Origin of the sequence: Actinomycetospora sp. (genome assembly GCF_036497585.1) — a bacterium.
Classification (GTDB): Bacteria; Actinomycetota; Actinomycetes; order Mycobacteriales; family Pseudonocardiaceae; genus Actinomycetospora.
Genome location: NZ_DASXJD010000007.1, coordinates 1 through 53755, shown reverse-complemented (window position 1 = coordinate 53755; position 53755 = coordinate 1). Strand labels below are relative to the sequence as shown.

General features: G+C 75.1%; 58 protein-coding genes and 3 pseudogenes. 24 read left to right on the top strand and 37 right to left on the bottom strand.

Annotated features, from left to right (window positions below; all coding sequences use genetic code 11):
* From VGH76_RS00765 to hemE, 3 genes and pseudogenes are all read right to left on the bottom strand, one after another.
* Positions 1-180: pseudogene (locus tag VGH76_RS00765) on the bottom strand (hypothetical protein); the annotation flags it as partial.
* Positions 181-381: 201 nt separating this feature from the next.
* Positions 382-1833, bottom strand: a complete 1452-nt coding sequence (gene hemG, locus VGH76_RS00760; RefSeq protein ID WP_331554689.1) for a protoporphyrinogen oxidase — start codon at positions 1831-1833, stop codon at positions 382-384.
* Positions 1833-2936, bottom strand: coding sequence for a uroporphyrinogen decarboxylase (gene hemE, locus VGH76_RS00755; protein WP_331554684.1), 1104 nt, complete (start codon positions 2934-2936; stop codon positions 1833-1835). Before hemE ends, hemG begins: the two co-directional genes overlap by 1 nt.
* 88 nt (positions 2937-3024) lie before the next feature.
* Between hemE and VGH76_RS00750 the strand changes: the two genes are divergently transcribed.
* The 3 genes and pseudogenes from VGH76_RS00750 to VGH76_RS00740 form a co-directional block, all read left to right on the top strand.
* Positions 3025-3636: a DUF3000 domain-containing protein gene (locus tag VGH76_RS00750; protein WP_331554683.1), complete on the top strand. Its 612-nt coding sequence runs from the start codon at positions 3025-3027 to the stop codon at positions 3634-3636.
* 561 nt (positions 3637-4197) lie between these two features.
* Positions 4198-4914, top strand: coding sequence for a response regulator (locus VGH76_RS00745; RefSeq protein ID WP_414637637.1), 717 nt, complete (start codon positions 4198-4200; stop codon positions 4912-4914).
* Between the two features lie 89 nt (positions 4915-5003).
* Positions 5004-6185: pseudogene (locus tag VGH76_RS00740) on the top strand (HRDC domain-containing protein); the annotation flags it as partial.
* A 221-nt stretch (positions 6186-6406) separates the two neighbouring features.
* Here the strand turns inward: VGH76_RS00740 and VGH76_RS00735 are convergent.
* The 3 genes from VGH76_RS00735 to VGH76_RS00725 form a co-directional block, all read right to left on the bottom strand.
* Complete coding sequence (locus VGH76_RS00735; RefSeq protein ID WP_331554687.1) at positions 6407-7612, bottom strand: HAMP domain-containing sensor histidine kinase; 1206 nt, start codon at positions 7610-7612, stop codon at positions 6407-6409.
* Between the two features lie 92 nt (positions 7613-7704).
* Positions 7705-7992 carry a hypothetical protein gene (locus tag VGH76_RS00730; protein ID WP_331554682.1) on the bottom strand — a complete coding sequence of 96 codons (288 nt, stop codon included), beginning with the start codon at positions 7990-7992 and terminating at the stop codon, positions 7705-7707.
* A gap of 139 nt (positions 7993-8131) precedes the next feature.
* Positions 8132-8443 carry a hypothetical protein gene (locus VGH76_RS00725; RefSeq protein ID WP_331554681.1) on the bottom strand — a complete coding sequence of 104 codons (312 nt, stop codon included), beginning with the start codon at positions 8441-8443 and terminating at the stop codon, positions 8132-8134.
* 155 nt (positions 8444-8598) lie between these two features.
* Here VGH76_RS00725 and VGH76_RS00720 point away from each other — a divergent pair, with 155 nt between their 5' ends.
* Complete coding sequence (locus VGH76_RS00720; RefSeq protein ID WP_331554680.1) at positions 8599-8772, top strand: hypothetical protein; 174 nt, start codon at positions 8599-8601, stop codon at positions 8770-8772.
* Here VGH76_RS00720 and VGH76_RS00715 read toward each other — a convergent pair.
* From VGH76_RS00715 to VGH76_RS00685, 7 genes are all read right to left on the bottom strand, one after another.
* Positions 8769-9440, bottom strand: coding sequence for a response regulator transcription factor (locus tag VGH76_RS00715; RefSeq protein ID WP_331554679.1), 672 nt, complete (start codon positions 9438-9440; stop codon positions 8769-8771). The two genes, VGH76_RS00720 and VGH76_RS00715, sit on opposite strands and share 4 nt — an antisense overlap.
* A 167-nt stretch (positions 9441-9607) precedes the next feature.
* Positions 9608-11650 (bottom strand): 1-deoxy-D-xylulose-5-phosphate synthase, encoded by a 2043-nt coding sequence (gene dxs / locus VGH76_RS00710; RefSeq protein WP_331554678.1) that lies wholly within the window; start codon positions 11648-11650, stop codon positions 9608-9610.
* Positions 11651-11781: 131 nt separating this feature from the next.
* Positions 11782-12366: a class I SAM-dependent methyltransferase gene (locus VGH76_RS00705; protein WP_331554677.1), complete on the bottom strand. Its 585-nt coding sequence runs from the start codon at positions 12364-12366 to the stop codon at positions 11782-11784.
* Entirely contained in the window at positions 12363-13661 is a 1299-nt protein-coding gene (locus tag VGH76_RS00700; protein ID WP_331554676.1) for an amidohydrolase, read from the bottom strand. The genes VGH76_RS00705 and VGH76_RS00700 overlap by 4 nt, the downstream gene beginning before the upstream one ends.
* A complete protein-coding gene (locus VGH76_RS00695; protein ID WP_331554675.1) occupies positions 13658-14854 on the bottom strand; it encodes an amidohydrolase family protein in 1197 nt (398 codons plus the stop codon). The genes VGH76_RS00700 and VGH76_RS00695 overlap by 4 nt, the downstream gene beginning before the upstream one ends.
* Entirely contained in the window at positions 14851-16047 is a 1197-nt protein-coding gene (locus tag VGH76_RS00690) for a class I SAM-dependent RNA methyltransferase (RefSeq protein WP_331554686.1), read from the bottom strand. Before VGH76_RS00690 ends, VGH76_RS00695 begins: the two co-directional genes overlap by 4 nt.
* A gap of 73 nt (positions 16048-16120) precedes the next feature.
* On the bottom strand, positions 16121-18262 hold the full coding sequence (locus tag VGH76_RS00685; protein WP_331554674.1) for an APC family permease: 2142 nt from the start codon (positions 18260-18262) through the stop codon (positions 16121-16123).
* Between the two features lie 248 nt (positions 18263-18510).
* Here VGH76_RS00685 and VGH76_RS00680 point away from each other — a divergent pair, with 248 nt between their 5' ends.
* The 3 genes from VGH76_RS00680 to VGH76_RS00670 are packed head-to-tail and all read left to right on the top strand — an operon-like array spanning position 18511 to position 20357.
* A complete protein-coding gene (locus VGH76_RS00680) occupies positions 18511-19176 on the top strand; it encodes a TrkA family potassium uptake protein (RefSeq protein ID WP_331554673.1) in 666 nt (221 codons plus the stop codon).
* A gap of 34 nt (positions 19177-19210) precedes the next feature.
* Positions 19211-19894 carry a TrkA family potassium uptake protein gene (locus VGH76_RS00675; RefSeq protein WP_331554672.1) on the top strand — a complete coding sequence of 228 codons (684 nt, stop codon included), beginning with the start codon at positions 19211-19213 and terminating at the stop codon, positions 19892-19894.
* Between the two features lies 1 nt (position 19895).
* The gene (locus tag VGH76_RS00670) at positions 19896-20357 is read left to right on the top strand and encodes a protein-tyrosine phosphatase family protein (protein WP_331554671.1); all 462 of its coding nucleotides are present in this window, start codon (positions 19896-19898) and stop codon (positions 20355-20357) included.
* A 44-nt stretch (positions 20358-20401) separates the two neighbouring features.
* Here VGH76_RS00670 and VGH76_RS00665 read toward each other — a convergent pair whose 3' ends face one another.
* On the bottom strand, positions 20402-21016 hold the full coding sequence (locus tag VGH76_RS00665; RefSeq protein ID WP_331554670.1) for a CGNR zinc finger domain-containing protein: 615 nt from the start codon (positions 21014-21016) through the stop codon (positions 20402-20404).
* 56 nt (positions 21017-21072) lie between these two features.
* On the opposite strand from VGH76_RS00665, the gene VGH76_RS00660 reads away from it, so the two are divergent.
* The 3 genes from VGH76_RS00660 to VGH76_RS00650 all read left to right on the top strand — a co-directional run bounded on the left by VGH76_RS00660 (position 21073) and on the right by VGH76_RS00650 (position 25172).
* The gene (locus VGH76_RS00660) at positions 21073-21894 is read left to right on the top strand and encodes an alpha/beta hydrolase (protein ID WP_331554669.1); all 822 of its coding nucleotides are present in this window, start codon (positions 21073-21075) and stop codon (positions 21892-21894) included.
* A gap of 53 nt (positions 21895-21947) precedes the next feature.
* The gene (locus VGH76_RS00655) at positions 21948-23633 is read left to right on the top strand and encodes an alpha/beta-hydrolase family protein (RefSeq protein WP_331554668.1); all 1686 of its coding nucleotides are present in this window, start codon (positions 21948-21950) and stop codon (positions 23631-23633) included.
* Positions 23634-23750: 117 nt separating this feature from the next.
* Positions 23751-25172 carry an HNH endonuclease signature motif containing protein gene (locus VGH76_RS00650; RefSeq protein WP_331554667.1) on the top strand — a complete coding sequence of 474 codons (1422 nt, stop codon included), beginning with the start codon at positions 23751-23753 and terminating at the stop codon, positions 25170-25172.
* A gap of 119 nt (positions 25173-25291) precedes the next feature.
* Here VGH76_RS00650 and VGH76_RS00645 read toward each other — a convergent pair whose 3' ends face one another.
* The 4 genes from VGH76_RS00645 to dut all read right to left on the bottom strand — a co-directional run bounded on the left by VGH76_RS00645 (position 25292) and on the right by dut (position 28007).
* Positions 25292-26113, bottom strand: a complete 822-nt coding sequence (locus VGH76_RS00645; RefSeq protein ID WP_331554666.1) for a DUF3159 domain-containing protein — start codon at positions 26111-26113, stop codon at positions 25292-25294.
* Positions 26114-26248: 135 nt separating this feature from the next.
* Positions 26249-26626: an OB-fold nucleic acid binding domain-containing protein gene (locus VGH76_RS00640; RefSeq protein ID WP_331554665.1), complete on the bottom strand. Its 378-nt coding sequence runs from the start codon at positions 26624-26626 to the stop codon at positions 26249-26251.
* Between the two features lie 82 nt (positions 26627-26708).
* Complete coding sequence (locus VGH76_RS00635; RefSeq protein WP_331554664.1) at positions 26709-27434, bottom strand: DUF3710 domain-containing protein; 726 nt, start codon at positions 27432-27434, stop codon at positions 26709-26711.
* A gap of 12 nt (positions 27435-27446) precedes the next feature.
* Positions 27447-28007, bottom strand: a complete 561-nt coding sequence (dut, locus tag VGH76_RS00630; RefSeq protein WP_414637639.1) for a dUTP diphosphatase — start codon at positions 28005-28007, stop codon at positions 27447-27449.
* A 28-nt stretch (positions 28008-28035) separates the two neighbouring features.
* Here dut and VGH76_RS00625 point away from each other — a divergent pair, with 28 nt between their 5' ends.
* Positions 28036-28533 carry a DUF3093 domain-containing protein gene (locus tag VGH76_RS00625; RefSeq protein ID WP_331554662.1) on the top strand — a complete coding sequence of 166 codons (498 nt, stop codon included), beginning with the start codon at positions 28036-28038 and terminating at the stop codon, positions 28531-28533.
* 159 nt (positions 28534-28692) lie between these two features.
* Here the strand turns inward: VGH76_RS00625 and VGH76_RS00620 are convergent, their stop codons facing one another.
* Positions 28693-28995, bottom strand: coding sequence for a DUF4193 domain-containing protein (locus VGH76_RS00620; RefSeq protein WP_169183181.1), 303 nt, complete (start codon positions 28993-28995; stop codon positions 28693-28695).
* A 289-nt stretch (positions 28996-29284) separates the two neighbouring features.
* On the opposite strand from VGH76_RS00620, the gene cei reads away from it, so the two are divergent.
* Entirely contained in the window at positions 29285-29902 is a 618-nt protein-coding gene (cei, locus tag VGH76_RS00615; RefSeq protein WP_331554661.1) for an envelope integrity protein Cei, read from the top strand.
* A gap of 50 nt (positions 29903-29952) precedes the next feature.
* Here cei and VGH76_RS00610 read toward each other — a convergent pair whose 3' ends face one another.
* Complete coding sequence (locus tag VGH76_RS00610; protein ID WP_414637634.1) at positions 29953-30783, bottom strand: inositol monophosphatase family protein; 831 nt, start codon at positions 30781-30783, stop codon at positions 29953-29955.
* 57 nt (positions 30784-30840) lie between these two features.
* On the opposite strand from VGH76_RS00610, the gene ppgK reads away from it, so the two are divergent.
* Both ppgK and VGH76_RS00600 read left to right on the top strand, forming a co-directional pair.
* A complete protein-coding gene (gene ppgK / locus VGH76_RS00605) occupies positions 30841-31596 on the top strand; it encodes a polyphosphate--glucose phosphotransferase (protein ID WP_331554659.1) in 756 nt (251 codons plus the stop codon).
* A 237-nt stretch (positions 31597-31833) separates the two neighbouring features.
* Positions 31834-33213: an RNA polymerase sigma factor gene (locus tag VGH76_RS00600; protein WP_331554658.1), complete on the top strand. Its 1380-nt coding sequence runs from the start codon at positions 31834-31836 to the stop codon at positions 33211-33213.
* 66 nt (positions 33214-33279) lie between these two features.
* Here the strand turns inward: VGH76_RS00600 and VGH76_RS00595 are convergent, their stop codons facing one another.
* Positions 33280-34302, bottom strand: a complete 1023-nt coding sequence (locus VGH76_RS00595) for a YhjD/YihY/BrkB family envelope integrity protein (protein WP_331554657.1) — start codon at positions 34300-34302, stop codon at positions 33280-33282.
* Positions 34303-34490: 188 nt separating this feature from the next.
* On the opposite strand from VGH76_RS00595, the gene VGH76_RS00590 reads away from it, so the two are divergent.
* On the top strand, positions 34491-35567 hold the full coding sequence (locus VGH76_RS00590; protein WP_331554656.1) for a S1C family serine protease: 1077 nt from the start codon (positions 34491-34493) through the stop codon (positions 35565-35567).
* 15 nt (positions 35568-35582) lie between these two features.
* Here the strand turns inward: VGH76_RS00590 and VGH76_RS00585 are convergent, their stop codons facing one another.
* The 3 genes from VGH76_RS00585 to VGH76_RS00575 form a co-directional block, all read right to left on the bottom strand.
* The gene (locus VGH76_RS00585) at positions 35583-35999 is read right to left on the bottom strand and encodes a DUF1622 domain-containing protein (RefSeq protein WP_331554655.1); all 417 of its coding nucleotides are present in this window, start codon (positions 35997-35999) and stop codon (positions 35583-35585) included.
* 4 nt (positions 36000-36003) lie between these two features.
* On the bottom strand, positions 36004-36243 hold the full coding sequence (locus VGH76_RS00580) for a hypothetical protein (RefSeq protein ID WP_331554654.1): 240 nt from the start codon (positions 36241-36243) through the stop codon (positions 36004-36006).
* Positions 36244-36544: 301 nt separating this feature from the next.
* Complete coding sequence (locus VGH76_RS00575; protein ID WP_331554653.1) at positions 36545-36757, bottom strand: hypothetical protein; 213 nt, start codon at positions 36755-36757, stop codon at positions 36545-36547.
* Between the two features lie 112 nt (positions 36758-36869).
* Here VGH76_RS00575 and VGH76_RS00570 point away from each other — a divergent pair, with 112 nt between their 5' ends.
* On the top strand, positions 36870-37097 hold the full coding sequence (locus VGH76_RS00570; RefSeq protein ID WP_331554652.1) for a hypothetical protein: 228 nt from the start codon (positions 36870-36872) through the stop codon (positions 37095-37097).
* On the opposite strand, the gene VGH76_RS00565 is transcribed toward VGH76_RS00570, so the two are convergent.
* Entirely contained in the window at positions 37086-37511 is a 426-nt protein-coding gene (locus VGH76_RS00565) for a type II toxin-antitoxin system VapC family toxin (protein ID WP_331554651.1), read from the bottom strand. The genes VGH76_RS00570 and VGH76_RS00565 overlap by 12 nt on opposite strands.
* Positions 37508-37807 (bottom strand): transcriptional regulator, encoded by a 300-nt coding sequence (locus tag VGH76_RS00560; RefSeq protein ID WP_331554650.1) that lies wholly within the window; start codon positions 37805-37807, stop codon positions 37508-37510. The genes VGH76_RS00565 and VGH76_RS00560 overlap by 4 nt, the downstream gene beginning before the upstream one ends.
* Before the next feature lie 70 nt (positions 37808-37877).
* Here VGH76_RS00560 and VGH76_RS00555 point away from each other — a divergent pair, with 70 nt between their 5' ends.
* Both VGH76_RS00555 and VGH76_RS00550 read left to right on the top strand, forming a co-directional pair.
* On the top strand, positions 37878-38168 hold the full coding sequence (locus VGH76_RS00555) for a hypothetical protein (RefSeq protein ID WP_331554649.1): 291 nt from the start codon (positions 37878-37880) through the stop codon (positions 38166-38168).
* Positions 38169-38259: 91 nt separating this feature from the next.
* A complete protein-coding gene (locus tag VGH76_RS00550; protein WP_331554648.1) occupies positions 38260-39039 on the top strand; it encodes an inositol monophosphatase family protein in 780 nt (259 codons plus the stop codon).
* Between the two features lie 10 nt (positions 39040-39049).
* Here the strand turns inward: VGH76_RS00550 and VGH76_RS00545 are convergent, their stop codons facing one another.
* Positions 39050-39520 carry a hypothetical protein gene (locus VGH76_RS00545; protein WP_331554647.1) on the bottom strand — a complete coding sequence of 157 codons (471 nt, stop codon included), beginning with the start codon at positions 39518-39520 and terminating at the stop codon, positions 39050-39052.
* Positions 39521-39643: 123 nt separating this feature from the next.
* On the opposite strand from VGH76_RS00545, the gene VGH76_RS00540 reads away from it, so the two are divergent.
* The gene (locus VGH76_RS00540; protein ID WP_331554646.1) at positions 39644-40591 is read left to right on the top strand and encodes an aldo/keto reductase; all 948 of its coding nucleotides are present in this window, start codon (positions 39644-39646) and stop codon (positions 40589-40591) included.
* A gap of 39 nt (positions 40592-40630) precedes the next feature.
* On the opposite strand, the gene VGH76_RS00535 is transcribed toward VGH76_RS00540, so the two are convergent.
* Together VGH76_RS00535 and VGH76_RS00530 are read right to left on the bottom strand one after the other, a co-directional pair.
* A complete protein-coding gene (locus tag VGH76_RS00535) occupies positions 40631-42016 on the bottom strand; it encodes a glutamine synthetase family protein (protein ID WP_331554645.1) in 1386 nt (461 codons plus the stop codon).
* Positions 42017-42171: 155 nt separating this feature from the next.
* Complete coding sequence (locus tag VGH76_RS00530; protein ID WP_331554644.1) at positions 42172-43077, bottom strand: EamA family transporter; 906 nt, start codon at positions 43075-43077, stop codon at positions 42172-42174.
* Positions 43078-43262: 185 nt separating this feature from the next.
* On the opposite strand from VGH76_RS00530, the gene VGH76_RS00525 reads away from it, so the two are divergent.
* Complete coding sequence (locus tag VGH76_RS00525; protein WP_331554643.1) at positions 43263-43457, top strand: DUF7455 domain-containing protein; 195 nt, start codon at positions 43263-43265, stop codon at positions 43455-43457.
* Positions 43458-43861: 404 nt separating this feature from the next.
* On the opposite strand, the gene VGH76_RS00520 is transcribed toward VGH76_RS00525, so the two are convergent.
* The 4 genes from VGH76_RS00520 to VGH76_RS00505 form a co-directional block, all read right to left on the bottom strand.
* Positions 43862-45625 carry a DEAD/DEAH box helicase gene (locus tag VGH76_RS00520; RefSeq protein ID WP_331554642.1) on the bottom strand — a complete coding sequence of 588 codons (1764 nt, stop codon included), beginning with the start codon at positions 45623-45625 and terminating at the stop codon, positions 43862-43864.
* A 96-nt stretch (positions 45626-45721) separates the two neighbouring features.
* Positions 45722-45970 carry a DUF3039 domain-containing protein gene (locus VGH76_RS00515; protein ID WP_331554641.1) on the bottom strand — a complete coding sequence of 83 codons (249 nt, stop codon included), beginning with the start codon at positions 45968-45970 and terminating at the stop codon, positions 45722-45724.
* A 70-nt stretch (positions 45971-46040) separates the two neighbouring features.
* The gene (locus tag VGH76_RS00510; RefSeq protein ID WP_331554640.1) at positions 46041-46463 is read right to left on the bottom strand and encodes a DUF3099 domain-containing protein; all 423 of its coding nucleotides are present in this window, start codon (positions 46461-46463) and stop codon (positions 46041-46043) included.
* An 85-nt stretch (positions 46464-46548) separates the two neighbouring features.
* A complete protein-coding gene (locus tag VGH76_RS00505) occupies positions 46549-48507 on the bottom strand; it encodes a heavy metal translocating P-type ATPase (RefSeq protein WP_414637632.1) in 1959 nt (652 codons plus the stop codon).
* 79 nt (positions 48508-48586) lie between these two features.
* Between VGH76_RS00505 and VGH76_RS00500 the strand changes: the two genes are divergently transcribed.
* The gene (locus tag VGH76_RS00500) at positions 48587-48925 is read left to right on the top strand and encodes a metalloregulator ArsR/SmtB family transcription factor (RefSeq protein WP_331554639.1); all 339 of its coding nucleotides are present in this window, start codon (positions 48587-48589) and stop codon (positions 48923-48925) included.
* 7 nt (positions 48926-48932) lie between these two features.
* On the opposite strand, the gene VGH76_RS00495 is transcribed toward VGH76_RS00500, so the two are convergent.
* From VGH76_RS00495 to cobF, 3 genes are read right to left on the bottom strand one after another with little or no spacing between them, the layout of a single operon-like run.
* A complete protein-coding gene (locus tag VGH76_RS00495; RefSeq protein WP_331554638.1) occupies positions 48933-49193 on the bottom strand; it encodes a hypothetical protein in 261 nt (86 codons plus the stop codon).
* A complete protein-coding gene (locus tag VGH76_RS00490) occupies positions 49190-50419 on the bottom strand; it encodes an MmgE/PrpD family protein (RefSeq protein ID WP_331554637.1) in 1230 nt (409 codons plus the stop codon). The genes VGH76_RS00495 and VGH76_RS00490 overlap by 4 nt, the downstream gene beginning before the upstream one ends.
* Positions 50416-51177: a precorrin-6A synthase (deacetylating) gene (cobF, locus tag VGH76_RS00485; protein WP_331554636.1), complete on the bottom strand. Its 762-nt coding sequence runs from the start codon at positions 51175-51177 to the stop codon at positions 50416-50418. Before cobF ends, VGH76_RS00490 begins: the two co-directional genes overlap by 4 nt.
* A gap of 41 nt (positions 51178-51218) precedes the next feature.
* On the opposite strand from cobF, the gene prpB reads away from it, so the two are divergent.
* From prpB to VGH76_RS00470, 3 genes are all read left to right on the top strand, one after another.
* The gene (gene prpB, locus VGH76_RS00480) at positions 51219-52109 is read left to right on the top strand and encodes a methylisocitrate lyase (RefSeq protein WP_331554635.1); all 891 of its coding nucleotides are present in this window, start codon (positions 51219-51221) and stop codon (positions 52107-52109) included.
* A gap of 163 nt (positions 52110-52272) precedes the next feature.
* Entirely contained in the window at positions 52273-53406 is a 1134-nt protein-coding gene (locus VGH76_RS00475) for a hypothetical protein (RefSeq protein WP_331554634.1), read from the top strand.
* Complete coding sequence (locus VGH76_RS00470) at positions 53403-53618, top strand: hypothetical protein (RefSeq protein WP_331554633.1); 216 nt, start codon at positions 53403-53405, stop codon at positions 53616-53618. Before VGH76_RS00475 ends, VGH76_RS00470 begins: the two co-directional genes overlap by 4 nt.
* On the opposite strand, the pseudogene VGH76_RS00465 reads toward VGH76_RS00470, so the two are convergent.
* A pseudogene (locus tag VGH76_RS00465) lies at positions 53615-53755 on the bottom strand (Fe-S cluster assembly protein HesB); the annotation flags it as partial. The gene VGH76_RS00470 and the pseudogene VGH76_RS00465 overlap by 4 nt on opposite strands.

Genomic DNA, 53755 nt, shown 5'->3' with positions numbered 1-53755 from the left:
CGCGAGGTCGTACACCCCGCGCACGATCACGCCCTTGGACTCCTGCTCGTCCACCGCCGCGGCGAACTCCTCGGCGGCCGCGCGGCGGTCGTCGGGCAGGCGCGCCTGGTCGGTGCGGAAGACCGACCACATGGCGTAGCGGATCGTCGAGTTCAGCTCGTCGTAGTTCAGCCTGGCCACGCCGCCCATGGTGCCACGGAGGCCCGTCGGTCCGCGGTGACGGCGGCCGCTCCCCGCACCGTCGCGGAACCGTGTCGACGGCGCCGCCGCGGGACCGACCTGTCCGTGGGGGGAGGATCCGGTCGCTCTGTCCGACCGAAGGTGCCCCTCGCTCGGAACGGGTCCCGCCGGGGATTCCGGCCGAGGGCGCCCCTCGCCGCTCTATCCGACCGAAGGTGCCCCTCGCTCAGAACCAGAACGGGCCCGCAGGTGGGCCAGCACCTGCTCCGCGGCCGCGTCCGCCGTCGCGAGGCAGGCCGGCACCCCGACCCCGTGCAGCGCCGCCCCGGCCACCGCGAGCCCCGGGACCGCGGCCACCGCGTCCTCGATCGCGGCCACCGTCCCGCCGTGCCCGACGCCGTACTGCGGCAGCCCCCCGCCCCAGCGCGCCACCACCGTCTCCAGCGGTTCCACCCGGAGCCCCAGCAGCGGAGCGAGGTCGTCACGGACCGCCGTCACCAGCTCCTCGTCGTCCAGGTCCAGCGCGCGGGTGTCCCCGAAGCGCCCGACCGAGGCCCGGAGCACGAGCGCGTCGTCGGTGACCAGGTGCGGCCACTTGACCGAGGACACCGTCACCGCCTTGATCGTCCACGGCCTGCCGTCCGGGCGACGCTCCCCCGAGCCGAGGAGCACCCCGGAGCGCGCGCCGAGGTCGGTGCCCGGCGGCACCGCGAGGGCGACCACGGCGCTCGAGGCCAGCTCGATCCCGGCGGCGGCGCGGGCGGCCGCGGGGGCGACGTCCGCGAGCAGGCGCCGCAGCCCCGGAGCCGGCACCGCGAGCACCACCGCGTCGGCCTCGTGGAGCTCCTCCCCCGCCGGCCCGGACGCCGTCACCCGCCAGCCCTCGGGGGCGCGGGCGAGGCCGGTCACGGTGCGGGCCACGCGCACCTCGGCCCGGGCGGCGACGGCGAGTGCGGCGGGTAGGTCGGCGAGCCCGGTGCGCAGGGTCCCGAAGACGGGTGCCGGGGCCGTGCCCTCGACGGGGGCGGCGGGCAGGGCCTGCGCGGCGGCGCCGAGCAGGGAGGGGGCGCCGTGGTCGAGCGCGGCGGCCAGCGCGGGCACGGTGGCCCGGACGCCCAGGGCGTCGGCGCGCCCGGAGTAGACCCCGCCGAGGAGCGGGTCGACGAGCCGGTCGGTCACCTCGTCACCGAGCCGGGCCCGCACCAGCCCGCCCACCGTGTCGTCGCCGTCCCAGTGCAGCGGCCCGTGGGTGTCCTCGGCCGCGAGCGCAGCCCGCCCGGCCGGCGACAGCAGGTCGGCCACGGCGGGCGGGTCCGCGGGCACGCCCATGACGGTGCGGCGCGGCATCGCGTGGGTGGCCCCGCCCGCCCGGATCGCCGAGGACGCGGCCGAGGGGTGCACGACGTCGTCGGCGAGGCCGAGCTCGGTCAGCCGCGCGACGGCCTCCGGACGCCGGGCGAGGAAGGCCTCCGCGCCGACGTCGACCCGCACGCCCGCGAGGTCGACCGCGGCGAGCTTCCCGCCGAGCACCCGGGAGGCCTCGAGCACGGTGATCGCGGCGTCGTCCCCGAGGCGGGTGCGCAGGCGGTGTGCCGCGGCCAGCCCGCTCACCCCGCCGCCCACCACGACGACGCGCGGGGCGCGACCGTCGATCACGTGACCGGGAGGGCGTGCACCAGGTCGACGACGCGGGCGAGCGCGTCGGGATCGGTCTCGGGCAGCACGCCGTGCCCGAGGTTCACCACGTGGCCGGGAGCCGCCCGACCCTCGTCGACGATGCGCCGCACCTCGCGCTCGACCACCTCGGGGCCCGCGAACAGCACCGCCGGGTCGAGGTTGCCCTGGACCGCACGGCCGGGCCCGATGCGTCGCGTCGCCTCGTCGAGCGGGACGCGCCAGTCGACCCCGACGACGTCGGCGCCCGCCTCGCCCATCGCCGTGAGCAGCTCCCCGGTGCCCACCCCGAAGTGCACGCGGGGGACGCCGGCGTCGGCCAGGCCCGCGAGGACCTTCGCCGAGTGCGGCATGACGAGTGCCCGGTAGTCCCGCTCCGAGAGCGCGCCGGCCCAGGAGTCGAACAGCTGCACCGCGTCCACCCCGGCCTCGACCTGGGCGCGGAGGAACGTCAGCGTGAGGTCGGCGAGGTGGTCGAGCAGGGCGTGCCAGGTGGCGGGCTCGGCGTGCATGAGCGCCTTGGTGCGCTCGTGGTTGCGGCTCGGGCCGCCCTCGACGAGGTAGGACGCGAGCGTGAACGGCGCACCCGCGAAGCCGATAAGCGGGGTGTCGCCGAGCTCGCCCAGCAGCAGGCGCACGGCGTCCGCCACGGGCGCGACGGCGTCGGGCTCCAGGCGGGGCAGGGCCGCGACGTCGGCGTCGGTGCGGACCGGCTCGTCGATGACGGGGCCCGTGCCGGCCACGATGTCCACCCCGACGCCCGCGACCTTGAGCGGCACGACGATGTCGGAGTAGAGGACCGCGGCGTCCACCCCGTAGCGGCGCACCGGCTGCAGCGTGATCTCGGCGGCCAGGTCGGGCGTCAGACAGGACTCTAGCATCGCGGTGCCCTGGCGCGCCTGCCGGTACTCCGGGAGCGACCGGCCGGCCTGGCGCATGAACCAGACGGGCAGGCGCGTGGGGCGCTCACCCCGGGCGGCGGCGAGGAAGGCGGAGCCCGGGAGGGCACGTCGGGGGGACGGAGCGGCCGGATCCGCCGGGCCGCCCGACCCGGCGACCGTGCTCGAGGTCGGCGCACTCATGGTGCGTCCCAGTGTGCCAGCCACGCTCGGACCACCGGCGGCGCGTCGGTACTGCCGCCGGTGGCACGGGCCACCTACCCTCCGCGAGGTGACGGCTGCCGCGACCGCCCCCGAGACGTTCCGGCGGGCCGTGGAGTCGCTGGCCGCTCTGCGTCCCCGCCCCGAGATCGAGCTGCGCGACATGCGCCCGCCCCAGCGCCTCGCGCCGTGGTCGGCCGCGTGGAGCGCCGAGGTGGTGTCCCCGACGACGGACCCGGCCGACGACGAGCCCGAGGTGCTCGTCACCGGCCGCCTGGTGCTGCTGCACGACCCCGACGGCCAGGAGGCGTGGGACGGCACCTTGCGGCTGGTGACGTTCGTGCGCGCCGAGCTCGACCCCGAGCACGCGAACGACCCGCTGCTCCCCGAGGTCGCCTGGTCCTGGCTCACCGGCGCGCTGGAGGAGAGCGGCGCGGCCGCGACGGCGGTCGGCGGCACCGTCACCCAGACCTCCTCGGTGCGCTTCGGCGACATCTCGGGGCCCTCCCACGTCACCGACCTCGAGCTGCGCGCGTCGTGGACCCCGGTGCTCGCCGACTCCGGCGGCGGCGAGGACACCGACCTCACCGAGCACGGCACGGCGTTCACGACGGTGCTGGCGACCGCGGCCGGGCTCCCGCCGGTCGGCGTCGCGAGCCTCGCGGCGCGCCGTCCGGGCTGAGCCCTTCACAGCGTCCACACAGAGACATCGCGCTTCTGGTCGTCTCTGCGCGAAGCAGTTCACGTCAGTTCCGGAGCCCCCATTTCCCGGTACCACTGGTGCCGATGTCGCCATTTCCGCTGGCCACGGCACCGACATGTGTGCATCCGCCCGATGCGTCCGCGCTTCGCCAACGCGGGTGAACGACCCGCCGCGAGCGGGTCACACCCCCGCCGCCGAACGTCGCTGAGCCGTTACGGCTGATGTTGAACTGAGATTGCGTCAAAGGTTGCAACGGTCCTGCGGCGAACGGAGTCTTTGAGCACTCACCGTCACACTGACTACACTGAGTGTCACCAGGAGACGACGGAGCGTCGCGCGACCACGCCAACGAGTGACCAGATCGCCGTTCCGGGCGAAACTCCACCGAGCGAAGTTGGCCCTAATGCTCTCGTTAACTCGCCAGGGGGGATATGTTCTCCCGCGACGCACTTCCTCGGCCGTTCGGCGGCGCGGTCGGCGACCGGGGGTTCCGGGTGCGTCTCGTCGGGGGGCAAGACCGACTCCAGGGAGGTAGTTGACGTGGCTACCGTGGGCCCAGGGATGGCTCTACGAGGCGTCGCGAGCGGGCTGTTGCCACCGGCGATGGTTCCGCATCCGCGAGAAGAGATGTTCTCCGTGCTGGTGGTCGACGACCACCCGCTGCTGCGCGAGGCGATCGCGCAGCGGCTGTCCTCGATGGGCGCGGGCACCGTCCACGAGGCGGCCTCGATCGCCGAGGCACGGACGCGGGCCCTGGCCTCCGGGCCCTGCGACCTGGCGATCCTCGACCTCGGCCTGCCGGACGGCAGCGGGCTCGACCTGATCGCCGAGCTGCGGGCCCAGGGCTGGAACCGCGTGGTGGTGCTGGCGGCCTCGGACGACCCGTCCGCGGTACGGGCGGCGTTCCAGGCAGGCGCCCAGGCGTACCTGCTGAAGTCCGCCTCTCCGGGCATCGTCACCGACGGCGTGCGGCGCGTGCTCGAGGGCGGCCTCTATGCCGACCCCTCGGTGGCGCCACTCCTCGCGGCCGGCACCCGGGTACCGGCCACCGACAACACCCCACGGGAGCTGTCGGCCCGCGAGGTGGAGGTGCTCCAGCTGGTGGCCGACGGCCGCTCGAACAAGGAGATCGGTGACGCGCTGAGCCTCTCGGCCCTGACGGTCAAGAGCCACCTCTCGCGCATCGGTCGCAAGCTCGGCACGGGCGACCGCGCCCAGATGGTCGCGCTGGCCATGCGGGCCGGCGTCATCCGCTGAGCACGCCTGACGACCCCGGCCCCGCCGGGACGGCAGCAGGGGGCCGGGAGGCCGACGAGACGGAGTCCGGCGCGGACGTCGTCGACCTCCTGGCCCCTGCCGGGGGCGTGCCCGACCTGGTTACCGACCGGGCGGAACTGACCTCGCTCGCCGAGGCGATGGCCGCCGGCACCGGGCCGGTCGCCCTGGACGCCGAGCGGGCGTCGGGGTTCCGGTACTCCGCACGGGCCTACCTCGTGCAGCTGCGCCGTGAGGGCGCCGGCTCCGCCCTCGTCGATCCCATCGCCCTCGACGGCGACCTCACGGTCCTCGGCGACGCGCTGCGCGGCGTGGAGTGGGTGCTGCACGCCGCCTCCCAGGATCTGCCCTGCCTCGCCGAGGTCGGGATGCACCCGGACACGCTCTTCGACACCGAGCTGGCCGGGCGCCTCGCGGGCTACCCCCGCGTCGGTCTCGGGCCGCTCGCCGAGCGCCTGCTCGGCGTCCGGCTGCGCAAGGGCTACGGCGCGGCCGACTGGTCGACGCGGCCGCTGCCGGCCGACTGGCTGGTCTACGCCGCCCTCGACGTCGAACTGCTCGTGCCGATGCGAGACCTGCTCGCCGCCGAGCTCGAGCGCCAGGGCAAGTCCGGCTGGGCGGCCGAGGAGTTCGAGGCCGTCCGCCTCGCCGGCCCCCCACCGCGTCGCGCCGAGCCGTGGCGGCGCACCTCCGGGCTGCACAAGGTGCGCCGGCCCCGCCAGCTCGCCGTCGTGCGCTCGCTGTGGGAGTCGCGCGACCAGCTCGCCGCGTCCCGTGACGTCGCTCCCGGGCGGCTGCTGCCCGACGCGGCCATCGTCGAGGCCGCGGTGCGCGAGCCCGACTCCCAGGACACGTTGGCGGCCCTGCCGGTGTTCCGCGGGCGCGCCCAGCGCCGCCTCGCCGACCGCTGGTGGCGCGCGATCCGTGCGGGCGCCACGCTGCCCGACGCCGAGCTCCCCGAGTCCTCCCCCGCCGGGGACGGCCCTCCCCCCGCCAACCGCTGGGCCGACAAGGACCCCGACGCCGCCGCGCGCCTCACCGCCGCCCGCGCCCACCTCGCCGCTCTCGCCGAGCAGTGGGGCACCCCGGTCGAGAACCTCCTGCAGCCCGACCTCGTGCGACGGCTGTGCTGGACCCCGCCCGAGCACCTCGACGCGGGCTCGGTCGACGCGGCGCTCGCCGCCGGGGGGGCGCGCGACTGGCAGCGGGAGCTCGCCGTGCCGGGCCTCCTCGAGGCCCTGCACGCCGCCGCACCGGCGGCCGGGGACCGGTCCGGGCGCTCCGGGGACCCCGACGCCGCGGCGGAGTCCGGTGCGGGCGAGCCGCGCGGTGCACGGAGCGGGCCCGGTTCCCGGTCCCGACGCCGCCGCCGGCGCGAGCGGGACCGCGACCCGGCACCGGCGCCCGGCCAGGTCCGGGATCAGGTGGCGCCCCGGGATCAGGTCGTGGCCCGGGATCAGGTCGTGGCCCGGGATCAGGTCGGAACGGTCGCCCCCGTGTTCAGCGACCCCGACGCCTGATCCTCCGGCGCCGCCGGCAGCACCACCCGCACCGAGAGCCCGCCGCCCGGCACCGGCTCGGCGTCCACCGAGCCTCCGTGCGAGCGCACCACCGCGCGCACGATCGAGAGCCCCAGCCCGGATCCGGTCCCGACGCGGTCGGCCCCGCGCCGGAACGGCTCGAACAGGTCGGGCACCCGCGCCGGGTCGAGCTCGGGGCCCGACGAGGCGACGACGAGCTCCACCCGCGGGGGCCCGTCGTCCTCGGTCGCCTTGTCTTCGGTCGCCCGGTCGGGGAGGCGCCGCGCGCTCACCGCGAGCCAGCCGCCCTCGACGTTGTGGCGCACCGCGTTCTCGACGAGGTTGCCGACCACCCGCTCCAGCAGGGCGGCGTCCCCGACGACGACCGGGGCCTCCGAGGCCCGGGAGGTGGCGTCGACCCGCAGCCGCCGGCCCTCCACCTCGGCGCGGACGGCGTCGAGGGCCCGCTGGGCGGCGAGGTCGAGGTCCACGGGCTCGTCCGCGGCCGAGGGCCGGTGCTCGGCCGCCTCCGTGCGGGCGAGCAGCAGCAGCCCCTCGACGAGGCCCTCGGCGCGGCGGGTGGCGTCGCGCAGGACGCCCGCCATGCGGCGCAGCTCGGCCACGTCGGCGTCCGGGTCGGCGAGCGTCACGTCGATCTCGGTGCGCAGCACGGCGAGCGGGGTGCGCAGCTCGTGACTGGCGTTGGCGACGAAGCGCCGTTGCGCGTCGAAGGCCGCCTGGAGCCGGTCGAGCATGGCGTCGAAGGTGTCGGCGAGCTCGGCGACCTCGTCGCGCGGCCCCTCGAGGTCGATGCGCTCGTCCAGCGACTCCGCCGAGAGCCGCCGGGCGGTGGCGGTGACCTCGTGCACCGGACGCAGCACGTGCCCCGAGAGGACCCACGACACCATCGCCGCGGCCACCACCACCAGCGCGAACGCGATGGACCCGACCTGCAGCACCTCGGTGCGCGCGCTGCGCCCGAGCGCGGCGGCGATCTCCCCGGCCGGGACCGAGACGCCGTCGACGAGCACCGGGGTCTGTGGCGCCAGGGTCGGCAGCGACGCGGCTACCTCGCCGACGAGCATCCACCCCAGCCAGAGCAGCACCGCGCTGACGGCGGCCACGAGGCCGGTCGCGAGCAGGGTCAGGCGGACCCGCAGGCCGGGGCCGCGCCGCCGCCGCGCCCGCGCGGCCGCGGCGGATCTGCCCTCCTCGGGCGCGCGGTCGACACGGCGGAACACGGTCGCCGAGCCTACGTCCGCTCGCGGTGCCCCCGCGTGAGACGGGCGTCCGCGGCCGGAGCGCGCTCGGGGCGGGCCCAGGCGGCGACGCGGGACGCCAGCGGCGTGGCGTCGTTCCAGGCGCGGTAGACGGGGTCGCGCTCCAGCTCGGCGAGGGCCGCCGCGGCGAGGGCGTGCGCGGCGCGCCCGGCGGTGGTGTCCCCGTCATCGAGCCACCGACGCCCGAGCTCGAGCTCGGCACGCTCGTCACCGTCGAGCGCCTGCGCGAAGAGCGCCGTGACCTCGTCGCGCCCCGCCATCATCCCCTCCCCTCGACGTGGGACCTGCCGCCGCCGGCCGCGTCCCGCCCCGTTCAACGACCGGGACCCGCAGACGCCACGGGCCCGGTCCCACGCCTTCGCGGCGCGGGCCGGGCCCGTGACGAGCGCGGTGCGCGTGTCAGTTGATCGCGTGGATCGGGTTGGAGCACGACTTCGCGATGGCCGCGCCGTTGCCGTGGCCCGCCTTCGAGGCCACCGGGACCCCGACCGCGTTGTCCTGGACGGGCACCTGCACGCCGAGGACGTTCACGGGGACGTCGTTGTTGCAGGCCTCGCCCGTGGTGTTCGGGGCGAAGTCGCTCGAGTTGACCAGGCCCTTCTGGGTGGTCCCGGCGTCGGTGTGGTCGCTGGCGAACGCCATACCGGTGGTGGAGACGAGGCCGGAGCTGATCAGTGCGGCCGCCAGCACGGTCTTGCGCATCATGGCCATGGAGAGTTCCTCTCGTGGGGGAGCGCCGAGCGGCCGCTACCCTGCGCGACCGTTCGAATACGTGACGTCAACGCGTCGGGAACCGCATCAGTCACGGTTGTTGCATACGCATCCGCCGAACGGGTGACCGTCGTCCGATGGGGCATCCTCGTGGCATGGCGGTCGACGCGGACCCGGTCATCCTCGAGGTGGCGCTCAACGGTGCCACCGGGCCCGAGCAGAACCCCCACGTGCTGCTCGACGAGGCGGTGTCCCTGCTCGCGGCGCGCGGACGGCGTCCGGCGACGAGCGCCGAAGCCCGGGAGATGCTCGGGGTCCCCCGCGCCTAGACCGCGGCGTGGGTGTCGGTGCGGACCCGGTAGCCCGACCCCACCACGGTGTCGATGATGCCCGGCTCGCCCAGCTTCTTGCGCAGGGTCATGACGGTGACCCGCACCGTCGTCGTGAAGGGGTCGGCGTTCTCGTCCCAGACCCGCTCGAGCAGCTCCTCGGACGACACCACCGCGCCGCCGGCGGCGAGCAGCACCTCGAGGACGCCGAACTCCTTGCGGGTCAGGTCGACCGGACCGCCGTCGCGCAGCACGGTGCGCTTCGACGGGTCGAGCACCACACCGGCCGCCTCGAGCACCGGGGGCGTCGCGGGTGTAGCGCGGCGACCCAGGGCGCGGATGCGCGCCACGAGCTCGGGGAAGTCGAAGGGCTTGGCGAGGTAGTCGTCGGCGCCGAGGGCGAGACCGGCCACCTTGTCGCGCAGCGTCCCGCTGGCGGTCAGCATGATGACCCGTGTCACCCCGCCGGCCATCTCGGCGCACAGCTCGTCGCCGGAGCGGCCCGGGAGGTCGCGGTCGAGGACCACGACGTCGTATCGGGTCACCGAGGCCTTCTCCGAGCCGGAGTCGCCGTCGTAGGCGACGTCGACCGCCATGCCCTCACGGCGCAGTCCCCGGGCGAGGGCGTCCGCCAGGGCCTGCTCGTCCTCCACGATCAGAATCCGCACGTCCCCACCATGCCATCGCGGGCCTGAGCAGGAGCTGAGGATTCGCTGGGCGGATCTCGTCGATCCGGTGGGCCGACCCGGGGCTCGACGAGTGAACGGCGCCGTTCTGGCATCCAACGGCAGGAATGTGCCGTTGCTGCCGTGGAGGCCGAGCGGCGGGCCCGGGATCAGCGGCCGCCGTCCCCCGCCACCCGCGGGAGGGACGACACGACGGGCACCGGATGCTCCGACCCACCCTGCTTCCGGGCCAGACCCGAGACCCACTCCGTGATCCGCCGCGCGACGTCCTGATCGGTGAGCCCCGCCGAGGTGAGGATCGCGCCCCGGCTGTCGTGCGTCAGGAACCGCTGCTCGAGGGCGACCCGGCGCACCGGGACGTCGATCCCGGCCTCCGCGAGCCGGTCGGCCACCGCCGCACCGAACCCGCCGTGGCGCCCGCCGTCCTCGACGGTCACCACCAACCGGTGCCCGGCGGCCAGCTCACAGAGCACCTCCGGGACCGGCTGGCACCACCGCGGGTCGACCACGGTCACCCCGATCCCCTGCGCGGTCAGCCGGTCCGCGGCCTCGATTCCCAGCTGCCCGAAGGCGCCGACCGCGACGAGCAGGACGTCGGGCACACCCGGGGTCTCGTCCTCGTCGAGGCGCTCGAGCGCGGTGGGCCGCGGCGCGGCGCGGGAGAGCCGGCCGGGCTCGGCGAGCACGTCCACCACCCCCGGCCCGCCGGAGGTGGCCTCGCCACCCCGGCCGAGACGACGCAGCGCGGGCACCTCGCCCGGCACCGCGCCCTTCGACCAGCGCAGCGCGGTGGGGCCGTCGGCGATGTCGACCGCCTCGCGCAGCTCCTCGCGCAGGGTCACCGCGTCGCGCGGTGCCGCGACCCGCAGACCCGGCACGATGCCCATGACCGAGAGGTCCCACATGCCGTTGTGCGACGCGCCGTCGGACCCGGTCACCCCGGCCCGGTCGAGGACCACCGTCACCGGCTCGCGGTGCAGGGCCACGTCCATGAGCAGCTGGTCGAAGGCACGGTTGAGGAACGTGGAGTAGATCGCGACCACGGGGTGCAGCCCGCCGTGGGCCAGGCCGGCCGCGGAGGTCATGGCGTGTGCCTCGGCGATGCCGACGTCGAAGAGCCGCTCCGGGTAGGCCTCCCCGAACGCCGAGAGCCCGGTCGGGCCCGGCATGGCAGCGGTGATGGCGACGACGTCGGAGCGTTCCCGGCCGATCTCGAGCATCGCGTCGGTGAACACCGAGGTCCACTCGCGGGGCTTCGGGCCGACCGGCAGCCCGGTGTCGGGGTCGAGCACGCCGACCGAGTGCATCTGCTCGGCCTGGTCCTGCTCGGCCGAGGGGAAGCCGCGGCCCTTGTAGGTGACCGCGTGCACGATCACCGGCGCGCCGAAGTCCCGCGCGGCCGACAGCGCGGTTTCCAGGGCCTCGACGTCGTGCCCGTCCACCGGGCCGACGTACTTGATGCCGAGGTCGGAGAACAGCGCCTGGGGCGTGATCGCGTCCTTGACCCCGGCCTTGGCCGCGTGCACCGCCGAGTAGAGCCCCTTGCCGACCACCGGGATCTTCTGCAGCGCCCGCTTGCCGTGCTCGAGCGCCTCCTCGTAGCGGGGGGCCAGGCGCAGCGTCGAGAGCCGCTCGGAGAGCCCGCCGATGGTCGGGGCGTAGGAGCGGCCGTTGTCGTTGACGACGATGACGACGGGCCGGTCGGACCCGGCGATGTTGTTGAGCGCCTCCCAGCACATTCCGCCGGTGAGGGCGCCGTCGCCGACCACGGCCACGACCGAGCGCTCGCGGCCCAGCAGCGCGTCGGCCTTCGCGAGGCCGTCGGCCCAGGAGAGCGCGGTGGAGGCGTGGGAGTTCTCGACGTGGTCGTGCTCGCTCTCGGCCCGGCTCGGGTAGCCCGACAGGCCCCCGCCCTGGCGCAGGCCGTCGAACTCGCCCGAGCGCCCCGTGACGATCTTGTGGACGTAGCTCTGGTGCCCGGTGTCGAACACCAGGGCGTCACGCGGGGAGTCGAAGACCCGGTGCAGCGCGAGGGTCAGCTCGACGACCCCGAGGTTCGGGCCCAGGTGGCCGCCGGTGCGGCACACCGTGTCGACGAGGAAGCCGCGGATCTCGGCGGCGAGGGAGTCGACCTGGTCGGCGGCCAGCGTCTTCAGGTCGGCCGGGGTGCTGACGCGCTGCAGCAGGCTCACTGCTCCTCGCCTCATCTCTCACGGGTCCCGGATCGGGCCCGGCGGCGCGGGCCTCGGTCAGTCTACGGAGAACGCGGCCCGGCGCAGGCCCCGCGCGACGAGCGGGTGAGCGTCAGACCCTCCCCGGGCCGTCACACGGTTCGCGGACGACGCGCCACGTAGACCACCGCGGGCGGCACGTTGGCCCACACGGTGCGGCTGACCACCACCTCCTCGAAGGTGGCCTCGAGGTTGCGCTGCACCTGCTTCGCCGTCGGGAAGAACCGGATCCAGGCGTGGGCGAGCTGTGTCACGGCGCCGCCGGGAGCGGCCATCCGGGCCAGCAGCGGGAAGATCGACCGGTCCTTCGGCGCGGTCGCGAGCCAGGGCAGCCCGGACACCGACAGGTCCGCCCGCACGCCCTCGGCGAGCAGCTTCTCGACGGCGGCGTGGGCGTCGTCGCAGATGACCTCCACCTCGGGGTGGCGCTCGCGCAGCACCGCGGCCATCGCCTCGTCGAACTCGATCGCGATGTGGCGCCCACGGCCCTGCAGCCGCTTCTGGATCTCGTCGGTCACCGACCCGGTGCCGGCGCCGAGGTCGACGACGACGGGGTCGCCGGTCACGGGCAGCGGCGCGATGGCCTGCCGGCACAGCGGCGGGAAGCTGGGGAAGAGGGCCGCGACGTGCAGCGGGTCGCGGAGGAAGGCCTGGCTGAAGTGACGGATCTCGGTCACCGGGGCTCCTGGGCTGGTGCGTCGGGGAGGGTGGACGGCGCGGTGAGCTCGTGCCCCGCCGCGACGACGGCGGCGAGCAGGGCGCGGGCCACCTCGCCGACCATGGCGTCGTCGGGCGAGAACGCCGGGTGGTGCAGTCCGGGGGCGCTGCCGAGCACGGCGTCGGGGTCGGCCGTGCCCACGAACAGCATCATGGCCGGGAGACGCAGGCCGGCGGAGCTGGACCCGTCGGGAGCGACGGGCGGGGCGTCCTCGCCCGCCGCGTAGTGGGAGAAGTCGTCCGCGCCGCACGAGCGGAACAGGGTGTCCAGCGTCAGCCCGGCGACGGCGCGCTCGCCCCGGCGCCGTCCGCCCAGGGCGGCCGCGATCGCCGGCGTCAGCCGGTCGTCGTTGACGACGGCGGGCTCGTTGGGGACCACCCGCATCTCGCCGGTGCAGCCGTGCGCGGCCGCGGTGTGCTCGACGACGTCGCGGACCGCGGCGAGGATCCCGTCGCGGTCGGCGTCGAGGGCCCGGACGGTGCCGCGGGCGGTCGCCTCGGCGGGGACGACGTTGGGCGCGCTGCCCGCCGTCATCTGGCCGATGGTGACCACGCCGGCCTCCAGCGGGTTGACCCGCCGGGACACCACGTGCTGGATCGAGACCACGACCTGCGCGAGCGCGAGCACGGGGTCCCGGGTGCGGTGCGGGTAGCCGCCGTGCCCGGCCCGGCCGTGCACCGCGATCTCGATCTCGTCGGCCGAGGCGTTCACCGGCCCCGGCCGGGCCGAGACCACCCCGCGGGGCAGCTCCGGCTGCACGTGGACGCCCAGCACCGCGGCGGGGGTGTGCGCGCGGAACGCCGCGGAGGCGACGACGTCGGCCGCGCCGCTGGGCGCCTTCTCCTCCCGGGGCTGGAAGACCGCGAGCAGCGGGGCGGGCAGCAGCTCCGGGCCGGTCGCGGCGACCGCCCGGGCGAGCGCCACGAGGGCGGCGACGTGGACGTCGTGGCCGCACACGTGGGCGGCGGGGCCGGTGGCGGCGAACGGCAGGCCGGTCTGCTCCACCACGGGCAGGGCGTCGAGCTCGGCGCGCACGGCGACGGCGGGTCCCGGGCCGCCGAGGCGCAGCATCGCCCCGGTGTCCGCGACGGGCTCCAGCGGCACCCCGAGGGCCGCGGCGACCGCGTCGCGGGAGTCGGCCTCGTCGCCGGAGACCCGCGGTTCGCGGTGCAGCACCTGCCGCAGCTCCACCGCGGCGTCGAGCTCGGCCTCGAGCGCGGCGGCCAGGGCCGGGGGCACCGTCCGAGCGGTCACGCCGGCATCCGCGGATAGACCCGGCGGGCGTTGTCGCGAGCGATCATGGTGGCCACCCGTTCGGCGTCGGCAGGAGACATCTCGTCGGTCGCGCAGGCCTGCTCGAGCAGCCCGCCGAGGGCCGCGCGGAAGCGCAGCGCGCCCAGCAGGTGCAGCTCGGGCAGGCCGTAGGCGTCCGAGGCGTAGAGCACCTTGGCAAAGGGAGCGAGCTCGAGCATCTCGGCGATCACCGAGCGGGCGCGGGCACCGACGTAGGGCACGGCGAGGCTCACGTCGACGTGTACGCCGGAGAACACCTGGGCGAGCCAGGCCGCCTGCCGGTGGTACGGGTAGGTGTGCAACAGCATCAGCGGCACGCCGAGGGGCTCGACGAGGCGCGCGAAGCCGGTGAGCAGCGCCGGGTCGGACCGGTGCAGGTCCTCGTCGGCGTCGCCGAACCCGGTGTGCAGCTGCAGCGGCAACCCGGTGTCGAGGCCGGCCCAGATGCCGTGGCGCAACAGCACCGGGTCGCGCAGCGGAGCGCGCCGGGCGGCCCGCCGCGGCAGCCACTCCCCGGCGGCGGCGACCACCTCCGCGGGCCCGGGCCGCCGCGGGTCGACGTCGAGGCCGGCGCGGTAGGCGAGCACCGTCTTGCAGGCGACGGCGAGCGGGCGCCGCTGCGGGGCGGTGCGTCGCACGACCTCGGCGGCCACCGCGTCGCCGTAGCCCGCGGCGTCGATCCCGGCGTCGGCGACGTCCTCGGCGACCGCCTCGAGGCGCACCACCTCGCCGACCGGCGCCCCCGCGGTCGCGCACAGCTCGTCCAGCCCGAGCAGGCCGTCCGCCGCGAACCCGTGGTCGACCAGCAGCGACTCGGTGCCCGCGGCGCGCAGCAGGGCCCGCGACACCGGCGCCGTGCCGATCTCGGCGCGGCGCGCCAGGTACTCGTCCGCGTCGGCGTGCGGCGGCAGACCCAGCACCGGAGAGCACCAGCGGCGCACCGAGAACCCGAGCGCGGAGTCGAACGCCGAGGTCCCGGGCGCCGGCCCCTCCCCCTCGGTGAGCAGGGCCTCGAAGGCCGGGCGGTCCAGCTCGGCGGCCGCGATCGAGTGGCAGTGGTGGTCCACCAGCCCCACGCCGTCGAGGAAGCTGACCGGCCCGGCCGGGACGAGGCCCAGGGCGACGAGGCCCTCCGGAGGGGTCGGACAGCTCACCCGGGATCCCGCGGGTCGAGCTCCCTCGCCAGCGTCGCCACGCACTCCACGAGGTGGGTCATCGGGAAGGCGTCGAACACCCGCAGCTGCTCGAGCCGGTAGCCGGTCTCGGCGAGCGCCGCGACGTCCCTCGCCAGGGCGGCCGGGTCGCAGGCCACGTGCACGATGCGCCGCGCCCCGACGGCCCCGAGACGCGCGGCGAGCTGACGCCCCAGTCCCTTGCGGGGCGGGTCGGCGACGATGACGTCGGGGGCCCCGTCGGAACGCACCAGGAAGTCCAGCACCTTCTCGACCCGCCCCCGCACGACGCGGCACGCCGGCAGGTCGGCGAGGTTCGCCCCGGCCGCGGCGGTGGCGTCGGGGTCGGACTCGACGTCCACCACGAGGCCGTCGGGCCCCACCCGCTCCGCCAGCGCCGCGGCGATCAGCCCGGCGCCGCCGTAGAGGTCCCACACCGTCTCGCCGGGACCCAGGTCGCCGACCCCCTCCAGCGCGGCCGTCACCACAGCGTCCGCCGCACCCGGGTGGACCTGCCAGAACGCGGGGGCGGGGAGCTCCCAGTCACGCCCCGCGGCGTGCTCGTGGGCCACCCCGGAACCCAGCTCGGGGTGCCGCTCGCCCTCGAAGAGCTCCGCGGCGTGGGTCTGGCCGGCCGCGTCGCGCACGATCTCGATCTCCGCGGTCGGCGTCCACTCCCGCTCGAGCACCGGCTCGAGCGCGCCGGGGGCCGCGATGGGGCACATGCCGACCGGGAGCACCTCGTGGCTGCGGTGGGCCCGCAGCCCGGGGCGGCCGTCGTCGGTGACCGCCATCCGCAGCCGGGTGCGCCAGCCCAGCGGCCCGCCGGGCAGGGCCTCGCAGACGACCTCCCGCTCGATACCGGCCAGGTGGGCGAGCTGCTCGGCCACGACGGCGGCCTTGAGGGCACGCTGGGTGTCGTGGTCGGCGTGCTGGAAGTCGCAGCCCCCGCACCCGCCGGGCCCGGCCCACGGGCAGGGCGGTTCGACCCGCCCCGGCGCCGCCCGCAGCACCGTCACCGCGTCGGCGCGGCAGAAGGACCCGCCGCCGTCCTCGGTGACCACGGCGTGGACCCGCTCCCCGGGCAGGGCGTGGCGCACGAAGACCACGCGGCCCTCGTAGCGGGCCACGCAGTGCCCGCCGTGGGCGACCGCGCCCACCTCGACGTCGAGCATGCGGTCGACCCAGGACTCCGCCGCCTCCCGGACCGGCTCGGCCGCCGGCACCGTCGTCACGGGGCCGCCCGGTTCAGCGGACATCGGCACCCGGGCGCGGGGGCGCCCCGTCCGGACCCGCGGGGTCCTTCGGCGAGGTCGTCCTGCCGGAGCCGGGGCGCAGCGGCGGCACGGCCCCCGTCGCGGAGGAGTCGCGCCGCGGGCCGGCCCCGCCCGCGCCGGGCAGCGGCGCCTCGTAGCCGCGTCGGGCCGACCCGGGGGCGGCCGGGGGACGCCGGGCCGCCGCACGGGCCGAGGACTCCAGCTGCCAGGGCACGCTGACGACCATCACACCCTTCTGGAACAGCAGCCTGCCCTTGAGGCGCAGGGCACTCTGGTTGTGCAGCACCTGCTCCCACCAGCGCCCCAGCACGTACTCCGGGATGAAGACCGTGACGACGTCGCGCGGGTTGTCGGTCCGGATGCGCTTGACGTACTGCAGGATCGGCCGCGTGATCTCGCGATAGGGGGATTCCAGCACCTTGAGCGGCACCGGGAGCTGGCGGGCCTCCCAGTCCGTGACGACCTTGCGGGTGTCGGCGTCGTCGACGTTGACCGTGACCGCCTCGAGGACGTCCGGCCGGGTCGCGCGGGCGTAGGCGACCGCCCGCAGCGTGGGCTTGTGCACCGTCGAGACCAGCACGATCGCGTGGTTGCGGCTGGGCAGGACGCCCTCGAGGACGCCGTCGGGGGCCGCGATCTCCTCGGCCACCCGGTCGTAGTGCTTGCGGATCGAGAGCATCAGCGCGAAGGCGAGCGCACCCGCGACGATCGCGATCCAGGCGCCCACCATGAACTTGGTGATCAGGACGACGACGAGGACGACCCCGGTCATCGTCGCGCCGAACCCCGACACCAGCCGCGCCCGGTGCAGGCGGCGCCGCTCGCCCTCCCCGGTCTCGGTGCGCAGCAGCCGGTTCCAGTGCCGCACCATCCCGGTCTGGCTCAGGGTGAACGACACGAACACCCCGACGGTGTAGAGCGGGATGAGGGCCGTGACCTGCGCGCCGAACCCGACGACGAGCACGATCGCGAAGAACGCCAGGAAGAGGATCCCGTTCGAGAACGCCAGCCGGTCGCCGCGGGTGTGCAGCTGGCGGGGCAGGTAGCGGTCCTGGGCGAGGATCGAGCCCAGCACCGGGAACCCGTTGAAGGCGGTGTTCGCGGCGAGCACCAGGATCAGCGCGGTGAAGATCGTCACGGCCCAGAACCCCGGCGGGAAGCCGTGGAAGATCGTCTGGGCGAGCTGGGCGATCAGCGTCTCCTGCTTGTAGCCCGGCGGGGCGTTGACCAGCTGGGTGTCCGGGTCCTCGGCCATGTGCACCCCGGTGGCCCGAGCCAGGGCGAGCATCCCGCTGAAGAGGCAGATCGCGATGAGTCCGAGCATCGCGAGCGTCGTCGCCGCGTTGCGCGACTTCGGCTTGCGGAACGCCGGGACGCCGTTGGAGATCGCCTCGACGCCGGTCAGGGCGGCGCATCCCTGGGTGAACGAGCGCAGCACCAGGAACATCAGCGCGAACTGCGAGAGCTGCGTCTCCTCGCCCACCACGCCGACCGCGGCACTGGGCGCCGTCATGTCGGCCCCGATCCCCAGCCGCACGGCTCCGACGACGAGCATCGCGACCAGGCTGAAGATGAACAGGTAGGTGGGGACCGCGAACGCGATCCCGGACTCGCGCACGCCCCGCAGGTTGACCGCCGTGAGGACGACGATCGCCGCCACGCAGAACAGCACCTTGTGCGTGCCGACGAACGGGATGAGCGCGCCGAGGTTGTCCGCCGCCGAGGACATCGACACCGCGACGGTGAGCGTGTAGTCGACGAGCAGCGCCGAACCGACCGTGAGGCCCGCGTAGCGCCCGAGGTTCACCGTCGCGATCTCGTAGTCGCCGCCGCCCGAGGGGTACGCGTGGACGTTCTGGCGGTAGCTCACCACCACCGTGGCGAGCACCAGGACGACCGCGACGCCGATCCACGGCGAGAACACGTAGGCGCCCAGCCCGGCCAGCGAGAGGGTGACCAGCACCTCCTGCGGCGCGTAGGCCACGGAGGACAGGGCGTCGGAGGCGAACACCGGCAGCGCGATGCGTTTGCGCAGCAGCGTGTCCGAGAGCTCGTCGCTGCGGAACGGGAGTCCGAGCACGAGGCGTTTCGCGGCGGTCGCGAGCCTGGGCACGGCGCAGAGCGTAGGCCGCGCACGTTGTCCACGGGCAGGGCGACCGGCCCGGGTCGCACCAGCGCCTGTCGCGTCGGTCCGCTCCCGTCCCGGGTGTCCGGACCGAACCTCCGATCACCCGTTGCCGCACGGATCGTCGTGGGCACCCGATAGCGTGCGCCCGGCGAGCGACGCCGCGGCGACGCGTGGTCGGGTCGAGGTCGGGGCGACCGGGGCCGGAAGGGCCCCCGGGTGCGACGGGAGGACGCGTGCACATCGTCGTCATGGGCTGCGGCCGCGTGGGGTCGGCGCTGGCCCTGTCGCTGGAGCGCCTCGGCCACGACGTCGCGGTCGTCGACCGCGATCCGCAGGCGTTCCGCCGCCTGGGCAACGACTTCCACGGTCAGGAGGTCGTCGGCGTCGGGTTCGACCGCGAGGTCCTCACCTCCGCCGGCATCCACCGGGCCCAGGCGTTCGCGGCCGTCTCCTCGGGAGACAATTCCAACATCATCTCCGCGCGGGTCGCGCGCGAGACCTTCGGCGTGGAGACCGTCGTGGCGCGGATCTACGACGCCAAGCGCGCCGCGGTCTACGAGCGGCTCGGCATCCCGACGGTGGCCACGGTCCCGTGGACCACCGACCGCTTCCTGCGGATGCTGCTGCCCGACGGCGTCGCCACCGCCTGGCGCGACCCGTCGGGCACCGTCGCGATCATGCAGCTGCCGTTCCACGAGGACTGGTCCGGACACCCGGTCACCGAGCTCGAGGAGGCGACCGGCAGCCGCGTCGCCTTCATCGTCCGGTTCGGCACCGGGGTGCTGACGCGGGCCGACACCGTGATCCAGGCCGACGACGTCGTCTACGCGGCCGCCGTCAGCGGCACCGTCGCGACGGTCACCCAGGCGGCGCAGACCGCGCCCGTGGAGCGGGGGTAGCGCAGATGCGGGAGACGGAGTTCGGGGTGACAGGGTGCGCGTGACTATCGCCGGGGCCGGCGCCGTGGGGCGCTCCATCGCGAGCGAGCTCATCGAGAACGGCCACGAGGTGATGCTCGTCGAGCGCGACCTCGCCGAGGTCGAGCCCGAGGCGGTGCCCCAGGCCGAGTGGGTGCACGCCGACGCCTGCGAGGTCGCATCGCTCGAGGACGCGCAGGTCCAGGACTGCGACGTCGTCATCGCGGCCACCGGGGACGACAAGGTCAACCTCGTGGTGTCGCTGCTCGCGAAGACCGAGTTCGCGGTACGCCGGGTGGTCGCCCGGGTCAACGACCCCCGCAACGAGTGGCTGTTCACCGAGGCCTGGGGCGTCGACGTGGCGGTGTCGACGCCGCGCATGCTCGCCGCGATGGTCGAGGAGGCGGTGTCGGTCGGCGACCTCGTGCGGCTGCTGACCCTGCGCCAGGGCAAGGCGAACCTCGTGGAGGTGACGCTGCCCTCGGACACCCCGCTCGCCGGCCGGCCGGTGCGCGACGTCCCGCTGCCCCCCGACGCCGCGCTGGTGGCGATCCTGCGCGGCGGGCGGGTGATCGTCCCGCAGTCCGACGACCCGCTCGAGGGCGGCGACGAGATGCTCTTCGTCGCGGGCGAGGGTGTCGAGCGGGAGATCCACACGGTGCTGACCACGCGGGACGAGGGCGGTCAGGAGCTGATCTGACGTGCTCGAGGGGGCGATCACGCTGCCCGGGGGCGGCCTCGTCCGCGGTCGGGGGCTGCGGGGCGGGGTGCCGCCCGGCCCGTTGCCCGCCTTCGGCCTCTACCTCGGCTCGCGCCGCGCCGCCCGGCGTCAGGATCCGGACCTGACCTGGCCGCGCCGCTGGCTCGTCTGGCCCGACTTCCGGCTCCCCCGCCACCCGCGCGAGGCCGCCGACTCGATCGTCGGGACCCACCACCGCATCGTCGCGGTCGGTGAGGACGTCGAGGTGGCCTGCGGCGGCGGGGTCGGACGCACCGGCACCGTCCTCGCCTGCCTCGCGGTCCTCGACGGGCTCGCTCCCGATGACGCCGTGGCCTGGGTGCGGGCGCACCACCACCGGCGGGCCGTCGAGACGCGGGGCCAGCGCCGGTGGGTGCAGGCCTTCGCGGCGAAGCACGGAGAGGGCCGCCCCGACGACGGGTGAACGGCGCCGTTCTGACGTCAGACGTCACGATCGTGCCGTTGCTGTCATGAACCGCCCCGCTCCCCCGACGCCCGGGCGTGGTGACGGGCGGCCTTGGCGCGGTTGCCGCACGTCGCCATCGAGCACCACCGCCTGCGCCTCGACGGGGACGGGTCGAGGAAGAGCCACGAGCAGCGCCCGCAGAGCCCGATCCGGGTCCGCTCCTCGCCCGCGAGCAGGGCCGCCGTCGCCAGGGCGAGGCGCCGGCCGGGCAGCGCGAGCCCGGCGTCGTCCACCGTCACCGACCACGCCGGCCCCCGCGTCGGGTCCGGGGCGAGGCGGGCGGCGCGGTGGGCCCCCGCGACGTCGTCGGCGACGCGGGCCCGGTCGGCGTCGTCGACCTCCCCGCCGGTGACGGCGGCCGCCAGCCACCGGTGCAACGCGTCCCGCTGGCGGTGCACCGCCGCCAGCGCCTGCGCCGCCTCGTCTGGGCGCCGTTCCGCGAGGGCCGACAGCGCCGCCGCCTCGTCGTCGTCGACCACCTCGGCCGCGCGCGCCCAGACCACGAGGTCGGCGTAGGCCACCAGCCACTCGACCCGCTCGCGGGTGGACCCGCCCACGGTGTTGGTGAAGTCGAGCGTCGGGTGTCCCCCGACGAACGACTCTGGTCCCCACACCACGCTTGACACCTCCTCGATCGCTGCCTAACCCTAATACTGATGAAAGGGGTCACACCATGGACTTGACGGAGACCTTCACCTTCCGTGGCGACCGGGTGCGCTGGGGTGCGCTCGGCGAGGGCGACCCGCTGGTGCTCGTGCACGGGACGCCGTTCTCCTCGGTGGTGTGGCGGCGGATCGCCCCGCACCTGGCGCGGCGGCGGCGCGTGTACGCGTTCGACCTGCTGGGCTACGGCGTCTCGGACAAGCACGAGAACCAGGACGTGTCGCTCGGGGTGCAGAACGAGTTGTTCGCGGCGCTGCTCGACCACTGGGGGCTGGCGCGGCCCGACGTCGTCGCCCACGACTTCGGCGGCGCCACCGCGCTGCGCACCCACCTGCTGGACGGGCACGACTACCGCACCCTGACCCTGATCGACCCGGTCGCGCTCAGTCCGTCGGGTTCCCAGCTCGTGCAGGCCGCCCGCGGCCACGCGGACGCCTACGCCGCGATGCCGCCCTACGTGCACGAGGCGGTGCTGCGGGCCTACGTCGCGGCGGGGGTCCGCCGCACCCTCGACGATGCCGAGATGCGCCGCTACCTCGACCCGTGGCTCGGGGAGGTCGGGCAGCCGGCGTTCTACCGGCAGATCGCACAGATGCACGACCGCTACACCGACGCTATCCAGGACCGCTTCGGCGAACTGCGCTGCCCGGTGACGATCCTCTGGGGTGCGCAGGACGCCTGGATCCCGGTGGCGCGGGCGTACGACCTCGCCGATCGGATCCTCGGCGCCGACCTGCGGGTGGTCGACGACGCCGGGCACCTGCTGCAGGAGGACAGCCCGGAGACGGTGGTCGCGACGGTGCTGGAGGCGCTCGACGCGGTGCCGGCCTGACCCCTGGCGGAGAGCACCGACACCGAAGCCGTGATCGCTGCGAGACTCCCCCCGTGGCCCACCCGGCGGCGCCCCGCCCGACCCTGCCCGACGCCACGGTGCCCCCCGCGCCACGCCCCGCCCGGCGTCGTCCCCTCCTGCACCCGGGTGGCCTGCTGCTGGGGACCGCGCTCGGCGCGCTCGCGATGACGCCCTCCCTGATCCCGCGCACCGGCTTCGTCCAGGGTCTGGTGTGCGGGGTGATGCTCGCCGCCGGCTACTTCGTCGGGGTCGTGCTCGGCCTGCTGGTACGTCCGCTCGTACGGCGGACCGGGCGCCGCCTCAACGGGGCCGCGTGGGTGCTCCTCACGGTGGTGGTGCTCGTCGTGTGGGCCGTCGCGGGATTCCTGGGGTTCCGGTGGCAGGCCGACCAGGCGGGGCTGCTCGGCGTCGCCGCCCCCCGCGCCATCGACTGGCTGCTCGCCTTCCCGGTGGCGCTCGGCGTCCTCGTCGTGCTGCTCCTGCTGGTCCGCGGCGTGCGGGCGCTCCCCCGGTGGCCGCGACGCGTCGTCGGCGTGGCGGTGGTCCTCGTCGTCGTCCTCCCCGGGATCTCGCTGGCGGGTGTCCCCGGGGTCAACCCGGCCCGTTCCGTCCTCGACCGCGCGTTCACGGCGCAGAACGAGGGCGTGTTCGGCGGAGCGACGCAGCCCGCCGACCCGCTGCGCTCCGGCTCCCCCGCCTCGCTGGTCAGCTGGGAGAGCCTCGGACGGGGCGGGCGCACCTTCGTCACCACCACGCCGTCGCCCGCCGACCTGGCGCGGGCCTCCGGACACCCCGCCCTCGACCCGATCCGGGTCTACGTCGGGCTCGGCGCCTCGGCGGACGCCCGGGAGCGCGCGCAGCTCGCCGTGCGCGAGCTCGCCCGGACCGGGGCGTTCTCCCGGCCGGTGATCGGCGTCGTCACCTCCACCGGCACCGGGTTCGCCGACGCCGAGGCCGTGAACGCCCTCGAGCTCGCCTGGGGCGGGGACACCGCGCTGGTGTCCAGCCAGTACTCGCTGCTGCCGAGCGGGCTGTCGTTCCTGCTCGACGGCGACCGGGTCCGCGAGGCGGGCACGACGATGTTCGACGCGGTCCGTGCCGCGGTCGACGCGTTGCCCCCCGGGTCGCCCCGCCCGCAGGTCGTCGTGTTCGGGGAGTCGCTCGGCTCGCTGGGATCGCAGGCCGCCTTCCCGACGGTGGAGGCGGTGCGGTCGCGGGCCGACGGCGCCCTGTGGAACGGCCCGCCGAACTCCTCCGACCTCTGGCACGGGCTCGTCGCGCGTCGCGACCCCGGCGGCCCCGAGATCCGGCCGGTGGTCGAGGGCGGGCGCACGGTCCGCTTCGGCGGCGGGTCGGCCACGCCGCTCCTGACGACGACGCCGCCGGCCCCCTGGCCGGACCCACGCGCGGTCTACCTGCAGCACCCCAGCGACCCGGTGGTCTGGTGGAGCTGGGATCTGCTCTGGTCCCGGTCCGACTGGCTCGCCCAACCGCGCGGCGAGGACGTCCTGCCGAGCGTGCGCTGGTACCCGCTGGTGACCTTCTGGCAGCTCGCGATGGACATGATCCGGGCCCAGACCGTCCCGTTCGGCCACGGCCACAACTACGGCCCGGAGTCGCTCGACGCGTGGATGGACGTGGTTCCGCCGCCGGGCTGGACCCCGGCCGACACCGCCCGGGTGCACGCCGTCCAGCAGGTGCCGGACCCCACCCGCTGATCGGTGCGTCAGCACCTGCCGTTGATCCACTCGACAGGCTCGAGTGGTCTCTTTGCTCTCGAACTCGTGTTCGAACGGCGGCTGTTGTCGCAGCTCAGGGCCTCGTAGCCTGATCACATGAGCTCCCCGAGTGCCGCGGACGAGGCGGTGATCGCCCGGGTCCGTGAGGCCGTGACCGCCGCACGGGAGGCCGAGTACGCCCTGCTGGTCGCTCTCGGGGAGCTCGCCGGGTCCGGGGCCTGGGAGGCCACCGGGCACCGCAAGCCCGCTCGGCTGGTCGAGGAACTCTGTCGGGTCGACCCGGCCCACGCCCACCGCCTGGTGGTGCACTCCGAGCACGTCCTCGCGACGGTGACCCTCACCGGCCACGACGTGCCACCCCGGCTGCCTCACGCGGCCCGGCTGGCCGCCGCCGGGGCAATCGGCGAGGAACACCTCCGGGTGCTGGTGCGCGCCCGGGAGCGGGTGGAGCGGATCCCCGGGATCGAGCCCCGGCAGCTCGCCGAGGCCGAGGAACTGCTCGCCGAGTCCGCCCGATCGCTGTCGCCCTGCGCTCTCGAGCGGGTCGTGGAGCAGCTGCTCGCCCGACTGGATCCCGATGGTGCGCCCCCCGAGGAGGAGCCCGAGCCGGCCGACGAGCTCCTGGTCACCCGCCGCCGCGACGGCACGCTCGCGTTCACCGGCCGCGTGCACGGGATCGCCGACGTCGAGCTGGTGCTGGAGACCCTCGACGCGCTCTCCGGGCCCGCCGGGTCCGACGACCCCCGCACCCTGGCCCAACGCCGCGCCGAAGCCCTGCTCGACCTCTGCGATCAGGCCCGCGGCTCGGGCGGCATCGCCGATGAACCCCGGGAGGTCCAGGACCCGTTCGGTGACGGCCCGGTCGACGAGGACGCGGACCGCCGCATCGACTGGCGCGACCAGCGCGACGAGGACTCCGACAGCTCCCACCGGCACGGCTGGCTACGCCCCGTCCCCGAGGGCCCGCCACCGCAGCCGCCCGAGCCGTCCCCACCCGCGGGTCCGGCCCGGCCGACCGACCCGTCGACCCCGGCCGACCCGCCAGACGCGGCCCAGCCGGCCGACGACGGCTCGCCCCCGCCGGGGGCGTCCGGGTCCACCCGGCAGCGACCGATGCCGCCCATCCCCTCCCGCGCCCAGATCGCGGTGACGATCCCGCTCGAGTGGCTCCGCGAACGCACCGGCCACGCCCTCCTCGACTCCGGGCGCCTCCTCGACCCGGCGACCGCCCGCCGCGTCGCCTGCGACGCCACCGTGATCCCTGTCGTCCTGGGCAGCCGGAGCGAGCCCGTCGAGCTCGGCCGGGCGGCCTACGCAGTCACCGAGGCCCTACGCCGGCTGCTGGTCATGCGCGACCGCGGATGCGCCCACCCGGGCTGCACGCGCCGGGCCAACCGCTGCCACGCCCACCACATCCGCCACGGGGTCGACGGCGGCCCCACCGACCCGGACAACCTAGTCCTGCTGTGTCGATATCACCACCACCTGGTCCACCACGCGGCTGGGAGATACGGATGATCGAGGGCCGGCCCTGGTTCGTCCCGCCGCGCTGGACCGACCCGCAGCGAAGGCCTGTCCCGGGCGGCGCCACCCTGCCGGACGCCCGGGCAGCGTGAGGTGCACGGCGGCCGGGGTCCTCAGGCGGCAGCGGCGTCCGTGCCCTCCGCGTCGGCCTCGGCGCGCTGGGCCTTGGCCTCCTCGGTGGCCCGCCGGATGGCCCACACCGTCACCGCGGCGGCCAGCACCGCGAGCGGCACCCCCATGGCCAGGCGCACCCACCCGAGCCAGGTGTCGGCGTAGGCCGAGTCGTAGAGCCACTGCTGGACGACGAAGCGCGCGCCGAAGACGACGACCCAGGCGAGGGTCGCGATGTCGTACCCGCGCCGCAGCCGGGGCGAGCGCCGCCAGCCCTGGCCGTCACCGTTGACCAGGTGCCAGAGCGTCCCGACCAGCGGCCACCGCACCACCATCGAGATCAGGAAGACGCCGCCGTAGAGGAGGCTGGTCCAGATGCCGAGCAGGAAGAATCCCTTGGCCTGCCCGGTGCGCCACGCGATGAACGCGCACACCGCGACGCCGAAGAGACCGGAGAAGGCCGGCTGCAGCTTCTCCCCGCGGACGAGCCGGTACGCGGCCACCGCGACCGCCGACGCGACGGCGGCGACGATCGAGGCCACCAGCGTGTGGAAGATCGCCTGGACGATCACGAACACGATGACCGGGACCGCCGAGGAGATGACCCCGGTGACGCCGCCCATCTGTTCCAGCAGCGTGGGGGCGCGCTCCTCGGCCTCCTCGGAGCCGTCGCCGTCGGGCCCCTCGGGCTCGTGGTCGGCCTTCTCCGGGGCCGCGGGCCGACCGACCCGGCCGTCCCGGACGGGCCGGCTGTCCGCCCGGCCGAACACCGGCGCCGTCGGGGCGTCGGGGCGCGGCGGACGCGGGGCGAGCGGCCGTCCCACGGTGCGCGATCCGGCCGGGTCCGTCTCGTCGGCCGCGGTGAAGGCGTCCGTCGCCGGGTCCTCCGGGCGGGCGTGGCGCCCCCCGGCCTGGTGGCGGGGCTGGCCGGTGTCGGGATGGCGGATGGTCGTGCTCCCTCAGGGCGCTCGCTGCAGCTCGTAGTACGGGTTGTAGATGACCTTCCGGCCGTCGCGGACGGCGACCCGTCCGCTGGCCCGCAGCGTGCGTCCCGGCTCGATGCCGGGGATGCGCCGCCGACCCATCCACACCAGGGTGACACCGTCGGTGCCGTCGAAGAGCTCCGCCTCCAACGTGGCGACCGAGTCCCGCGGGCAGATCTCGACGGACCGCAGGCGGCCCTTGACCGTGATCGCCTCGCCGGAGCCGGCGCAGTCGCCCGCCAGGTGGCACCCGGAGCGCTCCGCCTCGGCGGAGAGGTCCGCGGCGTCCAGGTCGGACACGTCGGAGGTGAGCTTGCGGACCATCCGTGACACGAACCCCGAGCTCTTGCCCATCGTCCGCTCCTCGTGAAGGACACCGCGGCCACCGCGGTGCCGTCCGGACCCGCCGTCGGGTCCGAGGTCAGAGTAGCTCCGTTCAGCTGCGGCCGGGTGAGGTGCCGGGGTCGCTGCGCTGCGGGAGCATCATCGGGATCACCGGACCGTCCGGCGAGGTGATCTGCCGGGGACGGGTCGGCAACGACTGGAACAGCGACTCGCGGAAGACCTCGGGGACGTCCTCGGGCACCTCGAGGGGCAGCAGCGAGCGCGCGGGCAGCGGATCGGGCGAGCGCACCACGACGGTGCCGCGCATCATCTCGCGGAGCATCCCGTGCAGGGCCAGGGCGTGCACGGCCGGACCGGTGCCGACGCCGCGCAGCAGCCACCGCGGCCCCTCCGCGGCGACGACACGGGCCACGACGTCACCGTTGCGGGCGACGAGCTCGCGGCCCCACTCGCCGCGGTCGCGCCGGATGGTGGCGCCCTCGGCCTGCAGTTGGGTGGCCAGCTCCTCGATGAGCTCTCCCCACAGCCCGCCGGTGCGGGGCGCGGCGAAGGCGCTGACGGTGAGGCGGCCCTCGGGCAGCATCGCGTGGACCGCCCGGAGGGGACCGCTCGGGTCCGGCTCGCAGACCAGCTTCGTGTTCGGCGGCACCGGCAGCTGGACCGACCCGAGGTCCAGACGCAGCCGTCCGTCGCGCGGTGCCTCCTCGGAGTCCCAGGGACCCCTGTGGTGGTGGATGTGGCGACCCGCGGGCTCCGCCGACCCCGGCACCTGGGCGATCCGGCCCTTGCGGTGCTTCCCGCGTGACGGCTCGGTCACGACCACTCCACCTCAGAGCTCCTCTGCCAGCGGCCGGTCCCGGCCGTCGTCGTCGTGGGCACCGGCGGTGTCCTCCGACTCCTCAATACCCTGCCCGTAACCGTTCCGTGACCTCGACCCGCCGACATCACCCGTCCGGCTCCATCCACCGGAGGAACCGAAGCCGCCGCCGCCCCGCTGTGAGGTCGGGAGCTCGTCCACGACGCGCACCGTCGGCAGCTCGACCCGCTGGACGACCAGCTGGGCGATGCGGTCGCCGCGGTGGAGCACGACGGGCCGCGCGGGGTCGTGGTTGACCAGGCAGACCCGGATCTCCCCGCGGTATCCCGCGTCGACGGTGCCGGGCGCGTTGAGCAGCCCCAGCCCCTCCCGGGCGGCGAGCCCGGAACGCGGGCACACGAACGCGGCGTAGCCCGTCGGGAGGGCCACCGAGACCCCGGTGCCGACGAGGGCCCGCTCCCCCGGCGCAATCTCCACGTCGGTGCGGGCGTACAGGTCGAGGCCGGCGTCGTCGGGGTGCGTCCGCCGGGGGACGGGCAGCCCCGGGTCCAGGCGGACCAGGTCGAGCTCCAGCACGATCGGCCAGATTACCCTGGGTTTCGTGACCTCCTCCCGCCCGTCCGCGCCCGCGCGGCCGGCACCCCCGCCGGGGCTCGAGCGCCTCGGGCTGCCGTGGTGGGCGTGGCCTCCCGGTCTGCTCGCGGGCGCGCTCGTGGGGATCGAGGCCAACATGGGGCTGCCGAAGGTGCCCTTCTGGATCCCCTACCTCATCGTGATGCCCCTGGCCGTCCTGGTGCTGTGGCGGCTGGGACGACGGCACGTCGGGGTCGGGCCCGGTCCCGACGGCGAGCCGGAGGTCTGGGCGGGGGCCGCGCACATCCCGACACGGTTCGTGGGGCGCGCGGACGTCGTGCGGGACGAGGACAAGCGGGTGGCGCTGGGCCCGCAGCTCGACCCCGCCGCCTACGTGCTCCACCGGCCCTGGGTCCCCGCCGCGGTCCGCCTCGAGATCCTCGACCCCGACGACCCGACGCCCTACTGGGTCGTCTCCACCCGCCGGCCCGAGCGCCTGCTCGCGGCGATCCGCGGTGAGACCTGACCCGGGGTCCGGTCACGCGAAAGGGCCCGGCGCGGGTGGGACACCCGGGCCGGGCCCGTCGTGGTCGTGGGTCGTCAGGGGTGCCCGGTCAGGGGTGCCCGGTCAGGAGTGGCGATCAGGGGGTGCTCGGCGGGGTCGCCGGCCCGTGGACGGTAGAGGTCAGGCCGCGCAGTCGCGGCAGATGAACGCGTTGCCGCGCGTCTCCGCGAGCCTGCTGCGGTGGTGGACCAGGAAGCAGCTGCCGCAGGTGAACTCGTCGGCCTGCTTGGGCAGCACCCGGACCGTCAGCTCCTCACCGGACAGGTCGGCGCCCGGGAGCTCGAAGCTCTCCGCGGTGTCGGTCTCGTCGACGTCGACGGCCGCGGACTGCGCCTCGTTCCGCCGTGCCTTGAGCTCCTCGAGCGAATCCTCGCCCATCTCGTCGGACTCGTTGCGGCGCGGGGCGTCGTAGTCGGTCGCCATTTGGTGTGTCCCACCCTCGTATTGCTGTGTTCTCGTGCGGCTGCACAACGCGGGACGACACCGGTTTGTGCCGGTGCCGTCGAGTGACGCGGGTCTCATCGACGACGGGTGCGGACACTGCCGCGCCGCGAGGCGGCAGGAGGGTAAACCACGGACCCGGGGGAGGGCCCCTCGATCCGCTGCGCCGAAGGTGTGATGTCGGGCGCCCACCCGTCGACGCCACGTGCCGGTCGGGGCGCCCGGTGCGGCACCGGCCGGACGCACCGGGTGCGCCACTAGGGTGTGGGCCGTGGCCGCCTCCCTCTCGCGGGCCGGCGGCGGGTACCGGCGCCGGCACCTGCTGCCCATGGGCCTGCTGGTGCTCGTCCTCGCCGTCGCCAGCATCCTGACCTGGATCGTCGTCTTCGCGAGCTCCACCGCCACGTCGGTGACATCGTGCAACGCACCCGTCTCGGGCGGCGGCAGCGTGCAGTCGCGGACCGCGCTGGACTCGACACCCGCCGCGCCGCCCGCGGATACCGCGACGCGCGTGCTCAACGGCGCGGGCCAGCGCGGGTCCGCGCAGCTGGCCGCGGTGGAGCTCGGCGAGCTCGGGATCCCGGAGGCGGCCCAGCCGGACAACGACCCGCTCTACCCCGGCCAGGACCTCTCCTGCGTGGGTCAGATCCGCTACGGCCCGGCCGGGGCCTCGGCGGCGCGCACCCTCTCGCTCGTCGTGCCGTGCGCCGAGCTCGTCGAGGACACCCGGCAGGGGGCCGCGGTCGACCTGGCCCTCGGCAGCGACTTCCGCGACATCACCCCGACCCAGGGCGTCACCCAGGCCCTCAAGGCCCTCGGCCAGGGCAGCGCGTCGGGCACCGACCCGAGCTCACTGTCCGGCCTGCGCGACGTGGACTGCTCCGCGTAGGTGCGCTCGCGCTCGTGAGCACTAATCCGTCCTATAGGGCGGAATAGTGCTCACAGGCCGGAGGCACCCAGCGAGCGGAGCAGCTCAGCCAGCTCTGCGGCGATCCCCGGCCCGGCGGCGAGCACGGCCTCGAGTCCCAGCCCGTCGGCGTCGGTGACCGACGGCCGGCGGACCACCGCACCCGCCTCCTCGGCGATCAGCGCCCCGGCCGCCCAGTCCCAGTGGTGCAGGCCGTGCTCGTAGTAGGCGTCGACCCAGCCCGCCGCGACCGAGCACAGGTCCAGCGAGGCGCACCCCTGGCGGCGGACGTCGCCGATCCGCCCGGCGATGCGGGAGACGAGCGCCGCCTGCCGTGCGCGCCGGTCCGGGTCGTAGTTCAGACCGGTGGCGACGACGGCGACGCCGGGCCGCGTCAGGGCGGACGCCCGCAGCGTCCGGCCGTCGAGCTGCGCGCCGTGGCCGGCCGCGGCACTCCACACCCGCCCGGACACCGGCTCGACGACGGCCCCCGCGAGGGCGCGGCCGTCGACCTCGGCCCCGATCGACACCGCGAACCAGGGCAGGCCGTGGGCGTAGTTCACGGTGCCGTCGATGGGGTCGACGACCCAGCGGACCTGCCCGGCCGCGGGCTCGGCGTCCGCGCCGCCCTCCTCGCCGAGGACGACGTCGTCGGGACGCAGCGCACCGAGGCGTTCCCGGATCAGCGCCTCGCACTCCTGGTCGCCGGCGGTGACGACGTCCGTGGCGGAGCTCTTCGTCGGCAGGTCGGCCACCGAGCCGTCCCCCACCACGCGGTCCCGCACCGCGAGCGCGAGCTCCGCCGCCTCCCGGGCCACCCCGACGGCCAGTTTCTCGAGCGTGCGGACGTCCTGATCGTTCACGTGTTCCATCGCACCACAGGTGACTAGGCTCCCGGGTCAGCGCGAGAGGGGGCCCACGTGAACGACGCATGGCGACTCGGGATCGACGTCGGGGGGACCGGGGTCAAGGGCAACGTCGTCGACACCACCTCCGGCGATCTGATGGCCGACCGCGTGCGGATCGAGACGCCCCACCCCGCCACCCCCGAGGCGGTGGTCGACACGGTCGCCGCGGTCGTCGAGGCGCACGGGTGGGAGGGCGCGGTCGGGATCACGCTGCCCTCGGTGGTCAAGGACGGCATCGCCCACACCGCGGCCAACATCGACCCGAGCTGGCCCGGCACGGACGCCCTGGCCCTGTTCGGGGAGCGGCTGGGGCGGCGCACCGTGCACGTGCTCAACGACGCCGACGCGGCCGGGCTGGCCGAGGTGCGGTTCGGGGCCGGGCAGGGGGTGGCCGGGGTGGTCTGCATGCTCACCATCGGCACCGGGATCGGGAGCGCGGTCTTCCACGACGGGGTCCTGCTGCCCTCCACCGAGTTCGGTCATCTCCAGGTCGACGGGCACGACGCCGAGACCCGCGCGTCGGCGTCGGCCCGGGAGCGGGAGGAGCTGAGCTGGGGGAAGTGGGCGAAGCGGTTCTCGCGCTACCTGCAGGTCCTCGAGGACCTGCTCTGGCCGGATCTGTTCGTCCTCGGCGGCGGCGTGAGCAAGAAACCGGACAAGTGGGTGCCGCTGCTCGAGGCGCGCACCCGGATCGTCCCCGCCCAGCTGCAGAACCAGGCCGGGATCGTCGGCGCGGCGATGGCCGCGATGGAGGGGACGAGCCCCTGAGCTGCGGATTCCCGCCCGATCGGGATCTCCCCGGGCCTTGCGCCGAGTGGACGCGACGACTGGTCGACGTGAGGTACCGGCGGCGGTCACCCGGCGTCGTTACAATAGAGCGCAGCCCAGGACGGCACGCCGCCGGAGCCGGGTCCGGAGCCGTTCCCGACACGCCCCGTCGTGACCGTCCGCGCCCCCGTCGATCCGGTGTCCGTCCCGCAGTTCGTTCGTCGCGAAAGGTCGTACGTGGCAGCCGCAGATTCCGCTTCCCGCCGTCGGGCCACCACCGCCACGGCTGAGCAGCCCTCCTCGCTCGCGGTGGTGACCACCGAGGACGCGGACGCCCCCGCGACGGCGAAGACCGCGACCAAGTCGCGGGCCACGAAGTCCGCCGCACGCCCGGCGAAGTCCGGCGCGGCGGCCAAGGGCGCCAAGAAGGCGCCCGCCAAGAAGGCCGGTTCGGCCGACGCCCCCGCCGAGGGTGGCGAGGCCGAGCTCGAGGCCCCCGAGGGCGAGCTCGAGGAGGCCGCCCCCGGTGCCGAGGACCTGACCGACGAGGTCGAGGCGCTCGGGGCCGAGGTCGTCGAGGCGGTCGACGTCGAGGCCGAGGAGCCCTCCGAGGAGGACAAGAAGTCCGGCGACTTCGTCTGGGACGAGGAGGAGTCCGAGGCGCTGCGCCAGGCGCGCAAGGACGCGGAGCTCACCGCCTCGGCCGACTCGGTCCGCGCCTACCTCAAGCAGATCGGCAAGGTGGCGCTGCTCAACGCCGAGGAGGAGGTCGAGCTCGCCAAGCGGATCGAGGCCGGCCTCTACGCGGCGGAGCGCCTGCGCAAGGTCGCCGAGGCCGGGCAGGAGCTCGCGACGCAGATGCGGCGCGACCTGCGCTGGATCGTCCGGGACGGCGAGCGCGCCAAGTCCCACCTGCTCGAGGCCAACCTCCGCCTCGTCGTCTCGCTCGCCAAGCGCTACACCGGCCGCGGCATGGCGTTCCTGGACCTCATCCAGGAGGGCAACCTCGGTCTGATCCGTGCGGTCGAGAAGTTCGACTACACCAAGGGCTACAAGTTCTCCACCTACGCGACGTGGTGGATCCGCCAGGCCATCACCCGCGCCATGGCCGACCAGGCCCGCACCATCCGCATCCCGGTGCACATGGTCGAGGTCATCAACAAGCTGGGCCGGATACAGCGTGAGCTGCTCCAGGACCTGGGCCGCGAGCCCACCCCGGAAGAGCTGGCCAAGGAAATGGACATCACCCCGGACAAGGTGCTGGAGATCCAGCAGTACGCCCGGGAGCCCATCAGCCTCGACCAGACCATCGGCGACGAGGGCGACTCGCAGCTCGGTGACTTCATCGAGGACTCCGAGGCCGTCGTCGCGGTCGACGCGGTGTCGTTCACGCTGCTGCAGGACCAGCTGCAGTCGGTCCTCGCGACGCTCTCCGAGCGCGAGGCCGGCGTCGTCCGGCTGCGCTTCGGCCTCACCGACGGCCAGCCGCGCACCCTCGACGAGATCGGCCAGGTCTACGGCGTCACGCGCGAGCGCATCCGCCAGATCGAGTCGAAGACGATGTCGAAGCTGCGGCACCCCTCGCGGTCCCAGGTGCTGCGCGACTACCTGGACTGAGTTCCCGCAGATCACGACGACGGCCCCCGAGCTGCGGCTCGGGGGCCCTCGTCGTCCCTGACCACGTCAGCGGCGCCGGGTGACGGCCCCACCGACGGCCCCGAGCAGCGCGCCGAGCCCCAGCAGCCCCGCCGTGGCCCCGGCCGAGGGGCCGCGGACGACGGTGACGGCGGGCCGGACCACCACCGGCGCCGGCTCCGGGACCGGCTCGGGCTCGTTCTCCGGCGCCGTCGCCGCCCACGCCGCCACGAGCAGGACGAACCGTGACACGACGTTGGCGAAGACGAGCAGCCCGAGGATCGGACCGAAGGCCGCCCACGCGGGCGAGGACGTCACGGCGCCCAGGTAGACCGACATCACCTCCTGGAGGATCACCAGCCCGACCGCGCCGATCGCGGCCGCCCGCACCGCGCTGCGCACCGTCACCGGTTGCCGGGGCAGCCGGGCGATGACCCAGACCAGGACCAGCCAGTTCGCGAGGAGGGTCAGCGCCAGGCCGACCACGACGACGAGGGCGTCGCCCCCCGGGCCCCCGCCGAGGCCGAGGAGCCCGAGGACCCGGTCCGACACCAGCGTGCCGGCCGCGACGACCGCGAACGACACGGCGACGGCCAGGCCGAGCCCCAGCATGGCCAGCAGGTCGAGCCCGTACCGCCGGACCATCGACGGCGGCTCCACCCGCTGGTCCCACTGGGCGGTGAGCGCCTCCCGCAGGTTGGTCATCCAGCCCAGTCCGGCGTAGACGGCGATGACGAGGCCGACGATCCCGATGGCGCTCCCCTGGTCGATCGCCGTGTCGACGACCGAGTTGACCAGCGGCGCGAGCGCGGGCGGCACGGTCTGGGCGATTCCGGCCCGCAGCTGGGCGAGGAGCTGCTCGTCGCTGAACAGGATGCGCCCGGCGACGGCGAAGGCGATCATCAGCAACGGCACCAACGCGAGCACGCTGAAGTAGGTGATCGCGGCGGCGTAGTGGTCGCCGTGGCGCTCGACGTAGCGGGTGCCCGCCCGCACGAGGTGGTCCAGCCCCGGGCGCCGGGCTCGCCAGACCTCCAGTCGCGTGGGCTCGTGCTCGTCCTGACCGCTCATCGTGCCGCCCTCCTCGCCCCCCGGAGGGGATCCGAGCCGCTGGCCCCGGGAGTCGCCAGAGGCCCGGAGGTCCGGCGAGGCCGGGTCCACCGGCCCTGGACCGGCCGGAGTGGGCCCGACACCGTCGACGCCGTCCTGCACAGACACCTGGGGGGCCGATGTCCGCTGCTGCTCGGGCCCGGCTCCGTGTGCTGACAGGTGGTCTCGCGGTCCTGGTCCTCCTGCTGGCCGCGTGCACCAACGCCGCGAGCACGCCCACGCCGCCGACCAGTCCGGCTCCGACCTCGGCTCCGACCTCGACGGCACCGCCGGCGGGGGGCGCCACCGGGGACGCCGCGGCGCTGCAGAACAGCTTCGTCGACGTGGTCAACCGGGTGCGCCCCTCGGTCGTGGAGATCGTCACCGCGGACGGGCTGGGCTCGGGAGTCATCTACGACGCGCAGGGCGACGTGGTCACCAACTCCCACGTCGTGGGCCGGAACACCCGGTTCCAGCTGCAGCTCGCCAGCGGCGGGACCTTCTACCCCGCCACCCTCGTCGGAACGTATCCCCCCGACGACCTCGCCGTGGTCCACTTCCAGCCGCCGCCGGGGGCGCCGGGCCCGGCGACGTTCGCGGACTCCAGCCGGCTGCAGGTCGGCGACCTCGTCCTCGCCATGGGCAATCCCCTCGGGCTGGCGGGCAGCGTGAGCGACGGGATCATCTCGGCCACCGGGCGCACCGTCGGCGAACCGGCCGACCAGACCTCTCCAGGTGCGACCCTGCCGGATGCGGTCCAGACGAGCGCCCCGATCAACCCCGGCAACAGCGGGGGCGCCCTGGTCGACCTCGACGGGCACGTCGTCGGCATCCCGACGCTGGCCGCCACCACCGGGCAGAGCGGCGGCACCGCCGCCGGCATCGGCTTCGCGATCCCGAGCAACATCGTCACCGACATCGCGGGCCAGCTGGTGACCGACCACCGCGTCGTCAACTCGCACCGCGCCGCCCTCGGCGTGACCGTCACGGGCGTCGTGAACGCCGACGGCGCACCGGCCGGGACCGGGATCAGCGCGGTCGCCCCCGGTGGGCCGGCGGCCGCGGCCGGCCTCGTCGCGGGTGACGTGATCACGGCGATCAACGGCACGCCCACCCCGACGCCGGCCGACCTCACGGCCGCGCTCGCCACCTTCACCCCCGGCCAGCAGGTCACCCTCACCGTCACCTCGGGGGCGGGCCCGCCGCGCCAGGTCCCCGTCACCCTGGGCCAATTGCCCGGGACGTGACCCGGGACCGCCCCGTCAGGAATCCTCGACGTCGTCACCCGGGCGCTCGCCCCGCGGCCACCGCGCCACCGTCCCGAGGAGCGCCCGGCGCCAGGGCGGGATGCCCTCGATCTCGACCTCCAGCGAGAAGCTCAGGAACGTGCGGATGACCACGACGAGGCCGAGTACGGCGACGTTCTCGAGCGTCGGGGCCACCGCGATCGTCCGGACGAGGTCGGCCGCGACCAGGACCTCCACCCCGAGCAGCAGCGTGCCGCCGAAGGACGCGCGCAACGTGCGGTAGGCCCGGTGGCCCGAGCGGGTGCGGACCCACACCGACCCGGCGACGACGAGCGAGGCCACGAGGCCGACCACGAGCAGGACGACCGCGAGCACCTCGAAACCCTGGGCGACCCGCTCCATCACCTCGAGGAACGTCGTTGCCGTGTGCACCCGTTCAGGCTTCCTCGAGGGCCGCCCCGAGCTCCTGGACCACCCGGTGGTCGCGGTCGCGGGCCAGCACGTGCCCCAGCCCGAGCAGCCCGGCGACGGGCCACGGCACGAGACCGGTCGCGGCGAGCCCGCCGACGGCGGCGAGGAAGACCAGGCTGCCAGTGGGTGGCCAGCCCACGGGACCGATCAGCGGGACGTCGACTCTCCAGCCCACCCGCGCTCCGTCGGCCTCCGAGGTGTTCATGTCCCTGAGCCAACTACCCGGGGCACCCCACGCGCGCCGGGCGAGCGCCGGTCAGGAGGGGACCGATCGTCCCGGACCTCCCGGGCCCTCCGTCCCCTTCCCGGTCCGCGCACCGGTGCCGGGCCTCACCTCGACGCCCGACACCCCGACACACCCCGGCTCGCGCCCCGTGTCGGCCGGAGGGAGAGCGCTGATGTTCGCGGAGGCGATCCCGTCGGCGCTGGGGGCGGGCGCCGCCGGCGCCTTCGGGAGCTACCTCGTCGTCTCCGCCGTCGTCCACCTCGTCTGACGCGGACGGGTGCTACCGGCGGGGAACCGCCGGTTTCGAGGAGCTCTCCCACAGCTCCCCGCCGGTGAGCACGTAGACGAACGGCACGATCGGCACCAGCGCGAGGACCGCCCAGACGATCTTGGCGGTCCCGCTGAGCTCGGGGCGCACGACGAGATTGAGCCAGACGAGCACGACCGCCACCGGGTGGATGAAGCACACCAGGAGCTCGGCGAGCTTCTTCATCGGCGCTGCCTCCAGCGAGGAGGGACGGTCTGGGACCACCGCCCGGTCCGGCGAGACTAGCCACGAACCCGGGCCCGGCCAATGCCGCCGCCGACGCCGCTACCGTGGCGCCGTGGACGACTTCCTGGGGCCGGCGGGCCGGAACGAGCGGGTCCGGCCCGAGGAGCGCCGCCGCTACCAGTTCGGGCTCGGCTTCAACGTCGTCGCCGGGATCATCTGGCTCGTCATGTACGTCGCCACCGGCGCCTGGTACTTCGCGGTCCTCCTCGCGGTGTGCGCGGTGATCGCGGGCCTCTCCGGCTACGCGCTCCTGGCGTTGCGATCCGGCTCAGGGAAGTAGCACGAAGCCCTCCCGGGCCGCGGCGTCGCGCAGCGCACCGTCGAACGCCGCGAAGGTCCGCACGCGGTCGTCGGCGAGCGCCGCGGCGCGGGCCGAGGCGAGCTGGACGGCGTCGTACGCGCGCAGCCCGTGGACGCCGGCCAGGCGGGCCGCGTCGTCGAGGACGGGGGCGGCGGGCGCGACGACGCCGAAGCGCGAGCGGGGGCCGTGGTAGTCGGACTCGAAGTGCGCGACGAGCGTCGCGGCCGCCCGGGCGCCGTAGGCACCGCGCCGGTGTCCCCGCCACAGGGCGGCAGGGACCTCGACGCGGGCCAACTGCGAGACGACGAGCGGCGCCCACCCCGGCACCGCTTCGTGGTGATCCTCGTCGACGTACAGCTTCACCAGCGCTGAGGAGTCCGCGAACGTGCTCACCCACGGTCCTCGGACAGGAGCTCCGCCAGGTGGATTCCGCTGCCCGCGACCTCCCGCCGTGCTTCGGCCACGGCGACCGGGTCCGGCGCGCCCACGGCCGGCGTCGGTGCCGCGAGGATGCCCGCCCGGGCGAGCCGTTCGCGCAGGCTCGACATCTCGTCGTCGGCGGTGTCCGGGTCGACGACGGCGCTCAGGACCCGGGTCAGGTACTCGTTGAGGCTCCGCCCCTCCCGGGCCGCCACGGCCTTGACCTGCGACACCAGCTCGTCGGGAGCGCGCCAGCTCACCTGCGCCATGCCTGCATGCTAGCAAGCGCGCTGTCACGACGAAGCCGGGAACCTGCCCGCACCTGACATGCTGTCGCCCATGACCCAGCACCCCGAGGCCGACGACCTCCCCGGTCCCGACCCGGCCGCCGTCCACGAGCGCTCGGTGGCCGTCATCCGGGCCATGGACGCGGGTGACCTCGAGGCCGTCGGAGGGCTGCTCTCCGAGCTCGGGGGCCCGGAGGAGTACGCCGCGCAGGTGGTCAGCCTCGCGAGCCTCGCGCGCCTGCTGCTCGACCAGGTGCCCCAGACCGGTCCGGAGAACGACGACGCCCGCGTGGCGATGCTCGACGAGCTCGCCCGCGTCCTCGTCGCCGCCGAGACCCCCTGAGCGGCGCCGCCGGGGCACCGGCCTCCCGAGACCGAGCCGCGCGGCACCCACCCCGACAGCGGGCGCCGGCGCCGTGGGCGAAGATCGGGGGGTGAGCACCGCGGACGTCCTGACCCCCGGCAGCCCCGCGACGGCCGAGGACGCCGCCCTGGCCCGGGAGCTCGCCGCGGCCACCGGCGAGCTGCTGCTCGACCTGCGGGACCGGACGGCACCGGGCCGGGACCGGGAATACGCCGGCGACGCGGACGCGCACGCCTACCTGACCCGCGAGCTCGCCCACCGCCGTCCCGACGACGCCGTGCTCTCCGAGGAGGGCTCGCTCGACCCCCGCGCCCGCCGCGGGGCGCACCGTCTCTGGATCGTCGACCCCCTCGACGGGTCCAGCGGGTTCGGGCGGGGCACCGACGAGTGGGGGGTGCACGTCGCGCTCGTGATCGACGGGCGGCTCGCGGCGGGCGCGGTCTCGGTGCCGGGGATGGACGCGCTCGTCGACTCGGCCACTGTCGAGCCGGTGCCGGACACCCCGCTTCCCGACGACGGTTCCCTGGCGGTCACCGTGAGCCGGTCCCGGCCGCCGGCGGAGCTGCGCGACGTCGAGCGGGCGTTCGGGGTCCGGCTGGTCCGGCGCTCCGCGGCGGGGGTGAAGATGCTGACGGTGCTGCGCGGCGAGGCCGACGTCTACCTGCACTCGGGCGGACAGTACGAGTGGGACAACGCCGCGCCGATGGCGGTCGCGATGGCGGCGGGGCTGCGCGCCACCCGGATCGACGGCACCGAGGTCCCGTACGGGCGCGACGACCCCTACTCCCCCGACCTGCTCATCGCCCGCCCGACCGTGCACGCGGCGGTGCTGGAGGCGCTGCGGCACTGACCCCCGGGTCCTAGTGGCGCCGGGCCGACACCAGCTCCTCGAGGACCTCGACGACCTCGTCGGCATCGGCGATCCGGCGCAGGCCGTCGTCCTCGGGGTCCTCGTCGTCGTCGACGAGCACCCCGACGTCGTCGGGTCCGAGCCCGGCCAGCGACTCCGGCTCGACGTCGATCACCAGCGCGACGCCGCCGACCTCCCGGCGCAGGTCGGTCAGGTCCCCGGGCCCGCACATCCGCAGGCCGCCCTTGGCGCCCGAGAGGAACATCAGCTCCGACACCTCCTCGGCCGAGCGCCGCGAGATCACTGCGACCGTGGTGCCGGGCAGCGCCAGCAGCACGTTCAGCGCCTCGGAGGACTGCTGGACCGCGCGGTCGTCGCCGTCGGGTGACAGGGCGCCCTCGAACCGGCAGGCGACGAGCAGCGTGGGCGCCTCGCCCAGCGCCGCCGTGTCCGCGAGCAGTTCCTCGAGATCCGTCTCCACACCGCCTCCTCGCCCGGTCGACCGGAGCGGACGCTGCCACGCACCCGCCGTCGTCGCCAAGATCTGCCTGGGGGATGCAGGGTCTGCCCGTCGTCGTCGCCGCCCACCGGGTAGGCAGGGTCCATGACCTCTTCGCTCCCCGTCCTGCCCACCGGCCTGTGCCTCGGCGGCAACGTCTTCGGCTGGACCGCGGACGAATCGACCTCCTTCGACCTGCTCGACGCGTTCGTCGCCGCGGGCGGGCAGATGATCGACAGCGCGGACAGCTACATGGCGCGGGCCGAGGGCCTGTCCGGCGGCGAGTCCGAGACCGTGATCGGCCGGTGGCTCGCGCGGCGCGGCCGTCGCGACGACGTCGTGGTCGCGACGAAGGTCGGGTCCTGGGCGGAGCGCAAGGGTCTCGGCCCCGACAACATCAAGGCGGCCTGCGACGACTCGCTGCGTCGCCTGCAGACCGACCACATCGACCTCTACTACGCCCACCGCGACGACATGGACACCCCGCAGGAGGACTACCTCGCCGCGTTCGACGAGCTCGTCCGCGCCGGGAAGGTCCGGGCGATCGGCGCGTCGAACTTCGAGGCCGACCGGCTCGCGAGCGCGCTGGAGATCTCCGACAAGCACGACCTCGCGCGGTTCGCGGCCGTACAGCCCCACTACAACCTCGTCGAGCGCGCGTACGAGGCCGAGCAGGCGCCGGTGGTCGAGCGGGAGGGCCTCGTCTGCTACCCGTACTTCGGGCTCGCCAAGGGGTTCCTCACGGGCAAGTACCGGCCCGAGGGCGGGGACGTCGACACCGGCGCGGCCAGCGGCACGATGGCCAACGCCCGCGCCGAGGCCGCCCGCAGCTACCTCGACGACCGCGGGGAGGCGCTGCTCGGCGTCCTCGACGAGATCGCCGCCGCGCACGACGTCCCGGTCGCCGCGGTCTCGCTGGCGTGGCTGGCGGCCCAGCGGACGGTGGCCGCGCCCATCGCCAGCGCCCGCACCCTGGCCCAGCTCGGCGAGATCCTCCCGACGCTGCACCTGCGGCTGTCCGACGACGAGCTGGATGCGCTCCGGCGCTCGTGACCGGCAGGTGGGCTCCGCCCAGGTGAGCACCAAGCGCACCTAATACTTCCAGCGCCAGGCGGCGAGGACGTCCTCGGTCTCCTTCTCCTCCGCCCAGGCGGCCTCGGCGCGCCGCACGGCGAGGAAGGCCCCGAGGAGTTCCTCGCCGAGCACGCCGGCGATGCGCGGGTTGCCGGAGAGGGCCTCCTCCTGCTCGGCCTGGCTGGCCGGGAGCTCCGCAATCCCGGCGGCGGCGCGCTCCTTCTTCTTCCAGGTGCCCGGGTCCTCGCCGATCGGGGCGGGCGGGGCGAGGTTCTCCTCGACCCCCGCCACGCCGGCGATCAGGAGGGCGGCCAGTGCCAGGTAGGGGTTGGCGGACGCGTCGGAGACCTTGAGCTCGACGTTGGCGTGGTCCTCCCCGAGCAGGGCGGAGCCGGGGACGTAGCGCAGCGGGGCCTCGCGGTTCTCCACGCCCCAGAATCCGTAGGCCCCGGCGAAGAAGCCGGGCCGGAGGCGGGCCAGCGACCCGAGCGAGGGGGCCGTGATCGCGGCGAGTGCCGGCAGGTCGCGCAGCAGCCCGGCGATGAAGGCTCCGCCTGCCGTGCCCCTCGGTCCGTCCGCAGTCCCGGCCAGCAGGTTCTCGTCGCCGCGCCACAACGAGGTGTGCACGTGCCAGCCGTTGCCCGCGCCGGCCAGCGTGGGCAGCGGCGCGAACGACACCCGCAGCCCGTGGGCCTCGGCGGCCGCGAGGACCGTCTGGCGGGCGAGCAACTGCTGGTCGGCGGCCGTCACCGGGTCGGTCGCGGCAAGGGAGAGCTCGACCTGCGCCGGCCCGTACTCGGCGTGGATCTGGCCGAGGCGCAGGCCGTTCGCGTCGGCGTCGCGCATCACCGCCGCGACGAAGTCGTCGATGGGCAGCAGCGCGTGCGGGCTGTAGGCGGGCCCGGGGTGAGCGGGGACGAGCGTGTCGGGCTCGTCGCCGTCCTGTGGCGGCTCGTAGACCCCGAACTCCATCTCGTAGCCGACCAGCGCCGAGTACCCGGCGCCGTCGAGCTGCGCGACGGTGCGCTCGAGCACCGAGCGCTGGTCGAACGGCCACGGGCCGCCGTCGGCGGTGACCTGCCGGCCCGGCGCCCACGCGAAGGCGGGCTGGCCGGCGAGGCGGGTGACGCGGTCGAGCTGCGGGACGAGTCGCAGGTCGCCGGAGGGGGTCTGCAGGCCGGGCGCGGCGAAGGTGATGGCGTCGTTGGTGTCGAACACCGCGAACAGCGTCGTGACACCGACCCCGGACACCGCCACCTGCGGCAGCGCCGCCACGGGAACGGTGCGCGACCGGGGGATGCCGTTGTTGTCCGCCCACGCGACGATCACGCCCGCCACGCCGTCGGCGGCCAGCGCGGCGCCCAGCTCGCGGCCTCGCTCGCGGAAGTCCTCGACACCGGTCACGGCCCCCACCTCTCGACGATGCGAATGAGGCGGCCCAGGCTAGCGACCCCGATTCCGAGCGACGGTGCCCTTCGGTCGATCTGTTCGGCGGTGGGCGCCCCTCAGTCGTGCAGGGCGGTGCACCCCGCTTCCGGCGAGGGGCGCCCCTGGCCGATCTATTCGACCGAAGGTGGCCTTCGCTCGGAACGAGGACCGGGCTCCCGCCGCAGCGCCACCCCGACGACGACCGCCGCGATGCCCACCGCCTCGAGCGGCGCGGGGACCTGGGCGAGCCCGATCAGCCCGACGACGGTGGCCGTGAGTGGTAGCAGCGCCAGCAGCAGCGCGAAGCGGGCGCGGCCGACCCGGCGCAGCACGACCTGGTCGAGCACGTAGGGCACCACCGACGAGAGCACCCCGAGGGCCAGCGCCGAGCCCAGCAGCACCGGCGAGGCGGCCACCCGCCCGACCGTCGTCGCGAGCGGCGAGAGCACCACGGCCGCCACCACGAACCCGACCGCGAGCCCGTCGATCCCCTCCCCCGCGGTCTGCGAGCCGCGCGAGACCCGGGTGCCCAGCACGATGTAGCCGGCCCAGAGCAGCGCGGCCCCCAGCGCACAGAGCACACCGACCGGCGAGCCCTCCAGCCGGACGTCGGCGATCAGCGCCACCCCGGCGACGACGAGGCCCAGCGCGAGCCAGTCCCGCTGTGTCCGCGACCCGAGCGCCGCGACGAGCACCGGCCCGGAGAACTCCACGGCCACCGCTGTCCCCAGCGGCAACCGGGCGATCGCCTCGTAGAAGACGATGTTCATCCCCGCCGTCACGAGCCCGAAGGCGCCCGCGAGCGCCACCCGCCGTCCGGTCCAACGCCCGCTACGCCGTCCGCCGCGGGTCGCGACGAGCCGCCAGACCGCCAGCACAACCGCCGCGCCCGCGAGCCGTAACCACGCGACCCCGGCCGGTGAGGCCTCCTGGAACAGGCCGACGGCGAGGGCCGCGCCGACGTACATCGAGACCCCGCCGACCACGAAGAGTGACCACGCCGGCGGACCGTTCGTCGCGGAAGATCGACTCACCATCGTGTGGTTCCTCGCCGTACCCGATAACAACGGTCGCTGAACGGCGATGAGCGGTATGTGACCCACGACGAAGCAGCGCGTGAACACGAGCGGTCGTCGTCCCGGTCTGACACAGTGGAGGGGCGACGGTCACTCGGCCGGAGCCTGCGGGACCGGTTTCCCGGCCGGTGCCCGAACGGAGGGAGATGACGATGCCCGGAACCCTGACCCGGCCAGAACTCACCGCCTCGGACCGATGCGACCGCTGCGGGGCAGCGGCGCAGGTTCGCGCCGTCCTGCCCTCCGGCGGAGAGCTGCTCTTCTGCGGGCACCACGCCCGTGCCCACGAGGCGAAGTTCAAGGAGCTCTCCATCGACGTGCAGACGGGCGCGGCCGTCTGACGCGGCCCTGACCTGCGGCGACGCGCTCGCCGCCACGAAGCCCGACACGACGGCGGGCGGGAACCACCCCGGTTCCCGCCCGCCGTCGTCGTGTCTGGGGTCCCGACGCGCCACCGGAGCACGCCGGGGGGTGGTGCGGCCCTGCCCGGCGCCGGCCGTGCCGCCGCGCCGGACGCCACGCCCGGGACGCACGGACGGGACAGGCTCGAACGGGTGATCCGCGGGCGCAACAGCGACCCCCGCGGCCCGGACGACGAACGGCGGAGGCTCCCGGCCCGGCGACGCAGTGTGACGAACCGGTGTCCGCGATGACGGGCACGTATCGCGACCAGATCGGCACCGGGCGTATGCAGCAGCGCCCGCTGTGATCTCGAACACAGAGCCCCCTCCTGTCTCCGGAGGGGTCACCGCCACGAGCGCAGGGTCGCGATGCGCTCCTCGATCTGCTCGGCCGTCGCCACCGGGGTCGCCGGGCCGCCGCACGCCCGGCGGAGGTCGCCGTGGATCGCGCCGTGCGGGGCCCCGGTGCGGTGGTGGTGGGCCGCCACCAGGGTGTTCAGTTCCCGGCGCAACTCCTTCAGCTTCTCGGCCGCGCCGGGCTTGGCCCGGACGGACGGCGGAGCGGGCGCCGGTTCGGCGGCCTCCTGCTTCGCCCGTTCGTCGAGCTGCTCGGACTGGCGCCGACGGAGCAGCGCGCGCACCTGATCGGGGTCGAGCAGGCCCGGCAGCCCGAGGTAGTCCTGCTCGTCCGCAGTGCCCGACCCGGCCGCGGTGCCGAACGAGGCGCCGTCGTAGATGAGCTGGTCGAGCTCGGCCTCCGCGGAGAGCGCCTCGAAGCTGCGCTCCTGCTCGCCGGGCTCGTCCTCGGTGCGGTTGGCCCGCTCGATCAGCTCGTCGTCCAGGCCCTCCTTCGGCCGGTGCGGCTCGCCGAGCACGTGGTCGCGCTGCAGCTCGAGCTCGCTGGCCAGCCCCAGCAGCGTCGGGACGCTGGGAAGGAAGACCGACGCGGTCTCCCCCGCCCGCCGCGAGCGCACGAACCGGCCCACGGCCTGGGCGAAGAACAGTGGCGTGGAGGCGCTCGTCGCGTAGACCCCGACGGCGAGGCGGGGCACGTCGACGCCCTCGCTGACCATGCGGACCGCGACCAGCCACCGCGCCTCCGACGCCGCGAACGCCGCGATCCGCCCGGAGGCCTTGGGGTCGTCGGAGAGCACCACGACGGGCTCTTCGCCCGCCAGCCGCGCGAGGATCTTGGCGTAGGCCTTGGCCGTCGTGTGGTCGGTGGCGATGACGAGCCCGCCGGCGTCGGGCATCCCCCCGGCCCGCAGCTGGGTCAGGCGGGTGTCCGCGGCCTGCAGGACCGCGGGCATCCAGTCGCCCTTGGGGTCGAGCGCGGTCTTCCACGCCCGCGAGGTCTGCTCGGCGGTGAGCGGCTCGCCGAGCCGCGCCGTCATCTCCTCGCCGGCGCTCGTGCGCCAGCTGGCCTGCCCGGAGTAGGCGAGGAAGACCACCGGGCGGACGACGCCGTCGGCGAGCGCGTCGGCGTAGCCGTAGGAGTGGTCGGCCTTGGAGCGCAGCGCCCCGGCGGAGTCGGGCTCGTAGGTGATGAAGGGGATCGGGCTGTCGTCCGACCGGAACGGCGTCCCCGTGAGCGCGAGGCGGCGGGTGGCCCCGGCGAACGCCTCGCGGGTCGCCTCGCCCCAGCTCTTCGCGTCCCCGGCGTGGTGGATCTCGTCGAAGACCACGAGGGTGCGACGGCCCTCGGTGCGGTTCATGTGCAGCACGGGATGCGCGGCGACCTGCGCGTAGGTGACCGCGACCCCCTGGAAGTCCGCCGACATCTTCCCGACCGAGTTCGAGTACTCGGGGTCGATCGCGATCCCGGCGCGGGTCGCCGCCTCGGCCCACTGGTGCTTGAGGTGCTCGGTGGGGCAGACGATCGTCAGGGTGTCGACCGTGCGGTCGGAGAGCAGCTCCGCGGCGACCTTCAGCGCGAAGGTGGTCTTGCCGGCGCCCGGCGTCGCGACCGCGAGGAAGTCCTTGGGCCGGTCGGCGAGGTAGCGGGTGAGGGCACGGCGCTGCCACTGGCGCAGGGGCGGCGCGGCCGGTGCCGGGCCGTCGGGCCCCGCTCGGGAGGCGGGGTTCCTGCGGGGAGCGCGCGTGGTCATGACCCTCCGGGCGGGACGTGGCCAGGGACGCCCGGCGTCGGCCGGGCAGGCGGGACCGCGGGGACGGTCCGGGGCGGCGTGGGGAGGCGGTGCCCCCTAGTCGTCGTCCCCGCCGCGGGGGAGCTTCTCGAAGATCTCCTTGCAGGCCGGGCACACGGGGGACCCGGGCTTCGGCGAGCGCGTCACCGGGAAGGTCTCCCCGCACAGCGCGACGACCATGGAGCCCATGACGGCGCTCTCGGCCACCTTGTCCTTGCGGACGTAGTGGAACATCTTCGGGTCGTCGTCCGTGCTGCGGTCCGTGCCCTCCGGGCGGACGTCGGGGAGTACCGCGGTCTGGCTCATGCCTCCATGATGCCCCACCGGGCCGCGTCCGGTGTGGCGGCTCCCGCACAGCGATACCGCGAGACGGGGCTCAGCCGCCGGTCCCCGTCCGCGGCGGGTCGTGCTCGGCGCTGTCCTGCTGCTCCTGACGCGGCCCGTCGGTGCGGTGCGTGCGGGCATCGAGCACCTCGGCGGCCTCGATGATCTGCGCATCGCTGACCTGCGTGAGGGCCCGGCGGTCCGGCCGGTAGCGGCTGACCTTGCCCGCCTTCTTCGGCAGCCGGTCGTTCGCGATGAGCACCGCGATCCAGGGCAGCGGCACGGACAGCACGATGAGGGCCACCGCGATCCACGCGTTGCCCCAGGCGAGGTAGGACACACCCGCCAGCACCAGGCAGGGGATGCGGCACGCCATGATGATCGAGTACCGCCGCTTGCGTACGGCGAACTCGTCGTCGAACGAGACCTGGGCCTCGGTGATGAGGACCGGATCGTCGTCGTGACGCCTGCTCATGTCACCACCTCCCCTTCGACACTGTCCCACTCCGGGTCCCCGTCGGCACCTCCGTCAACCGTCGTTGATGTAAACGCCGGGCCGGTCAGGCCCGCGGGCCGCGCAGCAGCCGCAGGCCGTTGAGGGCGACGAGGATCGTCGAGCCCTCGTGGCCCGCGACGCCGAGCGCGAGCGGCAGGTGCCCCACGAGGTCCCACGTGACGAGCCCCGCGATGAGGACGGCCGCGATCACCAGGTTCGCCCGCACCGTGCGGCGGGCCCGGCGGCCGAGATCCAGCAGCCACGGCAGCCGGCGCAGGCCACCGTCGAGCACGACGACGTCCGCCGCGCGCACCGTGAGCTCCACCCCGTGCATCGCGACGCCGACGTCCCCGGCCGCCAGCGCCGGCGCGTCGTTCACCCCGTCCCCGACGACGGCGACGGTCCGGCCGGCGGCGTGCAGACCGTCGACGACCCCGGCCTTGTCCTGCGGCAGCAGCCCCGCCCGGACGTCCTCGATCCCGACGTCGGCGGCGATCGCCGCGGCGGCCCGGGGATGGTCGCCGGTCGCGAGCACGGGCGGCGCGGCGGTGCGGGCCGCGAGGCCGGCCACGACGTCGGCGGCCTCCCCGCGCAGGGTATCGCCGAGCGCGACGGCGCCGAGGGTCCGGCCGGCGTCGAGGTCGGTGACGACGACGACGGTGTGTCCCGCGGCCTCGGCGTGGGCGACGACGGCCGCGAGGCCATCCGGGAGGGCCTCGTCGGGACGGCCGACCGCGATCAGCCGCCCGTCGACGCGTCCACGCACCCCCGCGCCGGGCTCGGCCACGAACCCGCGCACCGGCGCCACCGCGTGTCCCTGTACGCGGGCCGCCGCCACCACCGCGCGCCCGAGCGGGTGCTCGCTCGGCGCCTCCGCCGCGGCCGCGAGGGCGAGGAGCGCGTCGTCGTCGCCGTCGGCGGCGGTCACCGACACCACCCGCGGCGCGCCGAGGGTGAGGGTGCCGGTCTTGTCGAGCACGACGGCGTCGACGGCCCCGAGCCGCTCCATCACGGGCGCCGAGCGCACGAGCAGCCCCCGGCGCCCGGCGTTCGCGACCGCGGCGAGCAGCGGTGGCATCGTCGCGAGCACCACCGCGCACGGCGAGGCGACGATCATGAAGGTCATCGCGCGCAGCAGGGCGGCGTCGAGCGACGAGCCGAACGCCAGCGGGACGCCGAACACCGCGAGCGTCACCGCGACGACCCCCACCGAGTACCGCTGTTCGATCGTCTCGACGACGAGCTGGGTGCGGGCCTTCGTCTGGGACGCCTCCTCGACGAGCGCCGCGATCCGGGCCACCACCGACTCCGGGGCCGGGCGGACCACCCGCACCCGCAGGGCGCCACCGCTGGCCACCGTGCCGGCGTAGACCTCGCTGCCGCAGGTCTTCGCGACCGGGAGCGGCTCGCCGGTGATGCTCGCCTGGTCGACGTCGGCGGCCCCGGCGACGACGACGCCGTCGGCGGCCACCGCCTCGCCCGGGCGCACGAGGACGACGTCGCCGATTCCGAGCGCCTCGGCCGCGACGTCCTCGCCCTCGTCGTCACCGCCCCCGTCGTTGCCTCCCCCGTCGTTCGCGAGGCGGCGCGCCCGGGTAGGGGCCAGCGCGAGCAGCCCGCCGACCGACTCCTCGGTCCGCGCGGTCGCCCAGGCCTCGAGCGCGCCCGACGTCGCGAAGATGACGATGAGCAGCGCGCCGTCGACGACCTGACCGATGGCCGCGGCGCCGAGGGCGGCGACGACCATAAGCAGGTCGACGTCGAGCGTGCGGCCCCGCAGCGCGCGCAGCCCCTCGAGGGCCGGCTCCCATCCCCCGGCGAGGTAGCAGAGCCCCAGCAGCGGCCCCCACGCCCACGTCGGCGCCCCGAGCAGGACCAGCAGGCCCCCGACCAGGAACGTCGCGAGCGCGAGGCCCGCCCAGCGGGCCTCGGACAGCCGGGCGAGGGTCGCGAACCCCGAGCGCCGGCCCGCCGCGCCCGGGCTCGCGGCGGCGGACGCGGGTCGGGCCTCGGTGATCGACACCCGGTCCACGGTACACACCCATGAAAGGTCGTTCATGTCTTCATGTCTCACCAACCGCTGAGATGAGTAGGCTCCGGCCATGGGTCACGGCGGCGACGGGACGATCCCGGACGTCGCCTCACCCGCCGTCGATGTTGTCGCCCGCACCATGCACGCCCTCTCGACGCCGAGCCGGCTCCACCTGCTCCTGCGGCTGCGGTCCGGGCCACGAACGGTCGGCGACCTGGTGGCCGACGTCGGGATGGAGCAGTCCGCGGTGTCCCACCAGCTCCGGGTGCTGCGCCACCTCGGCCTCGTCGTCGGCGACCGCGACGGCCGCCAGATCCGCTACCGGCTGCACGACGACCACGTCGCCCAGCTCCTCGACGAGGCCGTGCACCACGTCGAGCACCTCACCGCGGGCCTGACCGACCGCTGAGGCGGGGTCACAACAGCCCGGGCTCGCCCACGGGGAGGTCGGGGGCCGCCACGGTGAGGCGCGCGACGTCGTCGGGACCCAGGTCCGGCAGCCGCGTCGCGAGGTCGAGGAAGCGGTCCTGCTCGGCCGGATCCAGCGCGCCGTCCGCGAGGGTGCGGAACTTCGCGAGGTAGTCCTCGCGCCCGAACGGCCGGGCGCCGCGGGGGTGCGCGTCGGCGACCGCGAGCTCGTCGGCCACCGTGGTCCCGTCGTCGAGGGTGATCGTCACCCGTCCCCCGAACTCCGGCTCGGCGCGTGGTAGGCCGCGGTCCAGCGGGGGTCCTCGACGGTGCGGACCGTCCGCCACAGCGCGACCGTGCTCGCCCGGTGCGCACGCTCCGGGGTGTAGGAGTGCTCGTGGTGCCACGACCCGTCCTCGAGGGCGACGGCGAGGACGTAGGGCGCAGAGTGGTCGAGGGTCTCGCGGGTGGCGTCCGGGTCGTACTTCTGCGGGTCGTGTGCGCCGGAGCCGATGACGTGGTGGGTGTGGTGGCTGGTCTCCAGGAGCACGTCGGTGACCCGGGCGAGGTCGGGGACACGGGGGCGCAGCCGGCGGGCGAGGTCGATGACCGCCTGGCACTGGTACTCCGCGGAGTACTCCTTGGTGAAGGTGTCCAGGATCGCCCGCCGCGGCTCCCCCGGCCCCGGCAGCGCGACGGTGTACCGGGCGTCCGGGCCGTCGAGCAGCCAGGCGAGGACGCCGTCCTCACCCTCGTAGATCGGGTTCGGGGAGCCCTCGCCGCGCATCGCCCGGTCGACGGCCTCGACCGCGACCTTCCCGGCGAACGCCGGCGCGAACGCCTTCCACGACGAGATCTCGCCCTTGCGGGACTGGCGGGTGGCGGTGGTGGTGTGCAGGGCCTGACCGATCGCCTCGGACGTCGTCGCGGGGTCGAGGCCGAGCAGGCAGCCGAGGCCCGCGGCGACCGCTGGTGCGAGGTGCGCGACGTGGTCGATCCGGTGGGCGTGCAGGCAGATGGCCCGCACCAGCGCCACGTGGACCTCGTAGGCGGTGACGATCGCGCGGACGAGGGCGGCGCCGGTCGCGCCGGTGTGCTGGGCGACCGCGAGCAGCGGCGGGATCGTGTCGCCGGGGTGGGCGTAGTCGGCGGCGAGGAAGGTGTCGTGGAGGTCGAGCTCGCGGACGGCGGTCCCGTTCGCCCAGGCGGCCCACTCCGGGGAGACCGTGATCTCCGGGGGCAGGCCCAGCACGCTGGCGCCGCGCCCCGCCGCCGGGTGCCGGAGGGCCTGGTCCCGGGCGGTGGTCGGGGCGTGGCGGGCGAGCGCGGCGGTGGCGACGGCGACGTCGTCGACGAGCCGGTTGACGACCATCCCGACGACGTCGGGGTCGGGCTCGACCGGGTCGGTGGCGAGGACGGCGAGGTGCCATGCGAGCTGCTCGGTGCGCGGGAGCCGCCCGCTCGACGGGTGGACCCGGACCTCGTGCCCGATCACGGGAGGCGCAACAGGTACGTGTCCATGATCCAGCCCTTGCGCTCCCGCAGCTCGGCGCGCCGGCCGAGGATCTCGTCGCGCACGTCGCCCAGCCGGCCGCTGATCAGCGCCTCGTCGGGGGTGCCGAGGTAGGCGCCCCAGTAGACGGTCGCGTCGTCCGGGGCGGCGTCGACCCCGTGGGCGTCGGCGCCGTCGAGCATGACCACGAGGTCGGCGCGCTCGGTCGGCGTCCCCGCGATCACCTGCCGCGCCGGCGTCACTGCCACCGGCCGCCCGGTCCGCGTCATCGTCACCCGGTGCGCCGCGGTGAGGGCGGCCGGCGCCGAGATCCCCGGGATGACCGACCACGCGATGTCCACGTTCCCGCGCTCGGCGATCCGCTCCACCGTGTCGACGGTGCCGTCGTAGATGCCCGGGTCCCCCCAGGCCAGCAGGGCGACCGACCCGCCCTCGGGGACCTCGGTGGCGACGAGCTCCTCGTAGAGCGCGACCCGCTCGTCGCGCCAGCTCGCCGTCGTCGCGAGGTAGCGGCCCTCCTCGGTGGTCCCCCGCTCGCGGTGGGCGTCCTGACGACGCACGACCTTCGCCTGCGGCGCGAAGCGGGCCGCGAGATCCGCCCGGGCGTCGGTGAGCTCGTCGGCGGCGCCACGCTTGGCCAGCAGCAGCACGACGTCGACGGCGCCGAGCGCGTCCACGGCGTCGAGGGTGAGGTGTCCCGGGGAGCCGGCGCCGATGCCGACGACGTGCACGGTGCGCATGACGACATCCCACCACCGGGGCCGCGGAGGACGATGGCGGCGTGTTGTACACGACGACGACGCCGTCCGCCCGCCGTCGCGCGCTCCGCGACGGGCTCGCCTCGGACCGCCTGCTGCGACTGCCGGGCGCGCCGAACCCGCTGAGCGCGCGGATGATCGCCGAGGCCGGGTTCGAGGGCGTCTACGTCTCGGGCGCCGTGGTCTCCGCCGACCTCGCGCTGCCCGACGTCGGGCTCACCACGCTCTCGGAGGTCGCCGCGCGCTCGGCCCAGATCGCCCGCGTCACCGACCTCCCCGTGCTCGTCGACGCCGACACCGGCTTCGGCGAGCCGCTCTCGGCCGCCCGCACCGTCCAGCTGCTCGAGGACAGCGGAGCCGCGGGCTGTCACCTCGAGGACCAGGAGAACCCGAAGCGCTGCGGGCACCTCGCGGGCAAGCGGGTGCGCCCGGTCGAGGAGATGGTGCAGACGCTGCGGGCCGCGGTCGGCGGTCGTCGTGACCCCGACTTCGTGGTCTGCGCCCGCACCGACGCCGCCGCCGTGGAGGGCCTTGACGCCGCGGTCGACCGGGCTCGGGCCTACGTCGACGCGGGCGCGGACATGGTCTTCGCCGAGGCCGTCTCCGGGCCCGCCGACATCGCGCGGTTCCGGGCCGCGCTCGAGGTCCCGCTGCTGGTCAACATGACCGAGTTCGGCCGCAGCGAGCTGCTGCCGGTCGCGACGCTGGCCGACCTCGGCGTCGACGCCGTCATCTTCCCGGTGACGCTCTTCCGGCTCGCGATGGGCGCGGTCGCCGACGGGCTGCGCACCCTCGCGGCCGAGGGCACGCAGGCCGGGCTGGTCGGGCGGATGCAGACCCGCCAGGAGCTCTACGACGTCCTCGACTACGACGCCTACGCCGCCTTCGACGAGTCCGTGGCCGGCTTCCGGTAGCCGACTCGACCGTGCGCCGGGCGCCGGGACGGCGGGTGGGCGCACCGGCGTCGTCGGGCGGTCGAGACGTGACGTGCCGTCGGCCCAACTCTGCCCGACGGCGTATGCGGTCCGGTCGCACCGGGGCAGCCGCTGCCACGACCAACGATGATCGAGGTGAGCGATGTCCGAGGACACGATGCAGAACGGGCAGGCCGACGGAGACGTGTCCGGCGCCGAGGAGCCGGAGGCCGCCGAGGACCGGGACGAGGGCCGGGACGGCGGGGACCGCAAGGCCCCTGACGTCTACCTCCACGTCCCGGTCCTCGAGGTCGACGAGATCGACCTCGAGGTCGAGGACCTGCGCGCGCACGTGTCGCTGCAGGCCGAGGTGCTCGACCTGGTCAAGCTCAACGTGGGCGTGGACGCCTCGCTGGGCCGGGTCAAGCTCGGGATCCGCGGCGTCAACGCGCAGGCCACGTTGAAGGTCCGGCTCGACGAGGTCGCGGGGATCGTCGGCCGGGTCCTCGACACCATCGACCGCAACCCCCAGATCCTCGAGCACGTGACCCGGGGCCTCGGGCAGGCGACCGAGGAGGTCGGCGCGGGAGCGGGACGGGCCGTCGAGCAGCTCGGCGGCGGTGCGAGCGACGCGGTCTCCGAGGTCGGCTCGGGCGCCGCGACGGCGGTGGGCGAGCTGGGCCGGGGCGCCGGTGACGCGGTGTCCGACGTCGGCGAGGGCGCGGGCGAGGCCGTCTCCGACGTCGGCGAGGGCGCCGGCGAGGCGGTGTCTGACGTCGGAGACACGGTGTCCGACACGACCAGCAGCCTCGTCGGCACGGTCACCGATGTGGCGGGCACCCGCGACACCGACTCGGAGCCGGCCGAGGACGCCGACACCGATGTCGAGGATGCCGACACCGACGAGCCCGGTGGCGAGGACGCAGACACCGAGGACTCGGGGGACGTCGATGACGAGACCGACGACGACGACGTCGCCGACACCGACACCGACGCCGACGCCGACGCCGACGAGGACGGGACCGCCGAGGAGCCCGTCGCGGAGTCGGCGGAGGACACGGAGGTGGACTCCCCGGACGAGGACGCGGGACCGGTCCGCAGAACCGCCTCCGCGCGGCGGGCCCGGCCGGCGAGCGCGTCCGAGGGTCGGCGCAGCGAGCGGCGGGAGCCGGAACGGCGGGCGACCGGTCGTCGCACCGGGACGGGCGAGCCGCAGTCCAACCGCGACCAGGACGAGGCTCCGGCCCGTCCGCGGCGATCGACGCGGGCTCCGCGTCGCGGGTCCGGTGAGCGGTGAGCTGGCTGTCGTTCCGGAGCTCGGTGGGGGCGGAGGAGATGTCCTTCGGCGAGGTGGAGGGCGACGAGATCGTCTTCTCCGGTGACGCCGCCGAGGACTCCTGGTCGGGCACCCGGCGTCAGAACCTGCCGCCCGCCGTCACGCCCCACACCACCTACCGCGACGTCCGGATCGACCTCGCGATCGAGGGCGAGCTTCCCGACCCCGGCTAGGCCTTCGCGGCCTTCGCCTCCTTGGCGGCGCGCTTCTGGGCCTGCTTGAAGTCGCGGACCTCGGCGAGGGTGGCGGCGTCGACAACGTCGGCGATGGAGCGTCGGGAGCCCTCGTCGCCGTAGGAGCCGGCGGCGTC

Bases quoted from the DNA above. Each gene is read 5' to 3' on its own strand.
- hemE (WP_331554684.1), bottom strand. From the start codon at position 2,936: ATGAGTGCGCCGACCTCGAGCACGGTCGCCGGGTCGGGCGGCCCGGCG.
- VGH76_RS00730 (WP_331554682.1), bottom strand. From the start codon at position 7,992: ATGGCGGGGCGCGACGAGGTCACGGCGCTCTTCGCGCAGGCGCTCGAC.
- VGH76_RS00725 (WP_331554681.1), bottom strand. From the start codon at position 8,443: ATGGCCATGATGCGCAAGACCGTGCTGGCGGCCGCACTGATCAGCTCC.
- VGH76_RS00720 (WP_331554680.1), top strand. From the start codon at position 8,599: ATGGCGGTCGACGCGGACCCGGTCATCCTCGAGGTGGCGCTCAACGGT.
- VGH76_RS00690 (WP_331554686.1), bottom strand. From the start codon at position 16,047: ATGCTCGACGTCGAGGTGGGCGCGGTCGCCCACGGCGGGCACTGCGTG.
- VGH76_RS00660 (WP_331554669.1), top strand. From the start codon at position 21,073: ATGGACTTGACGGAGACCTTCACCTTCCGTGGCGACCGGGTGCGCTGG.
- VGH76_RS00650 (WP_331554667.1), top strand. From the start codon at position 23,751: ATGAGCTCCCCGAGTGCCGCGGACGAGGCGGTGATCGCCCGGGTCCGT.
- VGH76_RS00640 (WP_331554665.1), bottom strand. From the start codon at position 26,626: ATGGGCAAGAGCTCGGGGTTCGTGTCACGGATGGTCCGCAAGCTCACC.
- VGH76_RS00620 (WP_169183181.1), bottom strand. From the start codon at position 28,995: ATGGCGACCGACTACGACGCCCCGCGCCGCAACGAGTCCGACGAGATG.
- VGH76_RS00595 (WP_331554657.1), bottom strand. From the start codon at position 34,302: ATGAGCGGTCAGGACGAGCACGAGCCCACGCGACTGGAGGTCTGGCGA.
- VGH76_RS00580 (WP_331554654.1), bottom strand. From the start codon at position 36,243: ATGAACACCTCGGAGGCCGACGGAGCGCGGGTGGGCTGGAGAGTCGAC.
- VGH76_RS00575 (WP_331554653.1), bottom strand. From the start codon at position 36,757: ATGAAGAAGCTCGCCGAGCTCCTGGTGTGCTTCATCCACCCGGTGGCG.
- VGH76_RS00560 (WP_331554650.1), bottom strand. From the start codon at position 37,807: ATGGCGCAGGTGAGCTGGCGCGCTCCCGACGAGCTGGTGTCGCAGGTC.
- VGH76_RS00555 (WP_331554649.1), top strand. From the start codon at position 37,878: ATGACCCAGCACCCCGAGGCCGACGACCTCCCCGGTCCCGACCCGGCC.
- VGH76_RS00540 (WP_331554646.1), top strand. From the start codon at position 39,644: ATGACCTCTTCGCTCCCCGTCCTGCCCACCGGCCTGTGCCTCGGCGGC.
- VGH76_RS00530 (WP_331554644.1), bottom strand. From the start codon at position 43,077: ATGGTGAGTCGATCTTCCGCGACGAACGGTCCGCCGGCGTGGTCACTC.
- VGH76_RS00525 (WP_331554643.1), top strand. From the start codon at position 43,263: ATGACGATGCCCGGAACCCTGACCCGGCCAGAACTCACCGCCTCGGAC.
- VGH76_RS00520 (WP_331554642.1), bottom strand. From the start codon at position 45,625: ATGACCACGCGCGCTCCCCGCAGGAACCCCGCCTCCCGAGCGGGGCCC.
- VGH76_RS00515 (WP_331554641.1), bottom strand. From the start codon at position 45,970: ATGAGCCAGACCGCGGTACTCCCCGACGTCCGCCCGGAGGGCACGGAC.
- VGH76_RS00510 (WP_331554640.1), bottom strand. From the start codon at position 46,463: ATGAGCAGGCGTCACGACGACGATCCGGTCCTCATCACCGAGGCCCAG.
- VGH76_RS00500 (WP_331554639.1), top strand. From the start codon at position 48,587: ATGGGTCACGGCGGCGACGGGACGATCCCGGACGTCGCCTCACCCGCC.
- cobF (WP_331554636.1), bottom strand. From the start codon at position 51,177: ATGCGCACCGTGCACGTCGTCGGCATCGGCGCCGGCTCCCCGGGACAC.
- VGH76_RS00475 (WP_331554634.1), top strand. From the start codon at position 52,273: ATGTCCGAGGACACGATGCAGAACGGGCAGGCCGACGGAGACGTGTCC.